The sequence below is a fragment of the Haematospirillum sp. H1815 genome (genome assembly GCF_012102705.1).
Taxonomy (GTDB): Bacteria; Pseudomonadota; Alphaproteobacteria; order Rhodospirillales; family Rhodospirillaceae; genus Haematospirillum.
In genome coordinates, this window is sequence record NZ_JAAVTA010000009.1 from 1 (window position 1) to 57,671 (window position 57,671).

At 57.1% G+C, this 57,671-nt stretch carries 47 protein-coding genes, 1 tRNA gene and 1 riboswitch (1 of these 49 running past the window's edge); of the genes, 33 read left to right on the forward strand and 15 right to left on the reverse strand.

All coding sequences use genetic code 11. From position 1 onward, the window contains the following. The first annotated feature begins 39 nt into the window (after window positions 1–39). Window positions 40–116, forward strand: a tRNA-Met gene (locus HEQ60_RS08120). Window positions 117–414: 298 nt separating this feature from the next. Here HEQ60_RS08120 and HEQ60_RS10985 read toward each other — a convergent pair. Next, a complete protein-coding gene (locus HEQ60_RS10985; RefSeq protein WP_168071229.1) occupies window positions 415–699 on the reverse strand; it encodes a hypothetical protein in 285 nt (94 codons plus the stop codon). 34 nt (window positions 700–733) lie between these two features. Beyond that, window positions 734–940 carry a hypothetical protein gene (locus tag HEQ60_RS08130; RefSeq protein ID WP_168071230.1) on the reverse strand — a complete coding sequence of 69 codons (207 nt, stop codon included), beginning with the start codon at window positions 938–940 and terminating at the stop codon, window positions 734–736. A gap of 62 nt (window positions 941–1,002) precedes the next feature. Between HEQ60_RS08130 and HEQ60_RS08135 the strand changes: the two genes are divergently transcribed. After that, window positions 1,003–1,152 (forward strand): hypothetical protein, encoded by a 150-nt coding sequence (locus tag HEQ60_RS08135; protein WP_168071231.1) that lies wholly within the window; start codon window positions 1,003–1,005, stop codon window positions 1,150–1,152. 1,234 nt (window positions 1,153–2,386) lie between these two features. Here the strand turns inward: HEQ60_RS08135 and HEQ60_RS08140 are convergent. After that, window positions 2,387–5,263 carry a M10 family metallopeptidase C-terminal domain-containing protein gene (locus tag HEQ60_RS08140; RefSeq protein ID WP_168071232.1) on the reverse strand — a complete coding sequence of 959 codons (2,877 nt, stop codon included), beginning with the start codon at window positions 5,261–5,263 and terminating at the stop codon, window positions 2,387–2,389. A gap of 562 nt (window positions 5,264–5,825) precedes the next feature. Here HEQ60_RS08140 and HEQ60_RS08145 point away from each other — a divergent pair. From HEQ60_RS08145 to gltB, 3 genes are all read left to right on the forward strand, one after another. Beyond that, window positions 5,826–6,989: an AGE family epimerase/isomerase gene (locus HEQ60_RS08145; RefSeq protein WP_168071233.1), complete on the forward strand. Its 1,164-nt coding sequence runs from the start codon at window positions 5,826–5,828 to the stop codon at window positions 6,987–6,989. Window positions 6,990–7,244: 255 nt separating this feature from the next. Then, on the forward strand, window positions 7,245–8,705 hold the full coding sequence (locus HEQ60_RS08150) for an NAD(P)-dependent oxidoreductase (RefSeq protein ID WP_168071234.1): 1,461 nt from the start codon (window positions 7,245–7,247) through the stop codon (window positions 8,703–8,705). Next, a complete protein-coding gene (gene gltB, locus HEQ60_RS08155) occupies window positions 8,705–13,258 on the forward strand; it encodes a glutamate synthase large subunit (RefSeq protein WP_168071235.1) in 4,554 nt (1,517 codons plus the stop codon). Before HEQ60_RS08150 ends, gltB begins: the two co-directional genes overlap by 1 nt. 2 nt (window positions 13,259–13,260) lie before the next feature. Here the strand turns inward: gltB and HEQ60_RS08160 are convergent, their stop codons facing one another. Both HEQ60_RS08160 and trxA read right to left on the reverse strand, forming a co-directional pair. Continuing rightward, a complete protein-coding gene (locus HEQ60_RS08160; protein WP_168071236.1) occupies window positions 13,261–14,151 on the reverse strand; it encodes a DUF1848 domain-containing protein in 891 nt (296 codons plus the stop codon). A gap of 86 nt (window positions 14,152–14,237) precedes the next feature. Further along, window positions 14,238–14,561, reverse strand: a complete 324-nt coding sequence (gene trxA, locus HEQ60_RS08165) for a thioredoxin (protein ID WP_066133722.1) — start codon at window positions 14,559–14,561, stop codon at window positions 14,238–14,240. 171 nt (window positions 14,562–14,732) lie between these two features. On the opposite strand from trxA, the gene HEQ60_RS08170 reads away from it, so the two are divergent. The 4 genes from HEQ60_RS08170 (at window position 14,733) to HEQ60_RS08185 (ending at window position 24,353) form a co-directional block, all read left to right on the forward strand. Next, window positions 14,733–15,077, forward strand: coding sequence for a hypothetical protein (locus HEQ60_RS08170; protein WP_168071237.1), 345 nt, complete (start codon window positions 14,733–14,735; stop codon window positions 15,075–15,077). Between the two features lie 27 nt (window positions 15,078–15,104). Beyond that, window positions 15,105–15,875: a competence/damage-inducible protein A gene (locus HEQ60_RS08175; protein ID WP_168071238.1), complete on the forward strand. Its 771-nt coding sequence runs from the start codon at window positions 15,105–15,107 to the stop codon at window positions 15,873–15,875. A 12-nt stretch (window positions 15,876–15,887) separates the two neighbouring features. Further along, entirely contained in the window at window positions 15,888–16,136 is a 249-nt protein-coding gene (locus HEQ60_RS08180; protein ID WP_167805519.1) for a hypothetical protein, read from the forward strand. A gap of 345 nt (window positions 16,137–16,481) precedes the next feature. Continuing rightward, window positions 16,482–24,353, forward strand: coding sequence for a hypothetical protein (locus HEQ60_RS08185; RefSeq protein WP_168071239.1), 7,872 nt, complete (start codon window positions 16,482–16,484; stop codon window positions 24,351–24,353). A 12-nt stretch (window positions 24,354–24,365) separates the two neighbouring features. On the opposite strand, the gene HEQ60_RS08190 is transcribed toward HEQ60_RS08185, so the two are convergent. The 4 genes from HEQ60_RS08190 to HEQ60_RS08205 form a co-directional block, all read right to left on the reverse strand. Continuing rightward, window positions 24,366–25,157, reverse strand: coding sequence for a lysophospholipid acyltransferase family protein (locus HEQ60_RS08190; RefSeq protein WP_168071240.1), 792 nt, complete (start codon window positions 25,155–25,157; stop codon window positions 24,366–24,368). Continuing rightward, window positions 25,158–25,973 (reverse strand): GNAT family N-acetyltransferase, encoded by an 816-nt coding sequence (locus HEQ60_RS08195; RefSeq protein ID WP_168071241.1) that lies wholly within the window; start codon window positions 25,971–25,973, stop codon window positions 25,158–25,160. A 144-nt stretch (window positions 25,974–26,117) separates the two neighbouring features. Then, window positions 26,118–26,498 (reverse strand): transcriptional repressor, encoded by a 381-nt coding sequence (locus HEQ60_RS08200; RefSeq protein WP_168071288.1) that lies wholly within the window; start codon window positions 26,496–26,498, stop codon window positions 26,118–26,120. Window positions 26,499–26,760: 262 nt separating this feature from the next. Next, on the reverse strand, window positions 26,761–27,177 hold the full coding sequence (locus HEQ60_RS08205; protein ID WP_168071242.1) for a MucR family transcriptional regulator: 417 nt from the start codon (window positions 27,175–27,177) through the stop codon (window positions 26,761–26,763). Between the two features lie 97 nt (window positions 27,178–27,274). Between HEQ60_RS08205 and HEQ60_RS08210 the strand changes: the two genes are divergently transcribed. After that, on the forward strand, window positions 27,275–27,526 hold the full coding sequence (locus HEQ60_RS08210) for a sulfurtransferase TusA family protein (RefSeq protein ID WP_168071243.1): 252 nt from the start codon (window positions 27,275–27,277) through the stop codon (window positions 27,524–27,526). Between the two features lie 14 nt (window positions 27,527–27,540). On the opposite strand, the gene HEQ60_RS08215 is transcribed toward HEQ60_RS08210, so the two are convergent. From HEQ60_RS08215 to HEQ60_RS08225, 3 genes are read right to left on the reverse strand one after another with little or no spacing between them, the layout of a single operon-like run. Next, window positions 27,541–28,602, reverse strand: coding sequence for a DUF2125 domain-containing protein (locus tag HEQ60_RS08215; RefSeq protein ID WP_168071244.1), 1,062 nt, complete (start codon window positions 28,600–28,602; stop codon window positions 27,541–27,543). A 43-nt stretch (window positions 28,603–28,645) separates the two neighbouring features. Further along, window positions 28,646–29,971 (reverse strand): anthranilate synthase component I family protein, encoded by a 1,326-nt coding sequence (locus tag HEQ60_RS08220; protein WP_168071245.1) that lies wholly within the window; start codon window positions 29,969–29,971, stop codon window positions 28,646–28,648. 53 nt (window positions 29,972–30,024) lie between these two features. Beyond that, window positions 30,025–31,005, reverse strand: a complete 981-nt coding sequence (locus HEQ60_RS08225; protein ID WP_168071246.1) for a 2-hydroxyacid dehydrogenase — start codon at window positions 31,003–31,005, stop codon at window positions 30,025–30,027. A gap of 238 nt (window positions 31,006–31,243) precedes the next feature. On the opposite strand from HEQ60_RS08225, the gene HEQ60_RS08230 reads away from it, so the two are divergent. The 13 genes from HEQ60_RS08230 to HEQ60_RS08290 all read left to right on the forward strand — a co-directional run bounded on the left by HEQ60_RS08230 (window position 31,244) and on the right by HEQ60_RS08290 (window position 46,403). After that, window positions 31,244–31,774, forward strand: coding sequence for an SH3 domain-containing protein (locus tag HEQ60_RS08230; protein ID WP_322099318.1), 531 nt, complete (start codon window positions 31,244–31,246; stop codon window positions 31,772–31,774). Between the two features lie 216 nt (window positions 31,775–31,990). Then, complete coding sequence (rimP, locus tag HEQ60_RS08235; protein WP_168071289.1) at window positions 31,991–32,488, forward strand: ribosome maturation factor RimP; 498 nt, start codon at window positions 31,991–31,993, stop codon at window positions 32,486–32,488. 91 nt (window positions 32,489–32,579) lie between these two features. After that, the gene (gene nusA / locus HEQ60_RS08240; protein WP_168071247.1) at window positions 32,580–34,121 is read left to right on the forward strand and encodes a transcription termination factor NusA; all 1,542 of its coding nucleotides are present in this window, start codon (window positions 32,580–32,582) and stop codon (window positions 34,119–34,121) included. Window positions 34,122–34,135: 14 nt separating this feature from the next. Then, the gene (locus tag HEQ60_RS08245; RefSeq protein ID WP_168071248.1) at window positions 34,136–34,936 is read left to right on the forward strand and encodes an RNA-binding protein; all 801 of its coding nucleotides are present in this window, start codon (window positions 34,136–34,138) and stop codon (window positions 34,934–34,936) included. Between the two features lie 21 nt (window positions 34,937–34,957). After that, window positions 34,958–37,771 (forward strand): translation initiation factor IF-2, encoded by a 2,814-nt coding sequence (gene infB / locus HEQ60_RS08250; protein WP_168071249.1) that lies wholly within the window; start codon window positions 34,958–34,960, stop codon window positions 37,769–37,771. 117 nt (window positions 37,772–37,888) lie between these two features. Continuing rightward, a complete protein-coding gene (rbfA, locus tag HEQ60_RS08255) occupies window positions 37,889–38,317 on the forward strand; it encodes a 30S ribosome-binding factor RbfA (protein WP_168071250.1) in 429 nt (142 codons plus the stop codon). Continuing rightward, on the forward strand, window positions 38,318–39,253 hold the full coding sequence (truB, locus tag HEQ60_RS08260; protein ID WP_168071251.1) for a tRNA pseudouridine(55) synthase TruB: 936 nt from the start codon (window positions 38,318–38,320) through the stop codon (window positions 39,251–39,253). It abuts the gene before it with no gap. Between the two features lie 17 nt (window positions 39,254–39,270). After that, window positions 39,271–39,540, forward strand: coding sequence for a 30S ribosomal protein S15 (gene rpsO / locus HEQ60_RS08265; protein ID WP_066133776.1), 270 nt, complete (start codon window positions 39,271–39,273; stop codon window positions 39,538–39,540). 248 nt (window positions 39,541–39,788) lie between these two features. Then, a complete protein-coding gene (pnp, locus tag HEQ60_RS08270; RefSeq protein ID WP_168071252.1) occupies window positions 39,789–41,921 on the forward strand; it encodes a polyribonucleotide nucleotidyltransferase in 2,133 nt (710 codons plus the stop codon). A 91-nt stretch (window positions 41,922–42,012) separates the two neighbouring features. Further along, window positions 42,013–42,780, forward strand: a complete 768-nt coding sequence (locus HEQ60_RS08275; RefSeq protein WP_168071253.1) for a glycerophosphoryl diester phosphodiesterase — start codon at window positions 42,013–42,015, stop codon at window positions 42,778–42,780. Window positions 42,781–42,974: 194 nt separating this feature from the next. Then, complete coding sequence (locus tag HEQ60_RS08280) at window positions 42,975–44,375, forward strand: NAD(P)H-dependent flavin oxidoreductase (RefSeq protein WP_168071254.1); 1,401 nt, start codon at window positions 42,975–42,977, stop codon at window positions 44,373–44,375. 71 nt (window positions 44,376–44,446) lie between these two features. Continuing rightward, window positions 44,447–44,872, forward strand: coding sequence for an iron response transcriptional regulator IrrA (irrA, locus tag HEQ60_RS08285; RefSeq protein ID WP_168071290.1), 426 nt, complete (start codon window positions 44,447–44,449; stop codon window positions 44,870–44,872). A 154-nt stretch (window positions 44,873–45,026) separates the two neighbouring features. Further along, window positions 45,027–46,403 carry an MATE family efflux transporter gene (locus tag HEQ60_RS08290; RefSeq protein WP_168071255.1) on the forward strand — a complete coding sequence of 459 codons (1,377 nt, stop codon included), beginning with the start codon at window positions 45,027–45,029 and terminating at the stop codon, window positions 46,401–46,403. Window positions 46,404–46,443: 40 nt separating this feature from the next. Here the strand turns inward: HEQ60_RS08290 and thiC are convergent, their stop codons facing one another. Both thiC and HEQ60_RS08300 read right to left on the reverse strand, forming a co-directional pair. Beyond that, the gene (gene thiC / locus HEQ60_RS08295; RefSeq protein WP_168071256.1) at window positions 46,444–48,273 is read right to left on the reverse strand and encodes a phosphomethylpyrimidine synthase ThiC; all 1,830 of its coding nucleotides are present in this window, start codon (window positions 48,271–48,273) and stop codon (window positions 46,444–46,446) included. A gap of 73 nt (window positions 48,274–48,346) precedes the next feature. Continuing rightward, window positions 48,347–48,476, reverse strand: a riboswitch (TPP riboswitch). Window positions 48,477–48,522: 46 nt separating this feature from the next. Continuing rightward, the gene (locus HEQ60_RS08300) at window positions 48,523–48,999 is read right to left on the reverse strand and encodes a DUF983 domain-containing protein (protein WP_168071257.1); all 477 of its coding nucleotides are present in this window, start codon (window positions 48,997–48,999) and stop codon (window positions 48,523–48,525) included. Window positions 49,000–49,182: 183 nt separating this feature from the next. Between HEQ60_RS08300 and coaBC the strand changes: the two genes are divergently transcribed. The 5 genes from coaBC (at window position 49,183) to HEQ60_RS08325 (ending at window position 53,272) form a co-directional block, all read left to right on the forward strand. Beyond that, window positions 49,183–50,454 carry a bifunctional phosphopantothenoylcysteine decarboxylase/phosphopantothenate--cysteine ligase CoaBC gene (coaBC, locus tag HEQ60_RS08305; RefSeq protein WP_168071258.1) on the forward strand — a complete coding sequence of 424 codons (1,272 nt, stop codon included), beginning with the start codon at window positions 49,183–49,185 and terminating at the stop codon, window positions 50,452–50,454. Window positions 50,455–50,456: 2 nt separating this feature from the next. Further along, window positions 50,457–50,951 (forward strand): dUTP diphosphatase, encoded by a 495-nt coding sequence (gene dut / locus HEQ60_RS08310; protein WP_168071259.1) that lies wholly within the window; start codon window positions 50,457–50,459, stop codon window positions 50,949–50,951. Next, the gene (locus HEQ60_RS08315) at window positions 50,945–51,397 is read left to right on the forward strand and encodes an RrF2 family transcriptional regulator (protein WP_168071260.1); all 453 of its coding nucleotides are present in this window, start codon (window positions 50,945–50,947) and stop codon (window positions 51,395–51,397) included. Before dut ends, HEQ60_RS08315 begins: the two co-directional genes overlap by 7 nt. A 48-nt stretch (window positions 51,398–51,445) precedes the next feature. Continuing rightward, complete coding sequence (gene cysK, locus HEQ60_RS08320) at window positions 51,446–52,405, forward strand: cysteine synthase A (RefSeq protein WP_168071261.1); 960 nt, start codon at window positions 51,446–51,448, stop codon at window positions 52,403–52,405. Window positions 52,406–52,489: 84 nt separating this feature from the next. Further along, window positions 52,490–53,272, forward strand: coding sequence for a HesA/MoeB/ThiF family protein (locus HEQ60_RS08325; RefSeq protein ID WP_168071262.1), 783 nt, complete (start codon window positions 52,490–52,492; stop codon window positions 53,270–53,272). Between the two features lie 11 nt (window positions 53,273–53,283). Here HEQ60_RS08325 and HEQ60_RS08330 read toward each other — a convergent pair whose 3' ends face one another. After that, window positions 53,284–54,633 carry a penicillin-binding protein activator gene (locus HEQ60_RS08330; protein ID WP_168071263.1) on the reverse strand — a complete coding sequence of 450 codons (1,350 nt, stop codon included), beginning with the start codon at window positions 54,631–54,633 and terminating at the stop codon, window positions 53,284–53,286. Between the two features lie 95 nt (window positions 54,634–54,728). On the opposite strand from HEQ60_RS08330, the gene rsmI reads away from it, so the two are divergent. From rsmI to gshB, 5 genes are all read left to right on the forward strand, one after another. Next, complete coding sequence (rsmI, locus tag HEQ60_RS08335; protein WP_168071264.1) at window positions 54,729–55,568, forward strand: 16S rRNA (cytidine(1402)-2'-O)-methyltransferase; 840 nt, start codon at window positions 54,729–54,731, stop codon at window positions 55,566–55,568. Continuing rightward, window positions 55,561–55,938: a YraN family protein gene (locus tag HEQ60_RS08340; protein ID WP_322099319.1), complete on the forward strand. Its 378-nt coding sequence runs from the start codon at window positions 55,561–55,563 to the stop codon at window positions 55,936–55,938. Before rsmI ends, HEQ60_RS08340 begins: the two co-directional genes overlap by 8 nt. Window positions 55,939–55,970: 32 nt before the next feature. Further along, window positions 55,971–56,651 carry a BON domain-containing protein gene (locus tag HEQ60_RS08345; RefSeq protein ID WP_168071265.1) on the forward strand — a complete coding sequence of 227 codons (681 nt, stop codon included), beginning with the start codon at window positions 55,971–55,973 and terminating at the stop codon, window positions 56,649–56,651. Further along, complete coding sequence (locus HEQ60_RS08350) at window positions 56,651–57,490, forward strand: SirB1 family protein (RefSeq protein WP_168071266.1); 840 nt, start codon at window positions 56,651–56,653, stop codon at window positions 57,488–57,490. The genes HEQ60_RS08345 and HEQ60_RS08350 overlap by 1 nt, the downstream gene beginning before the upstream one ends. A gap of 66 nt (window positions 57,491–57,556) precedes the next feature. Continuing rightward, window positions 57,557–57,671: the start of a glutathione synthase gene (gene gshB / locus HEQ60_RS08355; protein WP_168071267.1), read on the forward strand. The gene runs 836 nt beyond the window's last position; only the first 115 of its 951 coding nucleotides appear in the window; the start codon lies at window positions 57,557–57,559; its stop codon lies beyond the right edge, outside the window.

Here is a 57,671-nt window from a genome sequence, read left to right on the forward strand (position 1 = left end):
AAAAATAAACGCTTGCTTCTATAAAGTACATAAAACAGACGCGGGGTGGAGCAGCCCGGTAGCTCGTCAGGCTCATAACCTGAAGGTCGCAGGTTCAAATCCTGCCCCCGCAACCAAAAATAAAAAAGCTCTTGGCATAAAAAACCACGAGCTTTTTTTGCTGAAAAATCTGAAAACGGGATAAAGTAATTGATCGCAATCTCCACGCATGCTGACCGTATAAGCATTCTAAGGGAAATGGAATAGCCAGATCACGGGAAGGTGCACCCAGAAAATTTATTGGTGTCTCGCTGTAGTATCAGAATTTACTGGATCTGGGACTTCAATACTGAAGTCCGTATTATGCTATTATTACACAGTTCAGTAGTATATTATGTGTATAGCCCCATATCATGCGAAAATGGAGTATTGGTTTTAGCGCATTTTATCGTGAGCTCTATTTTCTGTCTTGGATGAATAATTAGCGTCGTGTGAAATTGTGCTGCCGTAGTTGACTCCTTTGATTTGTATCCCCGTCTCTGATATCACTCGTGTATTCTCGAGAGCCAAACGTAACCTTTCGATATCGCGGTTGCGGTGGTGGAACCAGTCGGTGCTCCAGATCCGGTGAAAACGCCAGCCGAGATTTTCGAGAATATCTTGGCGCAGGCGGTCACGTACCCAAAATGTGGAATGATAGGTGGTTCCATTGCATTCCACGGCCAGAAGATATTACTCCTGGTCTCCTCGGGTGTCAGACACCACTACCTATTCTGAAGCCCGCCGTCCCGATCTGGATGTTGGCCAGATATCCAAAAGACCGAATAGCTTTTGCCACATCCTCCTCAAACGGACTGTCAGCATAAAGCCCAGTAATAACCGAGCCTTCCATCAGGCTGGTCTTCGCAAAATCAAGTAGCCGCTTCAGGACTCTTGATCCTTCACAAGATGAACGCGACAAGTCAATATCACCGGGGTTAAATGAAGAAAAGACAAGGCCTTCCAGGGGAAGGGAGGGGGGTGATGCCCCTGTCCCATAAAACCAATAATGTCAGAAATGGTATGGAACGGGGTCTCTGTGCTGCCGGGTATTGGTGTGTGCAGCAGGTTGGCAATCCGGTTCAGTTCGTCTCGCGTCTTCCTCAGGGGCTCCAGGCTTCCGACCTTTTGTAGTGTTGTGCTGCTGGCCATCAGCGTGGTGCCAAGTTCCTGCACCAGCGCTTTTTTGTTCGCCGCCCGGGGATGGAGTTCCAAGAAGATATCACGCGGTCCGCAGTGTACAAGTCGGTCATGTACGACTGACAAGGCGACTATTTTCTCGGTAAAAAAAGGACAAACTTTCCATCATAGACGGATGCTGCGATGATATTGGTGATGGTTTGTGATTTTCCTGTATCGGGTGGCCCCCAGACAACAAGGCTCTTGCCTTCCTCCATGACTTTTGTCTGCGAGGCATCAGCATTAACACCCTGAATAAGTCTTGCTGGTACAAGCGGTTCATCCCCCCCCCCCCGGGGGATAAAAAAACGGGGGATCCTCAAAAGCCGTCTGTAAGAAGCCCTCTCAGAAACGGGTTTACCCTCTGGCCAAGCCTCATGGCTCAGGTCGTGGTACATCAAAAGCTGGACAAAGGAGAAAAAGCCAAGCTCATACCATCTGTATCTATTAACCAGCTCTTCTGCCCGGATATGGCATCAGCTACCTGGGAAAAATAGGCAGATGGCAACCACCCTTCGCCTTCATTGACATCGTGTAGGTGGCAGTCACTCCTGCAGAGGCAGGTTTGTTGTGATGTCATCATCAAGGCATTTCAGCTTGAATTCTGATGTTCTTTAGTCAGGTACAAGCCTCACCGGGACCAAGAAGAAGGGGTGTCTAAATAAATATTGTCGGTCATCCGGCTCGACCCATCTGTAATGTTGTTGCCGGGTAGAGCAAAGATTATCTCATCGTCTTTTCCCTTCTTGTCTTTGTCCATTGCCCTGAAACGCATGCCTTTTACCTTCAAGCGCAGAAGGCTATAAATCGGGTCTGACTTCTTGTTTATGATGTTCAGGCAGTTAGCCCTGAGGTACGTGAATCAATTGGTTGCGCGTTCCGGTATCGAGGAGTTTCTGGCGTGCCTTGCCGACAAGACGCGCAATGAAGGGTTTATTCTTTTCAAGCATGTCTCTAGCCTCTGTTTACAAATTTCTTTTCGGGGAAGAGGTGATTTGTGTAAAGGAAATCTGACTGTTTTAAAATGGCTATAAACCTGTCAATGGCTGGGTGACGGGCAAAAGGAAAGTAACGTGTTTTCTTGCTATATTACTGTGATGCGGATGCTGTTGTATGGCTCGGAATCTTATCAATTGGATCCCTGTTCCACATGTTTCAAGGAACAGGGTGTACTGTTTAATTCTCATGTTTATAATAATGTTGTGCCGTCATCACTGAAGCCAAGACCTGTCAGGGTGATGCTGAAGCCTTTTGTTTGAGCGTTTCCATCTGTATCGAAGTACAGGACTATGCCGTTGTCTGCTTTCTCTATTCGGATAGACGGAGACTGCATGGAATTCGGTTTCTGGTTCGTATGCATCTCAGGGAGGGAGGGCACGACGGCACCAGGCTGTATGGCCTTATCTTGTTTGGTGCTGAAATCCAGAACCATATCGTGGCCGTGTGTGTCAGTGGTGCGAGGCGGATCATGATCTTCTTGGTCTTTGATACCCTCTTGTTCTTGACTGGCCCTGAGATGCACCACCCTCGGACTTTCGGCGTGGTCAGATGTCATGGCGGGAGTATTTTTTGGTTTATGCGGCATGTCAGACAGTATGGCATCAGGCGCGTTCCTTAACACAAGGTCTTTGGCCGTCAGCAGGGGGTTATCCTTGAGTCTGAGCTCGACCTCGGCTGTACTGAGCTCAAGGTCCGTATCACCCCTCAGGACAAGATCCCTTCCTTCCAAGAAGGTCCACAGGGTCCCCGGTGCAGGACGGTCTCCGAGCAGGGTAAAGATGTATCCTGTTTGAGAGAGATCAATCCTGTCTTCCCCGGGTTGGAAATCCAGAATCCTGTCACCATGGGTTTCTGCCGTCGTGGTGTAGAGAAAGATATCAGCCCCTGGGCCTCCGTGGAGTGTGTCGGCACCTGGTCCTCCATGCAGAGTATCTACACCATTTCCCCCCCTGATCCAGTCTCGCCCCTCTCCGCCATTCAGGCGGTCATTGCCATTGTTTCCGCGCAGCGTATCGCTTCCTGCACCGCCATTCAGGGTGTCATCACCAGAGCCACCCCTGAGCATGTCGTCTCCTGTGCTGCCGTTCAGAATATCGTTACCCTTTCCACCCGAAATCTTGTTAAGTCCTTTGAATTCCGAAAGCCCAAGGATGACGTCTTCCGTTGTTTCCGCAGCATTCAGGTGGTTCCCGTTTATGGTCAGGGTGTTGTTAACTCCGTCGATATCGTTTGCTGTCAGGAGTGGGCTGTTCATAATTCTGAGCTCGACTTCAGCCGTGTCAACATCGTGGTCTGTATCACCCCGCAGGACCAGATCTTCTCCTTCGGTGGTTGTCCATAGGGATCCCGGTGCAGGTTGGTCTCCGAGCAGGGAAAAGATATGTCCTGTTTCAGAAAGATCGATCCGGTCTTCCCCGGGTTGAAAATCCAGGATCCGGTCACCGTGGGTTTCTGCTGTTGTAGCGTAGCGGAAGGTATCGGCTCCGGGCCCTCCGTGGAGGGTATCAGCCCCCGCTCCTCCGGTCAGGATATCGTTTCCCCCGTCACCTTTCAGCCAGTCTTCTCCTTCTCCGCCATTCAGGTGATCATTACCGGCATTGCCACAGATCTCGTCGTTTCCACCTTCGCCATCCAGTATATTATCTGCCTCGTCCCCGGTCAGCTGGTCTCCCGCGTGGCCTCCTTTGATGTTCTCGATATTCCGTATGTGATCTTCCTCTGTATTGTCCACGTATACAGTGGCGTCCTGTGATCCATGCAGTGTTACCCGGACAGGTGCTGTCTTTCCATCGTACCAGGCCCAGTCTGTGCCGGATCCTCCATCCAGGCTGTCTTTGCCTCTTCCCCCCCGGAAGGTATTGTCTTTTTCATCCCCTGTCAGCGTGTCGTCACCCGATCCTCCGTAGATTCTTTCGATATTCTTGACCGTATCTTCAGCCCAGCGATGGATGTAGACGTTTGCCTCCTCTGACCCCAGCAGCGCGACCCGGACGGGTTCGCTCTGCCCGCTGTAGGATGCAAGGTCGTTTCCCTCACCGCCATCCAGGCTGTCTTTGCCCGGACCTCCCCTGAGAATGTCATCGCCTGCGCCGCCATACAGGAAATCATTTCCGTTTCCCCCTTCCAGGTGGTCATCTCCGGCGCCGCCGTGCAGGGTGTCAGTACCTGGACCGCCGTTCAGAATGTCGTGTCCATCCCTTCCGTCCAGAAAGTCATTGCCTTTCTCGCCCAGAAGAGTGTTGTCGCCTTCGTCTCCGGTGATTTGGTCATTCCCCCAGCCACCACGTATGTTCTCGATATTCCGGACTGTGTCTTCGGCGATGCCCCCCACATATACGGCGGCATCCTGTGCGCCATGCAGTGTTACACGAACAGGAGCTGTTTTGTCGGTGTAGTCGGCGAAGTCATCACCATCACCACCGTCCAGCGCGTCATGACCGTGTTCGCCCTTCAGGGTGTCGTTTCCGGCGACACCATCGAGAACATCATTTCCGCTGCCGCCATCCAGGGTATCGTCCCCGGCCCCACCATAGAGGACGTCATTGCCGGTATTGCCCTTAAGCCAGTCATTCCCATCTCCCCCGTCCAGAAAGTCTTCTCCGCCCCCTCCCCGGAATTCGTTGCTGCCTTCATCTCCTGTCAGTTCGTCATTTGCCCAGCCGCCGCGTATATTCTCGATGTTACGGATAGTGTCCTCGGCAACAGTGTCTACGTACACGGTTGCGCTTTGAGATCCTTGCAGGGCTACCCGGACAGATGCTGTTTTCTCGTCGTACCAGGCCCAGTCTGTTCCGGCACCGCCATCCAGCGTGTCGCTGCCCGGACCCCCTTTGAGGACGTTGCTTCCATCGTCACCTGTCAGATGATCATTACCCTGACTGCCGTAGACACTTTCGATACTGTTTACAGTATCTTCCGGTACACCATTGACATACACAGTGGCTTTTTCTTTCCCGCGCAGGATGACCCTGATCGGCTCGTGGCGGTCTTCGTAGGACACCGAATCATTCCAGCCGGGGCCGCTGAAGACCTCTTTCATATTTGGTGTATCTTTGTATTCCTTCATGGTCCCCTCCTGCGTGGCTGGGAGCCTGTGTTGCCTTGCTGATGGATGGTGAAGAGATGCGAGCAAGGTGAACCTGGGCCAGACCACGACGGCCTTGTGCCATCAGGGTGTAAGCAACAGGTGGTGGATTCTCACCCCTGTTGGTATGGATTTATCCGGTCTTTTTTGGACACAGCCCAGCTACAGGAAACAGTCTTCACCGTCAGGAGATGGAAGAACCATCTTCATGACCTGCTGTTCCATGGGCATGCGGCCTTGTTTTAACTATTTTGTAGCAGAAATAATAAATTTGACTAACCTATTGCTAAATTTTTCATTTTTATTATGCGTACATCCTGTTGATCAGGGCAGATTCAGCATTGATATGAATGAGTAGATAACTTGTCCTGTTGTTGACATATTTTGTTTTCTTATCTTTTGGGTGTCTCTTGGTCACGGTTGTATCGTGATCCGGTGATACAAGGTTTGTCCTGCGACAGTGCGGTGTCATGGTATAAAGTCGTTGCGCCCGGACTTATCCCCGGACTTTATTTGCCTCTCTGACAGATACCGGACTTTTCTGATGACACTTTCTGTACGTTCTCTCGACAGGGCTTTTATGGCAGGTCATCTTGATATCTGGGCGGGACCTGGATGGGACAAGGAAACAGAATCGACCGTCGAGATCCTGGAGGAAGATGGCACACCACGCTGTCAGACGCCCCGTCGTGTGATGGCCTTGTGCCGCCAGCTCTATGTACGCTGTGCCCTGTATGCGATTGATCCCGTCTTGTGTCGTGATCAGGGGGGGCGTCTTCTGGAAAGGCTGGACACCCTTTATGCCGATCCTCTGAACGGGGGATGGTGGTTCAGTGTCATGCCGGATGGCGAGGCTGCAGACCGGCGCAAGGATTTGTATGCCCATGCCTTTGTTGTTCTGGCAACAGCGGTTGCGGCCTCGGTTCTTGGTCACGATCGGGCACTGTTCCTGGCGCGGCGGACAATGGATGACATTCGGACGCTGTTTACCCTTCCTGACCGTTCGTGGTTTGCAGCCGGGGCAGACCCGGATGGATCAGGGCCGGACAGACGCCTGTTGCAAAACCCGCACATGCATTTGTTTGAGGCGGCTATGGCTTTTGCCCTGGTTTCAGGTCGTAGTCAGGATGCCGACATGGCTCACCATCTGGCTGCTTTGTTTCCGTCGCTTCTGCATCCCCAAGCCGGAATGGTTGCGGAATACTTTGGGGAAGACGGGTCCCCCGAGCTTGCGGCCCGGGCCCAGATTGAACCGGGCCATCAGTTTGAGTGGGCGTGGTTGTTGCATGAATATGCGGTGCGCTTCCACGAGCCTGGTCCTGTGCAGCAACGCTGGCTGGACCAGGCTCATGACCTTCTGGAACGTGGCATGACGTGCGGGATTGATCGTGCGTTCGGTGGTGTTTTCAACAGTGTGGATGCGCATGGCCGCGTGACAGATGAGGGAAAGCGTATCTGGCCTTTGACTGAATTGCTCAAGGCATTGGCTGTTCTACGACCGGGGCAGGAGAAGGAATTCCTGGATTTTCTTGGTCGCACGTATCTGCGCCCGGGTGGCTTCTGGATTGAGGCGTGCAGCCGTTCTCTTGAGCCATTTGATCAAACACTGCGTGCCAGTACGGGCTATCACCTGGCAACGGCCTGGCAGGAGCTGGGGCGTATGGCGGGCGGTCGCGGCGTTTATGATCTGGGGCGCGCGTCCCCTTGATGCTTTTGTAAGGATATGGGCCTAGTTCTGTCAGCATGGCGTTTATAGAGCCTGGGTTGCGGCCCGTTATGGTTTTAAGGAGCGCATAAATGGTCAGCTATACTGACTATTTATGCGGCTTTCTTGTTGCGTGAGAGCACGGTAACCCGTATACCCGAATAGTTGGGTTACTGCTCGTATTCCTCCTGTGGGTTGAGAGCGATTCTCTTCTGCGGTGCTATTGTGCCGGGACCGCTTGATTGGGGAGGTTTTTGCATGCCGTCAAAGATGATGCAGTTTGTCCGTCTGGATCAGCAGACACCTGACAAGCGTTCCGCGCAGGAGCGGTGCGGTGACTTTGACGAAATTTACAGCGTGTTTAACCCGGACAAGGCCAGTGAGCAGGCTTCGCGTTGCATGCAGTGTGGCATTCCGTTCTGCCAAATTCATTGTCCGCTCGGGAATAATATTCCCGATTGGTTGGCCATGGCCGCAGCAGGTCGCCTGCGTGAGGCATACGAGTTAGCCTCCGCAACCAATGCCATGCCGGAAATTTGCGGGCGTATCTGTCCGCAGGATCGTCTTTGCGAGGGATCCTGTGTCCTGGAGCAATCGGGCCACCACACAGTGACCATCGGTGCAGTTGAACGTTTTGTCACCGATACAGCATGGGCGCAGGGGTGGGTGAAGCCTTTGCAGCCTGGTCCGGCACGGGGTCAAAGTGTTGGTATTATCGGTGCCGGTCCGGCGGGGTTGGTTGCGGCAGAAGAACTTCGTCTTCGTGGCTTTGATGTTGATGTCTACGATCGCTACGATCGTGCTGGCGGGTTGCTGGTTTATGGTATTCCCGGCTTCAAGCTGGAAAAGGATGTGGTGCGCCGTCGTGTCCAGCGACTGCAGGACGGTGGCATTGTGTTTCATCTTGGCGTGGATGTTGGGGGCAATCTTTCCTTCTCCACTCTCAGGGAGCGCCACGACGCCATTCTGCTTGCCACGGGCGTGTACCGGGCACGCAATCTTTCAACACCGGGGTCCGGCCTACGTGGAGTGGTTCCAGCCCTGGACTATTTGATTGCATCCAGTCGTGCCGGCTTTGGGGATGCTGCTGTGGACCTCGGGTTGGATGCGCGGGACAGGCATGTTGTCGTCATCGGGGGTGGTGATACTGCGATGGACTGTGTGCGTACAGCCGTTCGTCAAGGGGCACGCAGCGTCAAGTGCCTTTACCGGCGTGATCGTGACAATATGCCCGGTTCCCTGCGTGAAGTTTCCAATGCCGAGGAAGAAGGCGTGGAGTTTGTCTGGCTGTCAGCACCCGAGGCTTTCCTGGATGAAGGAACGCCCGGTCACGTATCAGGGGTGCGGGCTGTGCCGATGTATCTGGGCATTCCGGATGCCAGTGGCCGCCAGACACCCCGCCCGGTTGGGGATTCCCACTTTGTTCTGCCTGCTGGCCTTGTGATCGAGGCCCTGGGTTTTGATCCCGAGGATGTGCCGACCCTCTTCGGGGAGTCTGCATTGCGTGTAACGGAGTATGGAACGCTGGTGGTTGATCCGCAGACCGCAATGACCTCGGTGGAGGGTGTGTTTGCTGCCGGCGACATTGTACGCGGTGCATCTCTGGTGGTTTGGGCTATCCGTGACGGGCGGGAGGTTGCGGCCTCAATAGCGGATTACCTTGAAAAACGGTCGGATGCAGGGGCTGTTGCCGGTCTTGGTGAAGGAGTGCGGGTATAATGGGAAACCAGTCTGGTGCCGAGACAGGCAAGCCGTTTCCAGCCGATTGGCATAACAATGTCCGGACCCTGGAAGAAGCACACCTTTACTCTCCGCTTCAAGAGCATGACGCTTGTGGTGTTGGCCTGGTCGCAGCCCTTGATGGAAAGCCCCGGCGCCAGGTGGTCGAGGCTGGTATCAGCGCCCTGAAGGTTCTGTTTCATCGTGGGGCTGTTGATGCGGATGGAAAAACGGGCGATGGTGCCGGCATTCACGTTGCCATCCCGCAAGCCTTCTTCAAGGCTCATGTTGAACGCATTGGCCACAAGCCGCTGGACGGGGTGATGGCGGTGGGCATGATTTTTCTGCCCAAAAACGACATGCTGGCACAAGAGCGGTGCCGGATGATTGTTGAAGCCGAGATTCTGCGCTGTGGGTACGGGATCTATGGCTGGCGCCAGGTGCCGGTTGATATCGATGTGATCGGGGAAAAAGCCAACGCGACGCGTCCCGAGATCGAACAGATCATGATCGCCAATACCCGCAATGTTCCTGAACAGCAGTTTGAAACAGACCTGTACGTTCTGCGTCGCCGGATGGAGGCCAAGGCATCTGCCGAGAATATTTCCGAGTTCTATGTGTGCTCGCTGTCCTGCCGCTCCGTGATTTACAAGGGCATGTTCCTGGCCGAGCAGCTGGATACTTTCTATCCGGACCTAGCCGATGAACGGTTTGAATCCCCGTTTGCCATCTATCACCAGCGGTATTCCACCAATACATTCCCGACGTGGCGTCTGGCCCAGCCGTTCCGGATGTTGGCCCACAATGGAGAGATCAACACCCTTTCCGGCAACATCAACTGGATGCGGGCGCATGAGACCCGCCTTGAGAGCTCTGTTTTTGGCGCCCGTGTTCGTGACCTGAAGCCGGTTATTCAGCCTGGCGGGTCTGACTCTGCTGCCCTGGACAACGTGTTCGAGCTTCTGGTGCGGGCCGGGCGTCCGGCACCTGCGGTTAAGGCCATGATGATTCCGGAGAGTCTTTCTTCCGGATCGGTCATGCCGGATGCGCACCGGCATTTCTTCCGTTACAGCAACTGCGTGATGGAACCGTGGGATGGCCCGGCCGCTGTCTGTGCCTATGACGGGCGCTGGGTTATTGCCGGTCTGGACCGAAATGGTCTTCGTCCCTTGCGCTACACCATAACCGGTGACGACCTGCTGATTGTGGGATCGGAAACGGGCATGGTGCGCATTGATGAAGCCAGTGTTCGGGCCAAGGGGCGTGTTGGTCCCGGGCAGTGTATCGGCATAGACCTGCTGGAAGAGCGATTCTACGGTGATGATGCGCTGAAAACCGCCATGGCTTCCCGTGCTCCCTTTGGGGCATGGACATCCCGGATGACGCATTTGGACAGCCTGATAAAGGGATCGGGGATGTCCAGTCCAACGCTTGATGCCGGTACGCTGTGTCGTCGGCAGCTTGCTCATGGTATGACTCTGGAAGACATGGAGCTGATACTGGCCCCGATGATCGAGGAAGCCAAGGAAGCCATTGGCTCGATGGGTGATGATACACCCTTGGCCGTGCTTTCGGACCATTATCGTGGATTGCATGTCTTCTTTCGGCAGAATTTCAGCCAGGTGACCAATCCACCCATTGATCCACTACGGGAAACGCGGGTCATGAGCCTGGGAACCCGTCTGGGCAATTTGGGCAATATCCTGGATGAAGATCCGTCCCAGTGTGATATTTTGCAGATCGAAAGCCCGGTCTTGACCAATGCCGAATTTCGGGCCATGTGCGCCTATATGGGTGATGCAGCCGCTTTTGTGGATTGTACCTTCGACGTTCATGGTGGTGAGCATGCCCTGCGTGAGTCCGTGCGTCGTATCCAGAACGAAACCGAAGATGCTGTTCGTGGTGGTTGTACCCACGTTATCCTGACGGATGAGTCTGCGTCTGCAGACCGTGCTCCCATGCCGATGATCCTGGCTGCAGGGGCTGTGCACACCTGGTTGATTCGCCAGAAGCTGCGTACATTTACCAGCTTGAATGTCCGGTCCGGTGAATGTCTGGATACACACTCTATTGCTGTTCTGATCGGTGTCGGTGCTACCACGGTCAATGCCTGGCTGGCTGAGGAAGCTATCCATGACCGTGTCCGCCGGGGTCTTCTGGGCGGAATTTCGCTGGAGCAGGCACTGAAAAACTTCCGCAAGGCCCAGGATGATGGTTTGCGGAAGATCATGTCAAAGATGGGTATCTCCGTTGTGTCCTCGTACCGTGGGGGGCTGAACTTCGAGGCTGTTGGCCTGTCCCGTGCCTTGGTGGCGGAATTTTTTCCCGGTATGCCGTCCCGGATTTCCGGTATCGGCATGGCAGGGATCCAGAAAATGGTCCTGGAGCAGCATGCCCGGGCCTGGAAGGCTCCTTCGGTCGTTCTTCCTGTCGGTGGTCTGTATCGCTATCGGCGTGGTTCCGGCGAGACGCACGGTTTTGAGGGGACCCTGATCCATATGTTGCAGATGGCTGTGACGCGAGAGGATTATGCCCTGTATCAGCGTTATACCCGTGGGGTTCGTGCGTTACCGCCGATTTCATTACGTGATTTGCTGGATTTCCGCCGGGCGGAGCGTCCGTTGCCTTCGGATGAGGTAGAATCCGTGACCCAGCTGCGCCGCCGTTTCGTAACGCCGGCCATGTCACTGGGGGCTTTGTCGGAAGAAGCCCATGGCACCCTGAACATTGCCATGAACCGGATTGGTGCCAAGTCAGACAGTGGAGAGGGAGGCGAGGTGCCGGAACGGTATCGTCCCCGCCCGAATGGCGACAATGCCAATTCAGCAATCAAACAGGTGGCATCCGGGCGTTTTGGCGTGACGGCGGAGTATCTGAACCAGTGCCGTGAAATTGAGATCAAGGTTGCACAAGGTGCCAAACCTGGCGAGGGAGGGCAGTTGCCTGGCTTTAAGGTAACAGCGCAGATTGCAGCCCTGCGCCATTCAACACCGGGGGTGACACTGATCTCTCCTCCCCCCCATCACGATATTTATTCCATCGAGGATCTGGCCCAGCTTATCTATGACCTGAAGCAGATCAATCCAAAGGCCCGCGTTGTGGTCAAGCTGGTTTCCCGGTCCGGCATCGGGACCATTGCGGCTGGTGTAGCCAAGGCCAGGGCTGATGTCATCCATATCTCCGGGCATGCTGGCGGAACTGGCGCCAGTCCGATGACATCGATCCGCTATGCCGGGCTGCCGTGGGAGCTTGGCCTTTCGGAGGTTCACCAGGTCCTGACTCTCAACCGTTTGCGTCATCGGGTTCTTTTGCGCACGGATGGCGGCATCAAGACAGGCCGCGATGTGGTTGTGGCCGCCATTCTTGGGGCCGAGGAGTTCGGGGTTGGCACGGCAAGCCTGATTGCCATGGGCTGCATTATGGTGCGCCAGTGTCATTCCAATACATGCCCGGTCGGGGTTTGTACGCAGGATGAGGCCCTGCGGGCCAAGTTCGGCGGCACACCGGAAAAGGTTGTCAACCTGTTCTCCTTTATGGCTGAAGAGGTGCGGGAAATCTTGGCCGAGCTGGGTTTCCGGACCTTGAACGAAATTATCGGCCGGACCGACCTGCTGTACCAGGTTTCAAGGGGGGCGTGGCATCTCGATGACCTGGACCTGAATTCCCTTCTGGTCAAGGCGGATGCAGGGGGGCTGCCGACTGTTTGTGCCGTGCAGGGACGTAACGAGGTTGATGAAACCCTTGATGCTCGCATGATTGAGGATGCCCGTTCTGCCCTGGAGGACGGGGAGAAGATGCAGCTCACCTATCATGTGCAGAATACGCACCGTGCGGTTGGAACCGGGTTGAGCCACAGGATTGTGACCCGCTATGGGATGAAGGGGCTTCAGCCGGGCCATATTACGGTTCGCCTGCGTGGGTCTGCGGGGCAGTCCCTTGGGGCCTTTGCCGTGCAGGGCCTGAAGCTGGAGGTTTTCGGAGATGCCAACGACTATGTTGGCAAGGGGTTGTCTGGTGGTGCCATTGTTGTGCGCCCCCCGGTGTCCAGTCCGCTTTTGTCCCAGGATAATACCATTATCGGAAACACGATCCTGTATGGAGCAACGGCGGGAACTCTTTTTGCGGCAGGGCAGGCTGGTGAGCGTTTTGCTGTGCGCAACTCAGGGGCTGTTGCCGTGATCGAGGGGTGTGGATCAAATGGCTGCGAGTACATGACGGGCGGGGAAGTTGTGATCTTGGGGTCTGTTGGTCCGAATTTTGCCGCCGGTATGACCGGTGGTATGGCCTATGTTTTGTGTGATGACAGTCTTGATCATCTGGTCAACCTAGATTCCGTGATCTGTCAGCGTATCGAAATGGATTACTATGCACATCGCCTGAAGGAGCTGGTGCGCCAGCATGCCTGTGAAACAGGGTCTCGCTTTGCCGAGAAAATACTGGCTGAGTGGCACTGTCAAATCGGGAATTTCTGGCAGATTGTGCCCCGGGAGATGGTGGCGCGTCTTGAAATGCCTGTTTCCCGACGCCTTCCGGGGGCTTGCGTTTCTGCCTGATGCTACAGGGCTTCTTGGCCTGCTTTGTGAGACTGCGCAGCCTCGCGTGCTTTTACGTGTGTTGTTGTAGCATAGCAGTAAATACAGCCTTGCGGGCAGGTATTATAGGCCCCGATATCCTTGCTGGCTGCACAGGCACAAGCCGCACGGTGGCTGCGGGATCCGGTGATGATAGTCTGTCCTGCCAGGCGTGACAGGCGTTCTGTATCTATGCAGGCAGCATCGTGCAGGCCGGGAACCAGAAGATGGCGCTGGGCGCACAGGGACAGGGTCATACCGTTATCCTGGGCGATGGCGAGTAGGTCCCCCAGCAAGGCTTTCTTGGTGTCATCATCCGGATCATGCCAGGTCAGGTTACTGTGCTGTGCTGCCCTCTCAAGGGATCGCCGTGTCTTGCTGTAAAACTGGGCAAAGCTGACAACAACTTCGTTGACGGCACCTCTCAGATCTCGGGCCAGGCGGGAAAATGTCTCACGGTGCCAGTGGGGTGGTGTCAGGGATGTGAAAAGAATGGGATCATAACGCCAGACAACGGCATCAGGTCCGCGGGCTCTGGCCAAGGCGCGTATCATCTCAACGGCCTGATGTGCATCCGGGACAAAACGGTCCAGGTTGCGGGGATAGCCGGTAACCGTGAACTGGATAACAGTGGGCAGTCCCAAGGCATCGACGGCTGGCAAGTGATGCAGGAATGGCTCGATATTCCGGGTCCACAGAACAAGACCGGACAGGGCATGCGGACGAAGGTCGACCGTAAAGGGCCTGTTGTTCCAGACATTGTGTACCGTGACGTGCCCGGCCTGCAGCCGGTTGATGAACCAGTCTCCATAAAAGGCCGGTATGTCGGTCTTGTAACTGGCGGACAGGACGGGCCTTGTTTCCTTGCACGTCACGCCATGTGTCCCCTTTGATCGAAGAGAAAGCCGCCAGCGGCGGCTTTCTGTGTCAGCAATATGCAGACCAAGTCGGGATTCATGCCTTACTTTGGCATCGATGTCTTGATCCAGTCCTGCAGCACGCTTTTCATCGGGGGTGCGCCAACCTTTGTTGCTGTGAGCTGTCCATTGTGGAACAACATCAGGGTCGGAATGCCACGGACCCCGTACTTGCCGGGCGTCAGCGGGTTTTCATCAATGTTGATCTTGGTAATTTCCAGCGTTTCGCCCATTTCGGCTGACAGTTCGTCCAGCAGAGGGGCTAGGGTCCGGCAGGGGCCGCACCATTCTGCCCAGAAATCAACCAGAACCGGCTTTTCTGCTTTCAGGACATCTTTTTCAAAGCTGTCATCCGTCACCTGCTTCATGTGTATGCTTCCTTAGTCATCATGGTCGGCTTGTATCCTGGACTCTAGGGAGCGGCGGTGATGTCGTCAAGGCCAGGTCAAGGCGCTTTGGGGTGGGTATCGTGTGCAGTCTCTTTTCATTCCAGGTGTTCCCGGATAGGCTGTCAGCCATTTTTATCGAGGAACCTGTTGATGCCACCGAAGAACAACCCCCTGAAACTCAACCCCCTGCAGTTGAAGACCCTGACCTTGCTTCAAGTCCTGGCCGGGATGCCCGATGCCAGCCAGCCGGATCCGGAAACTGGAGACCCCATGGTTACCGCGTTTCCTGATCCCCACGGGAACCATTTTCACCTTGGATCTTGGGTCGTTTCTTCTTCCGATGCCACAGGCCTGCGTAATGAGGCTGTTTGGAAGGCCTTGACCCGCAAGGGGTTGGCCACGTCGCGCTGGCCTTATGGCATTTCGGTCACAGCTCCGGGGATGGCCTATGAAACCGGGCTGAAAAGCAAGATCCTGCATGGCTCTGACCATTGATAGACTTGTTTTGCGGAGTGTCGCATCATGCCCGATCGCACAGCCTGTGTTCTTGTTATCGGTAACGAGGTCCTGTCCGGGCGAACGCGTGATGCGAACATTCCCATGATTGCAACAGGTCTGGCCGGGATTGGTATTGCCGTGAAAGAGGCCCGTATTATACCTGATGTGCACGAGGCAATTGTTTCAGCCTTGCACGATGTCCGTGATCGTTTCGATCTTGTTTTCACAACCGGCGGCATCGGTCCAACACACGATGATATTACGGCTGAGGCTGTTTCAGCGGCTTTTGGGGTTGAGCTGGAGCAAAACCCCGATGCTGTAAAGCGGTTGCGTGATTATTACGGTCCCGAACACTTAACCCCGGCACGGCTGCGTATGGCCCGTATCCCTGCCGGGGCGGCTCTTTTGGACAATCCGGTCAGCGCGGCTCCGGGGTTTTGTATCGGGAATGTGTATGTTCTGGCCGGTGTTCCCCGCATTGCGACGGCCTGCTTTGACCTGTTGAAGCCGGGTCTGGCCGGTGGGGCTGCGATTGTCTCCAGGGCTGTTTCCGCTGCGGTACGTGAAAGTGACCTTGCTGTGTCCTTGGGGGGCATACAGGCTTCGTTTCCTGACGTTGACATCGGCAGCTACCCTTTCATGACTCCGAAAGGCTATGGCGTCAGTATTGTTGCCCGTGGCACGGATCCGGAACGATTGGACCAGGTTGCTGCGGTTGTTGCTGATGCCATGCGGGCGCTTGGTGTTGAGCCGTTCTTTGCCGACCACGCGGCGGCGGCTGATGAATCATCCTGAGGGGGATGCGGTATGCCGGTGAGCCCACAGGAAAAGAAGGCCCTGAAATTCTTGTTCCAGCATCTGTTGGCAGGGTGTGCCGGTGCTCTGCTATGCGGCATTATGATACTGTGGCTTGATATTGGAAATATTCGTACGCTTGCTTTCCGGTCTGATCACCCGGTTCTTTATACGGGGCTGCTTTTTTTCGGTCTTTTTGTTACCTTTGGCAGTGTCAGCATGGGTATAGGCATCATGAGTCTGGGTGAAGACCGTAACTAGAGTGCTTGTTGGCCCTTGTTTTTGTTCTTAATGAACAAATATATTTCTATGCAGACAATAAATGTACCGATTGGGCTGAAAGCACGGCTGTGCTGATGCTACAATGTGGTGCGGCTGTGTATGCGGGATTCGTGCACGGACAGGATGCCTTGTCCCTGTCATTGCTTCTGAATCCAGACCAGCTGCATGGGGCGGCCTTGTTTGTATCGGCATGCCGCAGTGCTTGCCCCCGAGTGTTGTTTCCGGGGGGTGCGTATCCAGTGTAGCGGGCTTTCCAGCCTGTAATGCTGCCCGGATACGGGATTGGGCTATCCCCGCTGAAGGGGTCAGTGCAAGGAATATGCGATGGCCGATGAAGCTCCCCGCCTGGTTGAGCCTGAGGAAATAGAAATCCTGAGCTCCGAAACACCTGTCACCGATGGGCAGCCAACGGGTGAGCGTGCAACGGTGTCTGCTGCTGTCGGGGATGATGAAGTTAATGGCGAGATGGATGCGCTCGCCCGGGCTATCGAGGAGCCAGAGCAGGATTCACCCCAGAACGTGGGTAACTTGGGTGTCTTGCACACCGGCAGCCGGTCGGAGGCCGACGTACAGGTTCTTGGCGGTGAGCTTGATACGGTGCCAACACCCGCTCCTGGTGTTTCAGCGACCGAAGATGGAAACCAGGGTATTCCGGATGGCATCATTGGTTCCGGGGTGGTGAACCCGCCGGCTGCCAGTTCCGAGGACACGCCTTCTTCTGTGGCCCCTCTTGCACCATCGGCAGGTTCCGGGGCTGGACCTTTGCCCCCGGACCTGCCAAGTTCGCCGGTTGCTGCGGTACAGGGTGCTCCTGTTATCGTTGCTCCGGAGCAGGCCAATGCCCCGCCGGTGCCCGAGGATACGCAGGATGCCACTGTGGCCACGGCCCCTGTTATTCCTGAAGACCAGCAACAAACGGTCCAGATCCCGGCGGTGGCTCCGGTTGTGTCCCTTGTCCCGGCTGCAGGTGCTGAAGACAATGGCATCGCCTTGTCAATCACTCTGTCCAGCCCCGGGGTGGGGATCCTGGATATTGTCATCAGTAATCTGCCGGCAGGGACTGTACTGAGTGCAGGAACTCCCATTGATGCGACCAGCTGGCGGGTTTCCGCTGCTGATCTCGATGGCCTTCAGTTGACACCGCCGTCGAATTTCAGCGGTGAGCTTGCGGTAACTGTGACGGCAACGACCACCGGAACAGCCGGAGATACGGCCAGCTCTGTCACTATCTTGCCGGTCACCGTGACACCGATAGCCGATGCCCCTATTCTGGATGTTCCTGCCTTGACTGTGGGGGCAGAGGATACGGACGTTCCCTTTGATATTCAGGTGTCGTTGACAGATACCGATGGATCGGAAAGTCTGACGATTACAGTTTCCGGTCTTCCTGCCGGGGCGACCCTGAGCAAGGGCACGCAGCAGGCCGACGGGTCATGGACCCTGTCCTCCGGCGACTTGCCGGGCCTGACCCTGAGGCCACCAGCTGATTTCAGCGGTACCATCAACGCCACGGTAACCGCAACCTCGACCGAAGGGCAACCGGCGGCCTTGCCGGAGCAGCAGTCTGCCTCTGTTGATACAGCTGTATCCCTGACCATCACTGGTGTTGCCGATACGCCGACACTGGTGGTCGCGCCTCCTGCTGCCGGGGTTGAAGATACGGCCCTTCCCTTGACGATCAATGCCAATCTTCAGGACATTTCAGAAACGCTGTCCGTTGTGATTTCTGGGCTTCCGGCTGGTGCAACCCTCAATCAGGGTACGCAGGGGGCCGATGGCAGTTGGACCCTTTTGCCGGCAGAGCTGGCCGGTCTGCAGCTGAATCCGCCGCCCAATTACAGCGGTTCGTTCAATCTTGTGGTGACCGCCGTATCAACGGAGCAGGATGGCGATACGGCCAGCACCTTGCAGACCGTTCCGGTCACAATTGCCCCGGTTGTGGATGCGCCGACGCTGACGGCCTCGCTTCCGGCTTCCAGTCAGGAAGACACGGCTGTTTCCTTTGATGTCCAGGCTGCCCTTGTCGATACCGATGGTTCGGAGAGCCTGACCGTCACGGTGACGGGCCTTCCTGCAGGAGCGACCTTGAGCAACGGAATACAGAACGCTGATGGATCCTGGACCTTGGCCCCGGATGACCTGCCCGGGCTTTTGCTGACACCGCCACCGAATTTCAGCGGTACCATCAATGCCACGGTGACGGCGACCTCGACCGAAGGACAGCCGGTTGCCCTGGGTCCACAGTCGGCCAGTGTCGGGGCCTTGGTCTCTGTCTCGGTTGCCGGCGTTGCCGATGGGGCTGTGGTGTCAGCCAGCGCCCCGGCGGCAGGGAACGAAGATACCCGTATTGGTCTGAACCTGTCTGCCGCGCTGTCGGACAACGATGGTTCCGAGAGTGTGGTGCTGACCCTGTCGGGTATGCCGGCAGGAAGCACATTCTATCTCGGGACGGACGGTGCCGCTGCCGAGGTGACTGCAAACGTCAATGCGGACGGATCCGTTACCCTTGCCCCTCTGTCTGTAGGCGAAGTGGCATCCCTGTCCGTTCTGGCCAAGGGCAGTACGTCCGGGCACTACGCCGGGGCCTATACCCTGACGGTCAGCGCCGTATCTGTCGAGCAGGACGGTAACGTGTCGGCCCCGTCAGTGATGACGGTTCCTGTCGTGGTCGCGCCGGTATCCGACGGCGTCAGCACGTCCGGCCAGAGCGTATCCGGCCTTGAGGATACAACGATCGCCTGGCGTCCGGTCTTTACGCTTGTCGATCGTGACAATGCTGCTTCCGGTGATACCAGCGGTGCACCGGGGCAGGAAAAGGTCACGACGGTTTCCCTATACTCCAATGATCCTGATATGGCGGGCAGTGTGTGGAAGGTTGCGCTTCCCGGTCAACCCGAGCAGGTGTTGACCATCCAGACCGGATCTTTTTCCACCGGCAGCGGATCCACGGTCTACCAGTACAAGATCAATATCCCGACGGATGCCATTCAGGTGGCTGATGGGGCTGCTGCCGACCGCTTTGCGGTTGAAGGCTTGACGGTCACGCCGTCTCCGGATAGCGACCGTGACATCAGTGTGGTCTTTGGTGTCGGGACGGAAGATACTGCCAACGGCATGACCGCCAGCCGTGTGACCAATGTCAGCGGAACAGTCAGGGTTACGGCTGTTGCTGATGATATTGTCCTGACGGCTGCCGATGTCACCGGCAAGGAAGACCAGGGGATTGGCGGGGCGAATGTGTTTCCCCTCAACCTGTCTGCCACCCTGCAGGATGTGGATGGGTCGGAGCGTGTTGCCTCTGTCGAGATCACGGGTGTTCCCGACGGCTGGAAGCTGGTCGGCGCCACGGGTATTACCGACGCCGGGGGTGGTGTGTGGCGGTATTCTCCGACAGACAGCGGAGGCATAAACAGAAGCCCTGACCTGTCGGGTCTTCGTCTTGAACTCCCGCAGCATGAAGCCACCAATGGCCCGATATCCCTGACCATGCGTGTGTCCTGGTATGATCCGGGTACAGAAGGGGGGGCAGGCGTCAGCGCCGCACGGGCGCAGAGCACGGATTTTACGGTAACGGTTGATCCGGTCGCCGACGCCCCGGTTGCCATTATCAAAACCGTTGTTGGCAATGAAGACACGCCGCTGGCTGTGTACATCAACCCGCAGACACCGGACAGTGATGGTTCGGAAGTGCTCTCTGTCCTTCTGTCCGGCCTGCCCGATGGCGTGAAGTTTGGTCACATGGTCGGCGGTGCGTTCCAGGAATTGACCGGTGTGACATCCAGTGTTGGCGGGCAGACGGTCTGGACCCTTTCCGAAGCCCAGTTGTCGGGTTTGCACATGATGCCCCCGGCCAACTCCAACAAGGACTTTACCTTTACCGCAACAATCCGCACGACCGAAACCGGCGGACCGGCGGATGCGGATAATGTTGCCGAGATGGTACAGACGGTATTCGTTGACTTGCGCGGAGTGGCTGACGGTAGTGCCTTGGCGGATGGTACGGTCATTACCCGGACCGGATCCGAGGACACGGTCATTGACCTGAATATCAGCGGCATTCCGATGGTGGACACCGATGGATCGGAAAACGCCAGCTATGTTCTGGATCTGTCGGCGCTGCCATCCGGCTTCACGCTGACCGGTGTTCCGGAGCAGGCTCTGGTGCCTCTGGGTGGTGACCGCTGGTCGGTGGCGGCGTCCGAGGCCGGGAATCTGAAGCTTGTGCCACCCAAGGATTTCTCCAATGCTTTCCCCGGTGGTACCGATGTGCGTATCGGGCTGGAGATCCGCAGTACGGAAAATGACGGCAGTGTGAGGGTCGAGAACCATCCCCTGGACATTCGCGTCAATGCGGTTGTTGATGCCCCGCATGTGGCCAGCCCGGATGCAGGGCGCGAAGACAGCGAGCTGACCATTCCCCTGACGGTCAGTACCGGCGACAGCGATGGCTCGGAGACAGTCAGCAGCCTGTATCTGACAACGCACCTGTCTGGCTTCAAGGTGACCAATGGATCCGGGGCAGAGCTGACGTGGAATGCCTCCCTGGGGCGTTATGATGCCAATCTGTCCGGGCAGACGGTTCTGAAGTTGCAGCCCCTGGACGGGCGTCAGGATCTTGGTGGTGATGGTGCCGATGTTCCCTACACCCTTCAGGTAACGGTTCGGGATGCCGGTGGTGTGCAGGCAACCTTCAATGTCGGGCGGACCATTGTGGTCAATCCGGTTGCCGATACGCCGGAGCTGTCAGCCTCGGTTCAGGGAACAGCGCGGGTTGGGTCACCCCTGGATATCCACCTGTCAATTGCCAGTGGCGAGGTTGGCCATCTGGTGGGTGGAACCTATGTGCCCGACGGATCGGAGAAAGTTGGCCTGCAGGTTAGTGGCATGGTCAACGGGGTTGTTCTGGTGCAGGAAATGCCCGACGGCAGTCTGAACCAGATCGGCCGCAACAATGGTGATGGTACCTGGACCCTGGATAACCAAACCCTGGACGGGCTGCGCGGGCCGGATGGCGCCATACCGGACGGCATCATCAAAGTCTGGGCCCCATGGGGTGAAATGAGCGGGGGCGGGACTTACACTCCTGTTTCATCCCTGACCCTGGGTCTGAAAGCCATTGCGGTGGAACCGGATGGAACCGGTGCCGACCGTGTAGCCAGCGATGAAACAACCTTGAACCTGAACTGGAATCAAGGCGGTGGCGGGGGTCACCATGGTGGTGGCAATGGCAATGGCAATGATGGCTCAGTCCATTGGGGTGGGGATGGCGTTATACACGGCGTGGAAGATGTGCCGGTGACCTCGCTTAATCTGGGCAACATGCCCACTGATGTGGCCGAGGTAGTCATCAGTGGTGTTCCGGCCGGGGCTTCGTTCTCCGCAGGGACGGATATGGGCAACGGGGTGTGGAAAATTGCCGCGGCAGACATTCCATCCCTTGTCTTCACCCCACCAGAGGATCTGGGCGGAAGTGGTACCGCCGTCGAAGGGCTGAACCCGGTGACACCTTCGGGCTTTTCACCTCCCGGTCTGGCGCTTGGTCTGGGGAAGGAGATGTATGGCGGGACCATCATCCTGACTGTGGAAGGGCATGACAGCAGCGGCAACCCGGTTTCCGGTGGTGCCTTTATCCGTGCTGTGTCTTTGGTGCCGGAAGCGGATGCTCCCACACTGTCCGGCACCCCTCTGTCCGGCAGCGAGGATGCCCCCCTGTCCCTGTCCGGTATTACGGTTACGACCAATGATGTGGATGGTTCGGAGACTGCCAGTGCCTTGATCAAGGTACCACAGGGCTTTGTGCTGTCGGTTGATGCCCCCCCGCTGCGCTACGATACCGTTGGCGGTGGTGACGGGCAGCCGGCCTTTGCCCTTAATGCCGGTGGCGCCGCTGTGTATGCCGTTTATTCTGTCGCCGCGGCTGACATACCCAGTCTGACCTTGGTGCGGGATCCGTCTGTTCTGGCTGCTGAGAACTATTCAGGGCCCCTGAAGATCTATGTGACCGGTGTTGCAACAGAGCTGGAGGGAGGGCAGGCCAGCGTGGAGCAGGCCTTCACGCTGGATGTGGCAGCGGTTGCTGATGGCGCGGCGTTGTCCTCTGCCCCGGCAACCGGTACCGAAGATGGCGGAGCCATTGCCCTGAACCTGTCGGCCAGCCTGATCGACAGCAGCGAAACCCTGACATCGCTGGCGGTTCTGGGTGCCGATGCATCAAAGGTGACATTTGTTGATGGTGCAGGCCAGCCGGTACCCGACCTGTCTTCCCTGACCCTGGCCCAGGTGCAGGATCTGCATGTTCTGCCAGCAGCCAATGTGGGTGGTGATGTCAGCTTTGTCCTGAAAGCGGTGACGGCCGATGGTGCGGACACCAAGGAAACCCAGCATGTGGTAACGGTGCATATCACGCCGGTAGCGGATATGCCGTCTGTTGTTGTGACCCCGGCCCAGTCTGGTCCCTTTGCCTTCTCCGGGAACGAGGATACGGCGATTGCCCTGGATATTGCCGCATCCCTGACCGATACCGACGGATCGGAATCCCTGTCCTTGGTTCTGGATATTCCCTTGGGGGCCACGCTGGTGCATGTGGCCGGTGATGGATCGATGACCGTTGCCGGGGCCAATACAGGCAACGGAAAGTGGGTGCTGGGTACGTCAGATCTTCCGGGTCTGCATATTGTACCGCCGCAGGATTATAATGGCTCCATGACGGTCAATGTGACGGCTACCGCGTGGGAGAACGGACTGCGCAGCGGTGCGGTATCGCAAAGTCAGTCCTTTGCTGTTGAGGTTGTCGCGCAGGCAGATACACCGGATATCGAGCCTCCACGCACTGTTGCCGGTCAGGAGGATGTTGGTGTTCCAATAGATCTGGGGCTTGCCCCGGCGCCGCAACCGGCTGGCCCCCATGCCACGCCGGAAACCCTGACCCTGGAAATTGTCGATGTGCCTGCTGGTGCATCTTTCACTCTGTCCGACAATGCGGTTGGCACACAGGGGGCGGGTGGTGTCTGGACGTTCTCCGCCGCCGAGGTTACCCAGATCATGGCAGCCGGGTCCGGGGCCTTCAAGGTTGTTCCTCCGTCCAACAGTGACGAAAGCTTTACCCTCGGGGTGCGGGCCATCAGTACCGATGGCGATACGACGGCATCTTCGGCCGGGTTGGGTGACAGCCCCTATCGTCCGGTGACGGTGACGCTGGAGGCGGTAGCCGATGCTCCCTCTCTGTCAGTGTCAGATGTGTCCGGTTCGGAAGACCAGCCGATTGCCCTTGATATTGCGGCTGCTCTTGTCGATACCGATGGCTCCGAGACACTGTCTGTCACTCTGTCCGGCTTGCCGTCTGGTGCCATCCTGTCTGCCGGTACCAACACCGGAAACGGCAGCTGGACCCTGACCCCTGCGCAGTTGCCGGGTCTGACCTTTACCGCTCCGGCGCACGAAAGCGGTACCTGGACGCTCTCTGTTTCGGCAACGTCGACAGAGAATGCCAACGGTGATACCGCAACCACTTCGGCCTCGTTGACGGTGACCGTGGATCCGGTAGCCGATGCTCCGGATGTTTCTGCGCAGTCCGTTGTGGCAGACAGCGGGGCCCCGGTTGCCTTGTCCCTTGTTGCCGGTCTGGTTGACAGCTCCGAGACGCTGTCACTGACCCTGACCGGAGCTCCGGAAGGCAGCTTGTCGGCCGGAACATGGGATCCATCGACTTCCAGTTATCACCTGCAACCATCAGAGCTGTCGGGCCTTGTCTTTACCCCGCCGTCCGGTGATGCGGCTGAGTTTCCCATGGCACTGACCGCTGTTTCAACAGAGTCCAATGGCAGTACCGCCCAGTCCAGCGCCGATTTTACGGTCACCGTTCCGGATGTGCCGCCGGATACGCCACCGGTATCGGCCATGTTCTTCCTGTCCGATGCGGGTGGAGACGCTTGGAATACCTTCCTGTCTGATGACAGTGTGCCCGTTGCCGGAAATGATGGCGGTGTGGCTGCTGCAGACCAGCTGGTAACCCTTGGCAGTGATACGTTTGATACTGGCGCCGGCGATGTGTCCGGTGGAATGGTTGATGCTGTCGTTGCCGGGGGTGGCCTTGACTTGGCTGGCCTTGGTGACAGTGGTGGAGCAGGGGATCTCATCATCCCGCACGAGGGTGACCATGGAGCGGGTTCGGTAGCTTCCATGGCTGGCGGGATTTGACCCTTCAGGCCCTTATTCCTGTTCGGGCCTGTTTCCGGACAGGGCTGCGTTCAGTCCGTTGCGGACGATGACCTCGCAGTGTCGTGACAAGGTCTTTCTGTTGCCTGTTTCCGCAATGGTGACGGTCGGGAAGAAGTCAACCTCGACCGTCAGGCTGCCGAGCCTCAGGAAGTCCATCAGATGTGGGAAAAGCTCCATGTCCCCGTACCACGCGAAAAACGGGCGCATACTGCGTCCCATCGGTAATCCCTTGTAGCGTGTATAGGCAATGCTGACCGGCTGTACGTGGACCGCTTCTCCGTTCACCGCTTTCTCTGCGGTATTGAACAGGCTGCTTTTGAACGGCAGAACCCGGTTTCCATCCGATGATGTTCCCTCGGGGAAAAGAATGATGGGTTCCCCTTCCTGCAGGCGTTCTGCAATGACATCGCGATGCTGTGCCGTGGCACTGACCCGCCGTTCGACAAAGATTGTGCGGGCAATGGAGGCCAGAAACCCGATCCCGGGCCACTGTCGTACCTCGGCTTTTGAAACAAAGGCCCCGGGAATCAGGGCGCACAGGATCATGATATCAATGTAGCTGACATGATTGGCAACGCACAGCAAGGGTCGGTGCTGTGACAGTGTTCCCCGGACAACAACCTTCACGCCGAATATCAGCGACAGCGCAACCTTCCAGTAGAGCATCGATATGTTCCTGTAGCGGTAGCGCAAAAGAAGAGCCGGTATGTAGGCTATCAGACACAGCCCCGTCCAAAGGACGTAAAGCGCAAGTTTTGTTGCTGTGCCAATTGTGGTGAGCATTCAGCCCGGATTCCTTTTCAGGTTGCCTGCCGGTCTGGATTTCCGGTCATAATGTTTGAAGTACTTGTCTGAGATCAGGTCCGTTTTGACCATCACACAGACATCAACCGTGTTGAAATCATGGTCAATGACAGCTCCGTCGCCAACAAAGCCCCCCAAGCGGAGGTACCCTTTGACCAGCGGTGGAACGGACGCAAGCCCCCGTGCCGGATGAATGCGATCAGGGGGCAAAATGTCCATAGCAGTGTAGCGATCCTTCAAGGCAACCGGGCGCATGGATTCCGGAGCCAGATGGTGCTGGTAAAGATAGGAAAGCGGAAGTGCCAGCTTTGATGGATCCGTACCCTGCAGGCTGGCACAGCCAAACATCATGGTAATATCATAGTGGAACACATAGGCGGCAATGCCTCGCCACAGCAGCTGCATTGTTGCTTTTGTGCGATAGGCGGCATCAACACAGGACCGGCCCAGCTCCATGATCTCACCGGAGAGGGCTTCAAGTGGTGCAATATCGTACTCATCGGCTGTATAGAAACGTCCGGCCTTGTGCGCCTGGGAGCGTCGGAGCAAACGATAGGTTCCGACAACAGCCTGGGGACCATCCCCTTTGGTATGGTCAATGACAACAAGATGGTCGCAGAATGGATCAAACCGATCAAAATCCCGGCCGGCAGCGGCAACCTCCGGCGTGGGTCGTGCGCCCATCTCCTGGAAAAAAACCCGGTAGCGAAGCGCTTGCGCTGCTTCTATCTCCGCATCGTTGGCGGCCAGCCGTATTTCCTGATCCCCTGTCGTAAGGGTTTCCAGCATTACCATAAACGTATCCTGTTGTTCGGGCTGTTCCCGCTGCCCTGTTCTGTATCCTGCTTTTCCGGTGTGCACGGCGACACAATGCACGGCTGTCACACAAAGAGCAAGCTGTGCCCGGCGTGTGACAGGGCATCTTTTTTTGGCTTTGGATTACGCCTCCGGGTCGTCCAGGGGGACGCCGTACAGCTCAAGCCTGTGCCCTACCAGGCGATAGCCAAGTTTTTCAGCAATACGCCTTTGCAGTTCCTCGATGTCTTCATTGTGGAATTCGAAAACCCGACCTGATTTCATGTCGATCAGATGATCGTGATGTTCGTCCTGTATTTCCTCGTAACGGGCCCGTCCGTCACCAAAGTCATGGCGTGCCAGAATCTGTGCTTCTTCAAGCAAGCGTACGGTACGATACACAGTTGCAATGGAAATCTTTGGGTCGATTACTGTGGCGCGGCGGTACACCTCCTCGACATCCGGATGATCTGTGGCATCAGAAAGAACCTTGGCGATGACCCGGCGCTGGTCGGTCATCTTCATTCCTTTGTCGATACACATTTGTTCAATGCGGGAAATCGGCTGGAAGCCTCTGTCCATGGTCTTGTCCCTTACGTGTTGGGTGGATAGGGCGGACGGTCCATCGTATTTGTTGTATCAGAGCCAGGTTGCTGACTTCAGGCAGCGTCGGTTGCCGAGTGTATCGTGTTCCGTCATGTGTGCACAGCTTTGTGCCGGCTTGCCCCAGCACAAAGCGCCACGACCGTTGGCACGTGGCGCTTTGTATCAGCAGTCCCGCCTGTTATCAGCGCTTTGTACGCCGCCGCGACTTTGTGCCAAGACCGATTTTCTTGGCAAGTGTCGAGCGGTGGCTTGCATAATTGGGTGCAACCATCGGGTAGTCAGCGGTAAGCCCCCAACGATCACGATACTCTTCTGGGGTCATGTTATAAGCTGTCTTCAGATGACGCTTGAGCATCTTCAGCTTCTTGCCATCTTCCAGGCAGATGATGTACTCCGGTGTCACCGACTTCTTGACAGGGACAGCAGGTTGTGGGCGCTCGGGCTCGACAAGTGGTGCCCCCAAGGACGTCAGGGCACGGTGCACTTCGGAAATCAGGAGCGGCAGTTCATTGGTCTGAACGCTGTTGTTCCCCACGTGAGCTGCAACAATTTCGACCGTCAGTGCCAGCACTTCCTTGTCGGTGATTTGTTCGTCCATAAAAACACATCCTCGTGTTTGCGCTATTTTTCCCGCTGTATATTCTGGTGCCGGAAGTTTAGCAACACACAAAAACTAAATAAAGTGAGTGTATGGTATGAATGTGGATAAAAAAGATCACTTTATCGATATAGCAGGAGAGGTTTGTCCATTTACGTTTGTGAAGACCAAGATTCTTCTAGATAAGGTGGAGAGAGGTTCTACAGTCCGTGTTCGTCTTTCAGGGGCCGAGTCCATAAAGAATGTCCCGGCTTCTGTACGATCAGAAGGTCATCTTATTATTTCATGTCATCCTGAAAATACAGGGGATCCTTATGGCCCTCATATTCTGACCATCGAAAAGCAATAATATTGAATGCCTTGTTAATATGGCGTTGCTTCTTTTGCTTCCGGATTTCTTGCAGATAACCAGGGTATATCTGGAATGCGGGAAATCTTGAAAGAGCCGACACGCAGGGTGTTGTCCTGCAGGGTCAGGGGAATAACCGGGTTCTGCGCACTGCCGGTCGTGTTGTGTCTCAGGGCGGCCAGAACCATATGCAAGATGGCGGCCTCTGATGGTTTCAGGATGCCTTGCCCCAAGAGAATACCTGGTAATTCCTGTGTACCATGAATTTCGGCTGTGACAGCGGCTTCGGGCTGTAGTCTTTTATCCAGGGCCAAGGTGCCGCGGATGTTGGCACTGGCATGTTTGTATTGCAGGCCGATACGCCTGATTTCCACTGTTCCGCCGTTTTGTCTCCAGCCATCCAGGCGGTCTTTCCAGGTCCCGGATTTTGGAAGAATACCGAACAGCTCAAGGTCAATGACTGCGTCTTCCGGTATTGCGGCATGGCTGCGGCCATTCTGGTCCTGGATATCAAGTCGTTCCAGGATAAGGGATATTTGCCCCAAGGCAGGGTTCTGGACGCCTTTTTCCTCTGGTTCGATATGGGCTGACAGTTTCATAAGATCAGCCTTGATCAAGGGTGCTGTTTTGCCCCCGTCCAGAACAACATGGTGAAGCTCGTGGTGCAGGCCCGTCAGCGCCCCTGAGGCTGTGACATTTACAGCCAGAACGGAGTCTGTTGCCTGAAGGTGGTAGTTTTCTCCGGATGGTGCTGTAACTCTGACGGGGCCTGATGTCCGGATTTCAGGGGATAAGAGGGCCCATGGCCGCACGCGGATCTGCATTTGATCCAAGGCAACATGGAAGCCGGAGGTATGACCGATCTCGATCTCACCGGTATCAAATGTCATGATACCGGGAAAGCCGGACAGGGTTACGGGTATCGATGAAACGGTCCAGCCTGCGTCAGGAAGCTGGCCTTGCGTTTCATTCCATGCCCGGGTGATCATGGAAGATGCCAGAAACCAGCAGGCAGTATACACCCCGGTAACGCATGTGAGCACAATGGTTGTTATCGTAAGGAAGCGCTTTGTCATTCCGGGTCTTTTCCGTTTGTTTTGATGTCCGGGGTATGATTGTTCAGGGCGCTGTTCCGGCGGCAGCCTGTAACAACGGCGCGACTTTTGTCCGTGCTTCCTCGACTTCATCAGCGGGGCTGGAATCCGCGACAATACCTCCACCGGCTTGTGCTACCAGCCGTCCGGTGCGTCCGGCGACCAAGGTTCGTATTACAATTGAGCTGTCCATGGATCCGTCAGCCCCGATCCAGAAGATGCTGCCACAGTATGGGCCGCGCCGCCCCGGTTCCAGGGTATTGATAATTTCCATGGCCCGTATTTTTGGGGCGCCGGTAATTGAGCCACCCGGGAAGGTGGCTTTCAGCAGGGAAATGGCATTCTCCCCTTTCCTCAGGTGTCCGCGCACGACAGAGACCAGATGGTGGACGCTGGCGAACGTTTCTGGCCCGTTCAGGACTGGAACTTTCACGCTGCCAACCCGGCAAACGCGAGACAGATCGTTGCGCATAAGGTCAACAATCATCAGATTTTCAGCTTGATCCTTCTTGCTGTTGATCAGTTCATCCAGCAATGCCTTGTCTTCTGCGGGTGTTTGTCCACGTTTGCGGGTCCCCTTGATGGGGCGTGTTTCAACCGTGCCATTCGCCCCAACTTTCAGGAAGCGTTCCGGTGATGCAGACAATACAGTTGCTCCGCCGAAGTGTGCAAAGGCAGCAAACGGGGCTGGCGATGTCTGCCTCAGGCGGCGGTAGAGGTCAAAAATGGGGAAGCGATCTGGAAGTTGACCCAGGAAGCGACGGGTCCAGTTGGCCTGGAAAATATCGCCAGCCTGTATGAAGTCTATAACTTTTGCAATGGCTTGGGCTGCTTCTTCGTCATCTTGCTCAGGATAAAGCGGTATGCCGTCAGTTCGTGGTGGGGGCAGGGGTGTGGTTCCCGCTGCATCAAGAAGCCTTTTGGCCGTATCTTTGCCGTCCGGTGTGTGGGTGAGGAAAGCCCGGCGACAGCTGGTATCGAAAACAAGGGCAGCCTTGTACACGCCAAAGGCCATTTCTGGCACGTTGATGTCATCGGCTTTCGGGGCAGGCAATGTTTCCAGATGCCGCCCGGCTTCATAGCTGATCCAGCCAATAAGTCCGCCATGGAAGGGTGGGGTATCGGGATGCCTGGGAAGGAAAGGCTCCCGCATCGCTTGTATGGCCTGTTCCAGCGCATCGAACGGATTGGACGGATCTATAACCAGCTTTTGTGGGTAGGCCGCCAGAATTGTCCAGCGTCCGCGTCCGCCGGCTTCTGCTGCAGAATCAAGAAGAACGGCGCCCTCCTGCCCCGACAGTGGGGCAAAAGCGGTCAGCGGGTCTCGCCATGGAATTTCGTGTGCTGTCATGGTGAGAGGGTATAGTCTCTTCCACTATGGAAGGCGAGCCCTGCGTTATGGAATCAGGATGGCAGAACCCGGTCCGGCGGGCAATGCCCGTCGCTGAAGGCGCGGATGTTGCACAGAACCTTTTCTCCCATCGCAATGCGTCCCTCCACGGTTGATGATCCCATGTGGGGCAGAAGGATGACATTTTCCAGGTTTCGCAGTTTCGGGTTTATGTGTGGTTCACTCTCGAAAACGTCCAGTCCTGCCCCTGCCAGCTCCTGTCGTTGCAGCATGGTGACAAGGGCTTCTTCATCAACAATATTACCCCGGGCGGTGTTGATGACGCAGACGTGGTCCCGCAATAACCTCAGTCGTCGTGCGCACAGAAGGTGATAGGTGGCAGGGGTCTGTGGGCAATGAACGCTGAGAATATCAATACGGGCCAGCATCTGGTCCAGGCTTTGCCACCATGTTGCTTCCAGCTCGGCTTCGATATCGGGGTGCAGGCGATTACGGTTGTGATAGTGGATGGTCATGTCAAAGCTTCGCGCCCGCCGGGCGACGGCTTGCCCTATGCGTCCCATGCCAATAATACCCAGTCGCTTGCCGGATATACGACTGCCCAGCATGTGGGTAGGGCTCCACCCTGTCCAGTGTCCGGAACGGGCCAAGCGTTCGCCCTCTGCCAAGCGCCGTGGAACAGCCAGGATCAATGCCATGGTCATGTCAGCCGTATCGTCGGTCAGAACGTCCGGCGTGTTGGTGACAACAATTCCCCGTTCATGTGCCGTGCCAAGATCAATGTGATCGGTTCCGTTGCCAAAGCTGGCAATCAAGCGGAGTCGGCTGCTTGATTGTTCCAGGATTGTCTTGTCCAGGCGGTCCGTTACCGTTGGTACCAGGACATCTGCCTCCTTTACAGCTGTGATCAGCTGATCGTGCCCAAGGGGGGTGTCGTTTATATTCAGGCGACAGTCAAAAAGTTCCATCATGCGGGTTTCGATGACATCCGGCAGGCGGCGTGTTACGATCACCAGCGGTTTTTTTGCTGCCATCAAGGGAACTCCGACTATACATCTTAAGATGATAATCCGGTACCACTGCTACCTTGGTTTGTCCATGCCTTCCGGGTTGTCCTGTCGAGTGTGTCTTGAAAAACGCGCAGGAGCCTGTATTGAAGGGGAATTAAGTCAGGCTTGTATCGGTGTTCCTGTGGCCAGAAAATGTGGGTCCATGTGCGCTGTTCGGGGCTTTCTGGTGCTGTGACCATAGGTATGAGGTGTGCGACTCTCCGTGCGACGACTGTTTCTTCTCCGTTTTATTCTGTTATCTCTTGCTGCCCTCTGCATTCTCTGGGGCGGCGTATCGCTTTATGCGGGAGTGGCTTTTGCAGCATCATCCAGCGGGGTCCTTCCCTTGCCCCGCTTTGTCTCCCTGCGTGCGGACCAAGTCAACATGCGGGCTGGTCCTGGCGCCCGCTATCCGGTTGACTGGGTTTATATGCGGCGGGATTTACCCGTGGAAGTCATTGCCGAGTATGAAACCTGGCGCAAGATCCGCGATCCGGATGGTACGGAAGGGTGGGTGCACCAGAGCATGCTGGCCGGGCGACGGATGGCTGTGGTTCGCGGCCGTAAAGCTATGTTGCGTCGCACAGCAGATGATAGCTCTTCTGCTGCGGCCTGGCTGGACCCCGGTGTTGTTCTGCGCCTGCACCAGTGCCCGCCGGGTAGCGAGTATTGTCGGGTTGAGGTTGAAGGGTATCAGGGATGGTTGCGACGTGGTGAGATCTGGGGAATTTACAAAGGCGAGATTGTTGACTGAGGTGAAGGGCCTTCACAGGCTGTAAGGTAGCTCTTGCCTTCGCCTGTGAAGCGGTGTACAACCCACCGATGACATTCTCTGGTTTGTCCTGTCCGGGACTTTCGAGGGTGGGCCAGTGGCCCACTTTTTTGTTATGTGGATCAAGGATTCCCGGGCAGCCAGACTATTTTGAGCGTGTTCGGTCTTGATATTTTCTTGGGGTATTTGGGTACCGGTATGGATCTTGCCGAGCGATTGGTTGGTATTGTAGAGCCAACCCTTGACGATATGGGATATGAGCTGGTGCGGGTTCTTATACAGGGAACGCGGCGCCAGACAGTGCAGGTTATGGCAGAGCGCCGGGATTCGGTTCCCATGACGGTGGAAGACTGTGCGGATATCAGCCGCGCCTTGTCCGCCGTCCTGGACGTGGAAGATCCTGTTGCCGGGGCCTATAACCTTGAGGTCAGCTCACCGGGCATTGACCGTCCCTTGACGCGTGCCAGAGATTATGAAGTCTGGGCCGGCTTTGACATCAAGCTGGAGACGCGCCAGCTGCTGGACGGGCGCAAGCGCTTTTCCGGTCGCCTTCTTGGCCTGGATCCTGATGGGAATATTCGGATACAAGGCGATGAGGGCGCTTGGTTGGTGCCGCTGGATGCGGTCTGGAAGGCCAAGCTTGTCCTCACTGATGAGTTGATAGAATTTGTGACCCGCCAGGAGGCGGAGCACTGAGTAAGGAACAGTGTGTGGCGTGTCGGTTCGCCGGATTTGGTCTGCACCTGATGTAATACCGCGAAGACAGTAACTCGAGGGCTTGGAAAAGATGGAACGTACTGTTGGCATGGCGCGACCGGAACTGATCATGGTCGCCGACAGCGTCGCCCGCGACAAGAGCATTGATCGCGAAGAGGTGTTCATTGCTATGGAGCAGGCCATCCAGAAGGCCGGACGCTCCAAGTATGGTCACGAGCATGATATTCGCGCCCGTATTGACCGTCGCAATGGTGAGATCAAGCTGGCCCGCTATCTTGAGGTTGTCGAGGACGTCGAAGACGAAAACACGCAGCTTACGGTTTCCCAGGCGCAGCGCCGCAAGCCGGGGGCTGTTGTCGGTGACTTTATCGTTGATCCTCTGCCGCCGATTGACTTCGGGCGTATCGCTGCCCAGACCGCCAAGCAGGTTATTGTCCAGAAGGTGCGCGATGCCGAGCGTGACCGTCAGTACGGCGAGTACAAGGACCGCGTTGGCGATGTGGTCAACGGTCTTGTGAAGCGTGTCGAGTTTGGCAATGTTGTCGTGGACTTGGGTCGTGCCGAGGCACTGCTGCGCCGTGACGAATTAATCCCGCGCGAGCATTTCAAGAACGGTGATCGTGTGCGCGCCTTTGTTAAGGACGTGCGCCGCGAGCAGAGGGGGCCGCAGATTTTCCTGTCCCGTACCGATGCCGGCTTTATGGCCCAGCTTTTTTCGCAGGAAGTTCCCGAAATTTATGACGGCGTCATAGAAATCAAGGCTGTTGCCCGTGATCCCGGGTCCCGAGCCAAGATTGCCGTGGTCTCCAGGGACTCGGGTATTGATCCGGTTGGCGCGTGCGTTGGTATGCGTGGATCCCGTGTTCAGGCTGTTGTGGCGGAGCTTCAGGGTGAAAAGATCGATATCATTCCGTGGTCTGTGGATCCCGCCACCTTTGTTGTCAACGCCCTTGCCCCGGCCGAGGTTGCCAAGGTCGTGATCGATGAGGATGGCGGACGCATGGAGGTTGTGGTGCCTGACGAGCAGCTGTCGCTTGCTATCGGGCGTCGTGGTCAGAATGTCCGGCTTGCTTCCCAGTTGTCGGGTTGGGACATTGATATTCTGACGGAGGAAGCGGAATCCGAGCGTCGCCAGGAAGAGTTCCGTCGTGTGTCCGGTGCCTTCATGGAAGCTTTGGATGTCGATGACGTTTTGGCTCATTTGCTGGTGACTGAAGGCTTCGGCTCTGTGGAAGAAGTCGCTTGGGTTGATCTGGAAGAAATTGCCTCGATCGAAGGCCTTGATACCGATGTTGCGGCCGAGTTGCAGCAGCGTGCCCGTGAGTTCCTGGAAGAGCGTGACCGGGCTGCGGAAGACGAGCGTCGTGCCTTGGGCGTTTCCGATGAACTGGCGGCGTTTTCGGGGATGACGCCCGCGCTGTTGGTTTGCTTGGGTCGCAATGATGTGAAGACCATCGATGATCTTGCAGATTTGGCGTCGGACGAGTTGGTTGAGTTTTCTGCTGGTTCCGTTTCCGAGGGTGATGCCAACCGTATGATCATGGAAGCCCGTGTCCAGGCTGGTTGGTTTGGTGATGAAGATCCCTTTGGCGCTGCCGGGGATGAGGCATAAGGGAGAGCACCCGGGTGGTTTTTCGTTCCGGCATATCGGTTGCGTCGTCCTCTTCAGGGCGGCGACCCCACCGGAAAGGGGCATCACCGGGTTCTGCCGGTGACCGTGCCGGCCCTGTGATGTCTTCCGGTCCGCAGCGTCGTTGCTTGGTGACAGGTGCCAGTTGTTCGCGGGATGATTTGTTGCGTTTTGTCATTAGTCCCGATGGTATTCTGGTCCCCGATATTGAGGCGGGTTTGCCCGGACGGGGATTCTGGTTGAGTGCACGGCGGGATGTGTTAGAAACGGCAGTGCAGAAAAAAGTTTTTTTGCGTGCTGCACGCCGCCAGATTGATATTCCCCGCGATCTTCCTGACAGGATTGCCGGGCTTGTCAGAAAGCGTTGCCTGGCACTTCTGGGCTTTGCCCGTCGTGCTGGTCTGGTTGTTGCCGGGTTTGACAAGGTACAGGCCCTTGTCCGTTCCGGTCAGGTTGCCCTGTTGCTGGAGGCGACAGAAGGAGCAGCCGACGGGCGCCGCAAGCTGGAGGCGCTGATGCACCACACCAGCGATGTTGCGCGTGTGGTTGATATTTTGACGGGGCCTGAGATGGCCTCTGTTCTGGGGCGGGAGCACGTGGTGCATGTTGCTGTCGCCTGCGGAAAGCCGGAGCAGCGTATGCTGGTTGACCGGCTTGTCAGGGAACTTGACCGGCTCGCGGCCTGTTGCGGGAAGGTCACACGGCCGCTGGAAGCAGTGGATGAACATTTGCGGTCGCCGACAGCGGCGACTGTGCCCGAGCCGGAGCCAGGAGTGGCGCCGGGGAATACGGAATAGACGCCAGGACAACCGGTACGCATGTCGAACGAAAATGAAAAAAAGCCCCTTAGCGTTTCATCGCGTGGGAAGCTGGAACTGAAAAAGAGCGCTGAATCCGGACAGGTTCGCCAGAGTTTCTCCCATGGTCGATCCAAATCTGTGGCGGTGGAACACAAGAAGAAGCGCAGTTTTGGTCCCGCAGCCGGTACACGCCCGGATGCCCGCAGATCTGGGTCCGGTGATGGGCGGGGCTCTCTGGGTGGTGCCCATCTGACAGAGGATGAACGTCAGCATCGCCTTCAGGCCCTGATACGGGCTGAAGAGCAGCGCAAGGTGGATGAGGAAAATCGTCGCCTGGCGGATATCGCCCGGGCCAAGGCTGTCGAAGAAGAAGCCCGCCTGCATGCGGAAAGTGCAAACCATGTTGCGGTAGAGCCCGAACCTGTTCCCGAGCCAGCGGTTTTGACTGTTGCTGCAAAGGTGGAACCCGCACCTTTGTCACCGTCTCCGGTGCGGGATGTTGTGGCACCTGCGCCAACAGCCCGTGCAGGTGGCCAGTCCGGCAGCTGGACCGGTCCGCGCCCCTCTCCGAACCAGGGACCAGGCTGGACGCCGCGTTCTGTCCAGAATCGTGATGCCCAGAGGTCGGCTCCTGCTCGTGGGCCCGGTGGGCGTGGTGCTCCGTCGGGGCCGGGATCTGCCCGTCCGGCACAGGGTGCTTCCCAGGGGCTGCGTCCTGCATCTGCTCAACCCGCTCTTGGTGTGGTGCGTCCTGCCGCTGCTCCCGATGATCTGGTCGGTCGGCCGCCGTCACGCGATGACCGCTCTGTTGTCCGTCATGCGCCCCGTGAGCGTGATGACGAGGGGGATGACAGTGGTCGTAACCGTGGGGCTGCCGGAAAGGTTGCTTCAAAGCGGGCTGCTGTTGCTCCTGGTGCCCCTGGAATGGACAAGAGGCGCGGCAAGCTGAGTGTTGTTGCTGTTCTGTCCGGTGATGAGGAAGGTTCTTCCCGCGGGCGTTCTGTTGCGGCTATGCGGCGTGCGGCCCAGAAAGAAAAGCGCAAGGCCCAGGCACAGCAGAAGGCTCCTGAAAAGATCGTGCGCGAGGTTATCATCCCGGACGTTATTACAGTCCAGGAGCTTTCCAACCGTATGGCAGAGCGTTCCGGTGCCCTGATCAAGGTTCTGATGAAGCTGGGGGTCATGGCGACCATCAACCAGACTATCGACGCCGATACGGCACAGCTGGTTACTGAGGAATTTGGTCACACGGTCAAGCGTGTTTCCGAAGCTGATATTGAAATTGGACTGGAAGCCGGTCCTGATTCCGATGAAGCCATGGCACCCCGGGCTCCGGTTGTTACCGTGATGGGTCACGTTGATCACGGCAAGACATCCCTGCTGGATGCCCTTCGTGAAACCAACGTTGTTTCTGGTGAAGCTGGTGGTATTACGCAGCACATTGGCGCCTATCAGGTCAGCATGTCCAACGGACGCAAGATTACCTTTATCGATACACCGGGCCATGAAGCCTTTACAGCCATGCGTGCCCGTGGCGCCAAGGTGACGGATATAGTTGTTCTGGTGGTTGCGGCGGATGATGGCATTATGCCCCAGACAATTGAGGCTATTCGCCATGCCCGTGCGGCAGAGGTGCCGATCGTTGTTGCCATCAACAAGATGGACAAGCCGGATGCCAACCCGGGTCGCGTACGGACCGAGCTTCTTCAGCACGAGGTTGTGGTGGAGGAAATGGGTGGGGACATCCAGACTGTCGAGGTGTCGGCCAAGCAGCGCCTGAACCTGGAGAAGCTTGAAGAAGCTATTCTCTTGCAGGCTGAAATGCTGGATCTGAGAGCCAACCCTGATCGCATGGCGGAAGGAACCATCGTTGAAGCCAAGATGGAGCGTGGGCGTGGCTCTGTTGCTACGGTCTTGATCCGTCGCGGTACCCTGCGGGTTGGCGATGTGTTTGTGGCTGGCAAAGAGTCCGGGCGTGTCCGCGCCATGATCGACGACAAGGGGAACCGCATTGAAGAAGCGGGGCCTGCTGTTCCGGTCGAAATTCTGGGGCTGGATGGTATTCCTTCTGCCGGTGACGATTTTGTTGTGACGGGAGATGAGACAAAGGCGCGTGATATAGCGGCCTATCGTCAGCGCAAGGAACGTGAGGCACAGGCCGTAAAATCCGCCCGTGGAACCATGGAGCAGATGTTTGCCCGTATCCAGGCGGGTGAGGCAAAGGAGCTTCCGGTTGTTATCAAAGGTGACGTTCAGGGTTCTGTCGAGGCTTTGATCGGGACTCTGGAGAAGCTGGGAACCGAGGCGGTCAAGGTCAAGGTTCTGCATGCTGCAGTTGGCGCCATCAACGAGTCTGACATTACCTTGGCGCGTGCGTCCGGTGCGCTTGTCGTTGGCTTCAACGTGCGTGCAAATCCGCAGGCCCGTGAGCTGGCTCGGCGGGATGCTGTTGATATCCGCTACTACTCCATCATCTACGATGTGGCAGAGGATGTGAGACAGGCTCTGACCGGTATGCTGTCACCGACCTATCGCGAGAAGTTCATTGGCTACGCCGAGATCCGTGAGGTGTTCAACATCACCAAGGTTGGCAAGGTTGCCGGCTGTATGGTGACCGAAGGTGTTATCAAGCGTGGTTGCAAGGTTCGCCTGTTGCGGGACAACGTGGTTATCCACGAAGGAAATCTGTCCCAGCTCAAGCGGTTCAAGGATGACGCCCGCGAGGTCAAGTCTGGCTTTGATTGCGGTATGTCCTTGGCAAACTATGACAACATCCAGGTTGGCGATGTCATAGAGTGCTTTGAAATGGAAGAGGTTGCGGCCCAGCTCTGAGAGCGGTTCACGCCCTGTTCCTGATTTCTTCTGCAGGCGCCAACAGTATATTCCCGGCAAGGGAGAACGTACTGTTGGCGCGCAGGGAAGTGTTTTTATTTATGCTTCGAGGTTCTCATGAGCAAAGTGCGCGGCCAGGCCCCAACGCAAAGGCAGCGTCGCATCAACGAGGAAATTCGTCATGCTCTTGCCCATGTTTTTGAGCGTGGGGAGCTGCGTGATCCCTTGCTGGCATCGACCGCGATCACGATTACTGAGGTCCGGTGCAGCCCTGATTTGCGCAATGCAACAGCGTTTTTCACGCCGCTTGGCGGTATAGGGGATGCGCAAGCACTGCGGGCGGCCTTGATTCGGGTTCAACCTTTCTTGCGTCATGAGATCGCCCGTCGTGTGGAGATGAGGTACGTTCCGCGCCTGTCGTTCGAGATCGACACCAGTTTTGATGAATATGCCTATATTGCCAATCTGTTGAGGCGACCAGATGTTGTCCGTGACACAGAATCCATGCGTCATGCCGATGATGAGGACCAGGGTGAGGAATCCTGAATGGGGCGGACGCGGCGTGGTATTCCGGTTCATGGCTGGGTAGCTGTTGACAAGCCGGAGGGGATAACCTCGACGGCGGTTGTTGCGCGTGTGCGCCGTGCTTTCGGGGCGCAGAAAGCTGGTCATGGCGGGACGCTGGATCCATTGGCGTCCGGTATTTTGCCTGTTGCTCTGGGGGAAGCCACCAAGACGGTTCCCTACGTTATGGATGGCCGCAAGGTCTATCGTTTTACCGTTCATTTCGGAGAAGAGCGTTCTACGGATGACCGGGAGGGAGAGGTGACAGCAACGTCTGGCTATCGCCCCTCCCGTGCGGAGCTGGAAGCAGCTTTGCCTGCCTTTGTCGGTACTATCGAGCAGGTTCCCCCTCGTTTCTCTGCGATCCGGCTTGACGGGCGCCGGGCTTATGACCTTGCCCGGGATGGTGTGGATATAGAGCTGAAGGCGCGATCCGTTCGTGTGGATTCATTTGTGCTGGAGAGTTGGGATGGGGCCGATTTGGCAACATTCCGTGTTGAAACCGGGAAAGGCGTCTATGTTCGTTCCCTGGCCCGGGATCTGGCCCGGTCCGTTGGGTCTGTCGGTCATGTGTCCATGCTCAGGCGCTGTCAGTGCGGCCCTTTCTCCGAGAGCAACGCGATTTCTCTGGATAAGTTGGATGAGCTCGGGCATAGTCCCGGCCCTGTGGGTTTCCTGCTTTCTGTTACGACCGCGCTGGACGACATCCCGGTCCTGGCCTTGACAGAAGAAGAAGCCCGCCGCCTGTCGTCCGGGCTTCCGGTGGATCTGTTGCCGGTGTTGGCCCGTACGGGGGATGGTTCAGATGGTATTCAAGCCTCTGCAAGTGTGGCCTACGCCATGCAGAAAGACCGCCCGGTGGCAATCGTACGGATTGAGGATGGAGTGATTCGCCCGGTCCGTGTCATGAATCTCTGAGAGAATGGAGTCATTTGATGTCGATCACTGCTGTGCGTAAACAGGAATTGATCAAGGATTTTGCCACCAAAGAAGGCGATACCGGTTCCCCCGAGGTTCAGGTTGCCATTCTTACCGAGCGGATCCGTAATCTGACCGAGCATTTCAAGACCCACAAGAAGGACAATCACTCCCGCCGTGGGCTCCTGATGTTGGTCAGCAGCCGCCGCAGCTTGCTGGACTATCTCAAGAAGAAAGACCAGAAGCGTTATGAAGGTCTGATTCAGCGCCTTGATATCCGCAAGTAAGCGACCTTTTAAAGGGGGGTGCATACAGCATCCCCTTTTTTATGGCCTGAACGGGGCAGTATTTTTGCCCTTACCCCTGTTTTTCGCATGATTGCCGGGGCAATTGGCCTTATATTCATCCGATGATTTGAAGAGAACAAGGCCGGAACCGGGCGGTTGCGGGGGTCTCCTTTTGTGCAGAGTAGGTCTGCCGGGGACTTCCGTGCCGAAATTGGGGCACCGGTTTCAGACGTAAGGAAAGCAAACGCATGTCAATGTTCAAGGTGTATCGCAAGGAGATCCAGTTCGGTGGACGGCCCTTGGTTCTGGAAACCGGTCGTATCGCCCGTCAGGCCGATGGGGCTGTTCTGGTGACCTATGGCGAAACCTCTGTTTTGTGTACCGCTGTTGGGGCCAAGGCACCCAAGCCGGGCCAGGACTTTTTCCCGCTGACCGTGAACTATCAGGAAAAGAGCTTTGCCGCCGGCAAGATCCCGGGTGGTTTCTTCAAGCGTGAAGGGCGCCCGTCCGAGCGGGAAACACTGACCTCGCGTTTGATTGACCGTCCGATTCGTCCCCTGTTCCATGACGATTACAAGTGTGAGACACAGGTTGTTGCGACGGTTCTGTCCCATGATTTGGAAAACGAGCCGGATATCGTGTCCATGATCGGTGCTTCGGCGGCGCTGACCCTGTCGGGCCTGCCGTTCCTTGGGCCAATCGGTGCGGCGCGTGTGGGCTACATAAACGGCCAGTACGTTCTGAATCCGACGGTGTCAGCCCAGAAGGACAGCGTTCTGGATCTGGTGGTGGCCGGTACCTCTGAAGGGGTGCTTATGGTTGAGTCCGAGGCTCAGGAACTGTCTGAAGACATTATGCTGGGTGCTGTTGCCTTCGGTCATAAAGCCTGCCAAGCTGTTATCGATGCCATAATTGACTTGGCTGAGCAGTGCGCCCGCGAGCCTCGTGATCTGCCGCCATCCTCGCCGGAAAAGGCATCGGTAAGCGCCCTGTTTGAAACGTTCCGCAAGGATCTGGAGACGGCCTATCGCATTCCTGCCAAGGCTGCGCGCCAAGATGCGGTTTCTGCTGTGAAGGAGAAAGCTTTCGCTGCCTTGGATTCCTCCAACGAGGCAGCGCTTCAGGTAGCCCCTGAAGTGTTCAAGGTGCTGGAAGCTGATGTTGTCCGCTCCAATATCCTGAATACCGGTGTGCGTATCGACGGGCGTGATACCCGTACTGTCCGTGCGATTGAGTCAATGGTTGGTATCCTGCCGCGCACGCATGGATCGGCTCTGTTTACCCGCGGTGAAACCCAGGCTCTGGTTGTTGCCACGTTGGGCACCGGGCAGGACGAGCAGGTCATTGATGCCTTGGGTGGTGAATACCGTGAAAACTTTATGCTTCACTACAACTTCCCCCCTTACTCTGTCGGGGAAGCGGGTCGCATGGGGTCGCCCGGTCGTCGTGAAATCGGCCATGGGAAACTGGCGTGGCGTGCGGTTCATCCCATGCTGCCGGACCGTGATGCCTTCCCTTATACCATTCGCGTTGTGTCGGAGGTGACAGAGTCCAACGGTTCGTCATCGATGGCCACGGTATGCGGTTCGTCTCTGGCCCTTATGGATGCCGGTGTTCCGCTGAAGCGTCCGGTTGCCGGTATTGCTATGGGGTTGATCAAAGAAGGCGAGCGTTTTGCTGTGCTGTCCGACATTCTTGGTGATGAAGATCACCTGGGTGACATGGACTTCAAGGTTGCCGGGACTGATCAGGGTGTGACATCCCTGCAGATGGACATCAAGATTACGTCCATTACCCGCGATATTATGGAAATTGCCCTGCGTCAGGCCCGCGAAGGGCGTCTGCATATTCTGGGCGAGATGTCGAGGGCGCTTGGCACGGCACGGAGCGAGGTTTCCTCGACCGCTCCGCGTATCACCACCCTTAAAATTGATGCCGGCAAGATTCGTGATGTCATTGGGTCTGGTGGCAAGGTTATCCGCGAGATTACCGAGCAGACAGGCACCAAGATCGACATTGATGATGACGGAACCATCAAGATTGCAGCGGTTGACAATGAGGCAGCCCAGAAGGCCGTCAACTGGATCCGTGGTATTGTTGCAGAGCCCGAGCTTGGCGAGATTTACCAGGGCAAGGTGGTCAAGCTGATGGACTTTGGTGCGTTTGTTAACTTCCTTGGCAAGCGTGACGGGTTGGTTCATATCTCCGAGATGTCAGACCAACGCGGCAGCAAGCCATCTGACCATGTCAATCAGGGTGATTCGGTCTGGGTGAAGTGCATCGGCTTTGATGACCGTGGCAAGATCAAGCTGTCGATGAAGCAGGTTGATCAAGCAACAGGCACGGCCAAGGTGTGTGCGACGGAAGAAACGTCGGGCTGATTTGGTTTTCGTGTAACGGGGTGGGAAGGCTTCTGCGTTCCCACCCTTCTGCTTGTGGTCTAATCCGGGGGAGGGAGCTTTTGTCACAGCCATGATCCCTGTATCTTCTCCGGCATATGTTTTTCCCCGTGTTATCGGGCATCGGGGGGCCTGTGCCCTTGCCCCGGAAAACACCCTCGCCTCCATACGCCGTGCGGCGATTGACGGGGCTGGTATGGTCGAGCTTGATGTCAGGCTGACGGCCGATGGGCGCTGTGTGCTTTTGCATGACGATACCCTGGACCGGACAACAGACGGTTGCGGGCCGGTTTCTTTGGCATGCCTTGATCATCTTTCTGCTTTGGATGCGGGTCTTTGGTTCTCCTCCGATTTTCGGGGTGAGTCTGTTCCGACCCTGGAAGAGACTATTGATCTTCTTCTGGAGCTGGGAGTGGGCCTTAACCTGGAACTGAAGCCTTCTCCGGGTTATGAGGCTGACATGGTCCGGGCTGTTGTTTCTGTTCTGGAATCCATGTGGCCTTCCGATCGTTTATTGCCTCTTCTTTCTTCTTTTGACTGTACGATCCTGGAATATGCGTCTGATCTTGCGCCAAGCTGGCCTTTGGGATTGATTGCGGACCGTTTGCCGGATGACTGGCTGGCGCTGGCTCGTGACCTTGGGTTGAAGTCTGTCAATCTTGGGCATGAGGGGTTAGATATGGCGACGGTGCAAGCCGTTCGCAAGGCTGGGTATGAGGTCGCCATCTGGACGGTAAATGATCCGGTTCGTGCACAGGAGTTGCTTTGCAGCGGTGTCTCCGCCATCATCAGCGATGATCCGGGTACGCTTTTGCGTGCCGGGGTTGGGGTAAAGGGGTAGGGTCCCCTTGATTCCCCGTTATTCTCCCGGGTCAGTTCGGCTCAAGCGCCGTATGCGCTGTGGCCGGGTTGTTCCGACTTTATCATAACAAGGGACCACGAAGGCCCCTGGGTGTAGCGGTGTTGAATAACCGGACCGTCAAGGCATGCGATCTGTTTTCAGCCTGAAGCATCCGAAGCATGGGAGTAAGAACTGTGAAACCTGTAAACCCCGTTGTTATTTCGGGGCGTGAGGTTCATCCCGTTGTTGAGGGTGGCAAGGGCATTGCCGTTTCAACCGGAACCTCCGCCGGGGCTTTTGCCGCAGCCGGGGCGGTTGGCACCTTCTCTGGTGTCAACGCCGATTTCTACGACGAGAATGGGAAGCTTGTGCCTGCTGTCTACAGCGGGAAGACTCGTGCTGAACGTCACGAAGAACTGGTTGCAATGGGAATACGTGGTGCCGTTGCCCAGGCGCGTATAGCTCACGACATATCAGGTGGCCAAGGACGGCTGCACATGAATGTCCTGTGGGAAATGGGCGGGGCAGAGCGTATCCTGGAAGGGGCGCTGACTGGTGCGTCCGGCTTGATACACGGCGTAACGTGTGGTGCGGGTATGCCCTATCGGGTTGCTGAAATTGCCGCAGCCCACAAGGTCTGGTACTACCCGATTGTCTCGTCGGCCCGTGCGTTCCGGGCGCTGTGGAAGCGCAGCTATCACAAGATCCCTGAATGGCTTGGTGGTGTTGTTTACGAGGATCCGTGGCTTGCGGGTGGTCACAACGGTCTTTCCAATGTTGAAGATCCGCTGCAACCCCAGGATCCGTACCCCCGTGTACGGGAGCTGCGGGATATGATGCGTTCTCTTGGGGCTCCTGAAGTTCCGGTCTTCATGGCGGGTGGTGTCTGGTTCCTGCGGGAATGGGCGGACTGGCTTGACAATCCAGAGATCGGGCCGGTTGCATTCCAGTTCGGGACCCGGCCTCTATTGACACGTGAAAGCCCGATATCCGATGCTTGGAAGCGTCGCTTGCTGACCCTCAAGCAGGGCGATATCCTTTTGCATCGCTTCAGTCCAACGGGCTTTTATTCATCGGCTGTTCGCAATCCATTCCTGCAGGATCTGGAAGCGCGTAGTGGGCGGCAGATTTCTTATGCCCGTGAAGCTGCTGATGGACTCAGCGAGGCGGTTCAGGTCGGGGCCCGCGGGCGTGCCATTTATGTTGCGCCCCAGGATCGCGCCAAGGTTCTTGAATGGGTGGAGCAAGGCTTTACGCAGGGAATACGAACCCCTGATGCTACAATGGTTTTTGTGACCGAGTCGGATGCCCGGCAGATTATGACAGACCAGAAAAATTGTATGGGCTGCCTGTCCGCCTGCTCATTTTCCAACTGGTCCCAGCATGGCGACGGGTACTCAACGGGCAGGCCGGCAGACCCACGCAGCTTCTGTATCCAGAAAACCCTGCAGAGCATTGCTCATGGGGCAGACCCGGAACATGAGTTGATGTTTGCGGGGCATAATGCGTATCGTTTCGGGGAGGATCCGTTCTACCAGAATGGGTTCATACCAACAGTTTCCCAGCTTGTGGAACGGATCCTGGCTGGCGACTGATTGCAGACCTTCCGGTGCCGGGGTATATCCCGGTGCCGGAAGGGTTGCAGGATGTGGACGAGAGTAATGGCATGCCGATAAAAGCACAGACAGATCGCCCCTCCTTGTCAGAGCAGCTGCGGGCTGCAGGGCTTCGGCCGACCCGTCAGCGTCTGGCCCTTGCCCGGCTTCTGTTCGGAGATGGTTCCCGCCATCGTCATGTATCCGCCGAGGAGCTGCACACAGAAGCCATGGATCATCAGGTTCGTGTGTCCTTGGCAACGGTTTACAACACGTTGCACCAGTTCACGGATGCGGGGTTATTGCGGGAAATAACGGTTGAATCCGGACGGTCCTGTTTTGATACGAACACAGGCGCGCACCATCACTTCTATTTTGAACAGTCCGGTGAATTGCGCGACGTCCAGTGGGACCAGGTTGTGCTGGCCCAGCTGCCCGAACCGCCAGACGGGTGCCGTATTGTCGGTGTGGATGTTGTCATCCGGGTTACCGGTTGATGGTGCGGAAGTGGGTTCTTCTGTCTTTCCTGGTATGATGGATCGCTGAAGGCGTAGCATCCTGTCCGGGGCAATGAATGGCCCGGGGTGCTGTACATCAACACGGTTTCGTGGCACACGTACAACTCTTCAGATTAGTCCGGAGGGTGTCCGTATGCTGCCCGTATTGTGGCGGTCCGAGCTGGTTGCCACCACAGTTCTTGCCTGGCCCCTGATTCTGGGCGGGCTGGCCCAGGTTGTCATGGGCGCTGTGGATGTCATGATGATCGGACGCTTGGGGCCCGATGCTGTGGCGGCTTCTTCTCTTGCCACCAGCTTTCTCTGCCTGTCTCTTCCTGTCGGTTTTGGTCTTGGCGCTGCGGTCTCAGCCATGGCTGCCATTGCCTTGGGAAGGGGACTCCATCGCGTTCGTGAAACCCGAAGAACAGCGCGCCAAGCCTTCTGGATTATCGTGCTGTCTGTCATACCGGTCTGGTTCGGTATGAGTTACGCTGAAAACTTCTTCCTTGCCATCGGGCAGCAGCCACTATTGGCTGTGATGGCTGCGGACTATGTTCAGGTAAGCCTGTGGGGCATGTTGCCGCTGTGGGGCTTTCTGGTTCTGCGCTCCTTGTGTACGACCTTGGGGTATCCGCTTGTGTCCATGGTGGTGGCAGCGGTGGCTATTCCCCTGAATGCCGCACTCAACTGGATTCTGATCTATGGGAATGCAGGTTGTGAGTCGCTTGGTATCAAGGGGGCTGCCCTGGCGACGGTCACCGTGGATATTCTGATGTGCCTGGCGCTGTTTCTGTATGTTCTTGTTCATCCAAGGCTGCGGCGCTTTGGTTTGTTTGTTGATATCTGGAGGCATGACTGGTCTCGTTTCTTTGAACTACTCCGTTTTGCTGTGCCCGTTGTTGTTGCCTATGGCCTTGAGTTCTGTGCCTTTACAACAGCGACATTCATGATGGGCCTTGTGGGGCCGCTGGAGCTGGCGGCACATGCAATTGTTATAAATGTTACCACAGTTCTGTACATGGTGCCTGTGGGTTTGTCACAGGCGGCAACGGTTCGGGTTGGTCTGGCTCGTGGTGCCCTGAGTACAGCGGCCATAACCCGCGCCGGCTGGGTTCCCCTGTCCATGGGCATGGCTTTCATGGCCCTGTGTGCAGCGTGTGTTGTTCTGTTTCCCGATGTGATTGTGGCCCTGTTCATGGGGAAAAACACGCGCGGGTCGGAACAGGTTCTTGGCCTTGCAACGGCGTATTTGCAGATATGCGCCCTCTTCCAGATCTTTGACGGAATCCAGAGTGTTTCGTCGGGCGTTCTGCGTGGACTCAAGGATGCAATTGTCCCGATGATTTGCATGGGAACAGGGTTCTGGGTGCTTGGTCTTCCCCTTGCTGCCCTGATGGCGTTTCCCCTTGGCCTGGGGGGAGCCGGAATATGGTATGGGTTGGCAATTGGCTTGGGGTGTGTTGCCCTGATGCTGATGGTCCGCTGGATACGCCGGGACCGTTGGGCCATGCTGTGTGTGTCTGCACGCTGACGGGAAGGCTCCTGCTGTCCAGAGCCTTCCCCGCCTGACGTCAGCTGTCTGCCGGTGTGTACAGTTCCGCCCCATGTTCGCGGAATGTCTGGCTCATGGTCTGCATGCCCTGCTCGATCTCCCGTCGGGCTTCGTTGCGGATATCTTGTGTAATCTTCATCGAACAGAATTTCGGACCACACATGGAACAGAAGTGGGCTGTTTTGTGCGCTTCCTTCGGAAGAGTCTGGTCGTGGAACTCCTTTGCCTTTTCCGGGTCCAGAGACAGGTGGAACTGGTCCATCCAGCGAAATTCGAACCGTGCCCGTGACAGGGCGTCATCACGGACCCTGGCCGCCGGGTGGCCCTTGGCAAGGTCAGCCGCGTGTGCGGCTATACGATAGGTTACAACGCCGGAACGTACATCTTCACGGTCGGGTAGGCCAAGATGTTCCTTGGGGGTGACGTAACACAGCATGGATGTCCCGAACCAACCAATCATGGCAGCCCCGATGGCCGAGGTAATGTGGTCGTATCCGGGGGCAATATCGGTCACCAGGGGGCCAAGGGTATAGAACGGGGCATCGCCGCAGAACTGCTTCTGTTTGACCATGTTGTCCTGCACCTTGTGCATGGGCACATGACCGGGACCCTCGATCATGACTTGGACATCGTGGTCCCATGCAATGCGGGTCAGCTCGCCCAGTGTTTCCAGCTCTGCAAACTGGGCCCGGTCATTGGCATCGGCTGTTGATCCTGGACGCAGCCCGTCTCCGAGAGAGAACGACACGTCATAGGCTTTCATGATGGCACAGATGTCATCAAAATGTGTGTACAGGAAGTTCTCGCGGTGATGCGCCAGGCACCACTTTGCCATGATGGAACCACCCCGCGATACAATACCGGTAACGCGGTCAACGGTCATCGGGATGTAAGCCAAGCGTACGCCGGCGTGAATGGTGAAGTAGTCCACGCCCTGTTCGCATTGCTCGATCAGCGTATCGCGGAAAATATCCCAGGTCAGGTCTTCGGCAATGCCCCCTACTTTCTCCAGGGCCTGGTAGATAGGGACGGTTCCGATGGGAACCGGGCTGTTGCGCAGGATCCATTCGCGGATGTTGTGGATGTTGCGGCCGGTTGACAGGTCCATGACCGTATCGGCACCCCAGCGGATGGCCCAGACCAGCTTCTCCACTTCTTCGGCCACGCCCGATGTTACGGCAGAGTTACCGATGTTGGCGTTGATCTTGACCAGAAAGTTCCGCCCAATGGCCATTGGCTCCAGTTCGGTATGGTTGATGTTGGCCGGAATGATGGCCCGCCCTTCCGCAACTTCCTGCCGCACCCAGTCAGGCGTGATGTCATCGGGGATGGCGGAATCCCAGGGCACACCGTCACGGGGTCCAAGCCGGTCGATGGTTTCCCGGGCCTGCTGGCGCAACAGGTTCTCCCGGATGGCGACAAATTCCATTTCCGGGGTGATGATGCCGCGTCGGGCATAGTGCATCTGGGTGACGTTATGTCCGTTGCAGGCCCGACGGGGTGCCCGTTTGTGCGGAAACTCCGGCACACGGTGAATTCCGGCGGCATGCCCGTTGTCTTCGGGAAGGACAGATCTGCCGGGATAGCTTTCGGTATCCTTGCGGGCCTCGATCCAGCGGCTGCGGATATCGGGCAGGCCCTTGTCGATGGCAATCTGGATATCCGGATCGGTGTAGGGGCCCGATGTATCATACAAGCGTACCGGGGGTTCATGGCACGAGGGGTCGAGTGCGACTTCCCGAAATGGGATGCGGCTTCCCGATGGGCCAGGAACGTGGACTTTCCGGGACCCCGGGAGTGGTCCGACGGTAATGGCTGCGCTCTGGAAAGGTTGAAGGACAGAATTCATCAGGTCTCCCCCTGCGGATAGTTTCGGACATAACCGGATACACGCGAAGCAGGGGGGCACGGAAGCTGTGTCAGCTCCTTGCTGTTCCTGTCCCTCCGCCGGTATGACCCGGATCAGGTTCAAAGGGTTTCCGGCCAGTCAGCCAGATCTCAGCGCCTTGGCCCGGATGTGAAAAACGGACGGGGGCACCCCTCGGAACAGCGACAGGATGGCGGTCTGCCCTGCTTCTGTCAATCCCGACAACGGAATTCAGTGTTGATGCTCATCGCCCTGCAGGTTCAGCGACCACATCAAGCCAAGTACGGCGCCCTTGGCCCGGGGCAGGCCTGTGCGGACCATTTCGGCCCCGATCGGCATCCAGATCAGGAAGTGGGCCCAAAGGGGTGGCTCAAACAGTTTTTCCACGGAAATGACGGCGGGCAACAGAACATGTCCCAGAAAAAGAATGGTAACCCATGGGGCCACGTCGTCGGTTCGGATGTGGTCAAAGACTTCGCCACATCCGGTGCAAGCCGGAACAGCACCAAGATAGGATGCAAGCAGGGGATGGTTGCCGCAGCAAGGGCAACGCAGGTTCAGCCCCCGCCAGACAGAGCGCCACAGTGGACGCTGTGCGCGCAGTGTCCGGTTCTGGTGCTGGTGTTTCTCCCATTCCTTTTCCCAAGTGCTGGGTGTCGGCTTGCTGTTCGGGTCGACCGGGCCTTGTTCATGGCGTTCAGTGGGCATGGTGTGTTCTGGTGCTCCCGGTGGCATGAGAGTGGCGGGTTGCTACGGTTCGTTGCTGGTGGTGTTGCCCCCCGCTTTGCAGCATGCGCCCTGTTCCGGTTGGCGTGAAGGCGGAACAGCGGTTGAAACGGTGGTTAAAAGGCCGTATCTACAAGACGCACGTGTCTTTTCGGGGAGAGTGCCGTGGGCACACCAGAACAAACGGCCTGTGGTCGGCGCATTCTGCTTGTCCTGTCGGGCGGAATTGCAGCCTGTAAGGCACCAGAGCTGATACGGAGCCTGCGTGAGCGCGGGTTCTCTGTGCGGTGCGTGATGACCCAGGCAGCGGCCCAGTTTGTTACGCCACTCACCGTCTCTGCCCTTTCGGGTGACACGGTGTACCACGATTTATTTTCCCTGACAGATGAAGCCCAGATGGGTCATATCCGCTTGTCGCGGGAAGCAGACCTGGTTCTGGTCGCTCCCTGTACGGCAAGTTTGATGGCGCGCATGGCGACCGGTTTGGCCGATGATTTGGCGTCTACAGTTCTTCTGGCGACGGACAAGCCGGTCATGATTGCGCCAGCCATGAATACCAGGATGTGGGAACACCCGGCAACGCAGGCGAACCGCAGTACGCTTCTGGAGCGTGGGATCCGGGTTATTGAACCCGGTATCGGTGAACTGGCATGCGGGGAATATGGCGTTGGCCGCATGGCCGAAGTACCCGGAATTGTCGCGGCGGTGGAAGCTCATTTCCGGCTGCATGACACCAGGTCTGTTCTGTCTGGCCTGAGAGCCTTGGTGACCAGTGGGCCAACGATAGAGGCCATTGATCCGGTGCGTTTCATCAGCAACCATTCCTCCGGGCGTCAGGGCCATGCTGTCGCTGCGGCTCTGGCGGCGTTGGGGGCTGATGTGACCTTGGTCCACGGACCGGTCTCTCTTCCGGCCCCGCCCGGGGTATCCGCTGTGTCCGTCCAGTCTGCCCGCGAGATGTTGCAGGCCTGCCTGTCCGTTATCGAGGAGGGCAAGGTTGATGTTGCCGTTTGTGTGGCGGCTGTTGCAGACTGGTACGCACACTACACGCCGTCCAAAATCAAGAAGGGGCAGGCCCCTGCGCCGCTGTCCCTGACTTTGCACCCCAATCCGGATATTCTGGCGACCTTGTCCCGACCGGGTCCACATCGGCCACGTCTGGTAATCGGGTTTGCGGCTGAAACCGGTGATCTGGTTGAGCAGGCCCGCGCCAAGCGGCAGCGCAAGGGATGTGACTGGATATGTGCGAACGATGTCTCCCCGGGGACTGGTACGTTCGGGGGCATGCGCAATACCGTGTACCTTGTTACTGAAACAACCGAAGAATCCTGGCCTGACATGGACAAGACCGAGGTGGCGGCCCGTCTGGCCCGGTCTGTCGCCTCTGCCCTTGGTTATGCCCCATCTGTTTCCTCTGCTGCCGAGAAGGTTTCCTGATTATGACAACATCTGCTCCGACCATTCGTGTTTCTGTGGTTCGTTTGCCGCATGGATCCAACCTCCCATTACCGGCATGTGCGACAGAGCTGTCTGCCGGTATGGATATGTTTGCGGCTCTGGAGAGTGCTGTAACACTTGAACCCGGCAAGCGCGCCCTGGTGCCGACCGGTCTTGCGTTTGCGTTGCCGGCTGGCTTCGAGGCCCAGGTTCGCCCGCGTTCCGGGTTGGCGGCCAAACACGGCGTGACGGTTCTGAATACGCCGGGCACCATCGATGCCGACTATCGCGGCGAGGTAAAGGTTATTCTGGTCAATCTGGGTGATGAGCCTTTTGTTATTGAACACGGCATGCGTATTGCCCAGGTCATCTTTGCCCCTGTGACCCGTGCCGTATGGACCGAGGTTGAAACGCTTCCCGCGACAGGCCGAGGTGAAGGTGGTTTTGGGTCAACCGGTACCCGTGCACAGGAGGACAGGGTCGCTCTGTCGTGTTGAAGCCCTCGCGCAAGGCGTGGTTTGCCCTTGTGGCTGTTCTCGATATTGCTTGTCACGCGGGCGGGCAGCCTGTTCAAAGCCAGGATATCAATCACAGGCAGGGCATTCCCCGCCGTTATCTGGAAAAATCCCTGCAGCACCTGGTGCGTTCCGGTTTGCTGCAGGGGGTTCGTGGACCTCGTGGCGGGTATCGTCTGGCCCTTGAAAGGCGGCGTATTACGGTTGGTGCCATCCTGCGTGCTGTCCAGGAAATGGAAGAAGAAGGTACACACGATACTCTTCCGGATTCAGCCCTTGGGCAGATGGTGGTGCGCCCGCTCTGGGATGATATGCAGGATGCTTTGATGAAGCGCCTTGAGGCTGTTTCTATTGATGATTTGTGTTTGCTTGCGCGTCGGGAAGGTCTTTTCCCCGAGGCGGGACACGGTATCGATTTCACAATCTGACTTTTGTGATGACGATATCAGGGATATTGGACAGCAAGGGGGATGTTCATGACAGCAGTGACAGCTTCATTCCGTGGTCGTATTTACGACAGTATCCTCGATACAATTGGCGCCACGCCGCTGGTTCGTCTGAGGCGTCTGGCGGCTGATGCCGGTGTTCATGCCGATATTCTTGGCAAGTGTGAGTTCTTCAACCCTCTGGCATCTGTCAAGGACCGTATTGGCGTGTCGATGGTGGAAGCCTTGGAGGTTGAGGGTCATATCCGGAAGGGCACTGTTCTGATAGAGGCCACATCGGGCAATACGGGCATCGCCTTGGCTTTTGTTGCTGCGGCCAAGGGATATCCCCTGATTCTGACCATGCCCGACAGCATGTCCGTGGAGCGGCGCAAGATGTTGCGGCATCTGGGGGCTAAGCTGGAGCTGACACCAGCTGCAGAAGGAATGAAGCGGGCCATTGCCCGTGCGGTGGAGCTTCTGAAGGAAATCCCGGGATCTGTTATGCTGCGTCAGTTTGACAACCCAGCCAACCCTGCAGTACACCGGGCAACGACTGCCGAGGAAATCTGGGCTGATACGGCGGGTGAGGTGGATGTTGTTGTTTCCGGCATTGGAACCGGCGGGACCATAACCGGTGTCGGGGAGGTTCTGAAGGCCCGGCGTCCCGGGATCCATATCGTTGCGGTTGAACCGGAAGATAGCCCGGTCCTTTCAGGCGGTATGCCGGGTCCACACAAGATTCAGGGGATTGGTGCCGGCTTTGTGCCGTCTATCCTGAACACATCGGCTTATGATGAAATCCTGCAAATTGGTAACGAGACATCTTTTGCCATGGCGCGCAAGGTTGCCTGTCTGGAGGGGGTCCCCGTTGGTATTTCCGGTGGGGCCGCATTGGCTGCTGCGCTGGAAGTTGCAGCCCGCCCGGCTTTTTCCGGAAAAAAGATTGTCGTCATCCTGCCAAGCTTTGCCGAGCGTTACCTGTCAACAGCCTTGTTCGAGGACAGTTGATCCTCGACAGGGGCAGGACTCTGGGCCATATCTGTACCGGGCGTGTGTGCCCTTCCTTTTTCCTGCCGTTGTATGGTCCTTCTCATGGATTTTACCGAAGAACAGGTCCGTCGTTATGCCAGACACATCCTCCTGCCCCAGGTCGGGGCCAAGGGGCAGGATGCCCTTTTGTCATCCCGTGTCCTGGTGGTGGGAGCCGGGGGGCTTGGGTCTCCTGTTCTGATGTATCTGGCTGCCGCCGGTGTGGGGACGTTGGGGATTGTTGATGATGACCGGGTTGACCTGTCTAATCTTCAGCGTCAGATCGCCCATACAACAGACCGTGTCGGGGAGCACAAGGTTGACAGCGCGTACCGGACGATCCGGGACCTGAACCCGGATGTGAGGGTTGAAGCGGTTGCCGAACGGTTGCAGCCGGACAACGTTCAGGATCTGTTTTCCGGCTATGACCTGATTGCCGATTGTTCCGATAATTTTGAAACCCGTTTCCTGGTTAACGATACGGCTGTGCGTGGCGGCAAAACATTGGTCAGTGCTGCAGTGCTGCAGTTTCAAGGGCAGTTGTGGACAGTTCGCCCCGGTGGTGAAGGGCCGTGTTGCCGTTGTCTGTTCCGTGAGCCGCCCCCTGCCGGAGACGGTCCCTCCTGTGCCGAGGCCGGCATTCTGGGGGCTGTAGCAGGTGTGCTGGGAACGTTGCAGGCGACCGAAATTCTGAAAGAGCTTCTGGGGATTGGCGAAGGGTTGTGTGGCCGGGTCCTCGTCTATGATGCCCTGTCTGCCCGGATGAGAACAATCACGGCACATCGCGATCCGGAATGCCCGCTATGCCCGGAACCAGCTTCTGCCAATTTCGGGCTTGTTCCGTGATAGTGCCTGCCTCAGCTTCCCAGGCTTTTGCGGTTGAAGGTTCCCGGGGCCGGTGAAACAACCTGTGGCCCCGCTGGCTGGATTTCCATGACGGCCAGCCCACGCTCGACAATCCCGTCGGGGCGGAAGCGGAACAGGCCATCCCATCCTTCAAAGCCAGACGGATCTGTCAGTTTCTCGGGACGAAAGGCTTGCCCGGGGTGCGCTGCCATGGCGGATAGGCGTGCGGCCAGTGCGGTCAGATCGTAGCCCAGGCTGGCAATCTGGCTCGACGGCGGCTTGCCAAAGGCTTCCTGGTAGCGATTGATAAAAAGCCCCCGCGCTGCAGGAGGCGAAGCTGGATACCACGCCCCACGCAGGGCTGGGTCTGTCCGGGTGGTGCCTTCGTTCCACAGCATGGGGCCGATCATGCGAACGTTGGAGGATGTGACATCAACGCTGGCCAGAAGGGCAAGATCTTCCATCAGGTCTGTGCCCGAAGATGTCATCAGAAGGGCGTCGAACGGCAGGGCCCCGGCTGTTTCACGGATTTGTAGTGCGGCGGCAAGTTTTACGGATTCCGGATCGGTCTTGTTTTCCAGGCTCTTCAATTTTCGGTTTCGTTCGGCAACCCGGGCTTGGAAGGATGTCAGCGTGCTGATTCTGGATCGTGCATCTTCCCCCGTTGTGCGCAGCAGGGTATTGACCAGTGTGCCGCCCGCTTCCATGACAGCCTGCTCGTAGGCACCGGCCATTGCCCGTCCGAACGGTGTGTCGGTGGACAGGACCGCAAAGCGGGTCAAACCTTGTTCACGGGCGTAGGAAACAACGCGCGTGGCTTGTTCCCGAATCAGGAAGCCAGCAACATATATGCCGTGTTCAGCTGCTGTGGGGTCTGTCGTCAGGGTCAGGGCCGGTACGCCGGCACTTTGAACCTGTGGGGCAATGGCCTTGACTTCAGAGGAGAACAGGGGGCCGATCAGGATTGATGCCCCATCGGTAATCGCGCGTTCGGCAGCCCGTCTGGCACCGTCAGGTGTACCGGCTGTATCATAGGGATGCAGAGATGTTGAATCGCCGCCCATGTCAAACAGAGCCAGCTGGGCCGCATTGACAATGGACTCTCCGGTCTTTCCGGTTTCACCACTCAGGGGAACCAGAATGGCGACCTTTGTTTTTCCCTGGAGGAGATCCTGCCGGGTGACAGATTTTCCGCTCTCTGTCTGTGACGGGGTCTTCTCCCCGTGCGGTGGGGATGCTACGTCTATGCCTTTGCAACCGGCAACAAGGGCAAGGGTCAGGACGCTGGCCAGTGCTACAAGCCGCTTGAGACAGGCAGGATAACGTGAAACCCGACTCCCCGGGAAAGAAGAAAGGTGCACGGTTAACCTCCGGTGCCACTGGAAAAAGAGAAGGCCATGCTAGCGGTCATGATGCCGTTAGTAAACCTGTGCCGGAACGGACGCTGTCTGCCGGCTTGTATATTGTTGCCACACCGATCGGCAACATGGGCGATATTACGGAACGGGCCTGTCGTGTTCTGGCGTGCGCGGATGTTGTCGCGTGCGAGGATACCCGGGTAACCGGGGCCATGCTCAAGCGGCTGGGCATGTCTGTGCCTCTTCTTGCCTACCACGAACATAATGCGGATCGTGTGCGTCCGCAGCTTCTGGCTCGCGTAGCCGGTGGAGAGGCTGTTGTTCTTGTATCCGATGCCGGAACACCGCTGATTTCCGACCCCGGATACAAGTTGGTTCGCAGCGCTGCCGATGAGGGTCTGTCTGTCATTCCGGTTCCCGGTGCTTCGGCGTTGCTGACAGCGCTTATGGTTGCCGGCCTGCCGACGGACCGTTTTCTTTTTGCCGGTTTTCCGCCGTCCCGTTCAAAGGCAAGACGGGACCTGTTCGCTTCCCTGTCAGCGGTTCCGGCAACACTTGTTTTTTACGAGTCCGTTCATCGCTTGCCCGAAAGTCTGACTGACATGGCGGCTGTTCTGGGTGATCGCCCGGCCGCAGTCTGTCGTGAGCTGACAAAGCTGTATGAAGATGTACGGCGAGGGTCCCTGCCGGAGCTGTCTGCCCTGTATGAGCAGGAGGGGGCACCGCGTGGCGAGGTTGTGGTGGTTATAGGGCCTCCGTCCGACACCGGCGATCCTGTCTCCACAGACGATATCGATGCCCTTTTGCGGCAGTCGTTGCAAACACTGTCGATACGGGATGCGGTGGCTCTGGTTGCGGGGCAGACCGGTGTAAAGAAGCGTGATGTCTATGCGCGGGCCTTGGAATTGACAACGCCGGGACACATGCGTGGTGACTGAGGGCTGTTCCGGGTCGTCAGTTCGTGGTCGTCAGGCCGAGCAGGTTGCGGCTGTGTTAATGGAGCTGATGGGCTGGCGCGTTCTGGGTCGGAATATCCGTGGTGAGCGTGGCAGCGGGGTCGGTGAGCTTGATTTGATTGTCTGCCGGAAGAACCTTGTTGCCTTTGTCGAGGTGAAAGCGAGGGATCACGTGCCGGATGCCCTGGAGGCGCTGTCATCCCGTCAGCGATGTCGTCTTGAACGTGCAGCAGAAATGTGGATGGCCTGTCGTGAAGATGTATCCTGTCATGGGATTCGCTTTGACGTTGTTGTTGTTCCGCGGTCCGGCTGCCCGCAGCATGTGCCCGATGCCTGGCGCCCTTGGGGGTAGTTTTTCATTCTCATTCGCTGCACAATGCCTGTATGAGGCAAAAAGCACGCGGGTATAACGGCTTGGTCCCGGTCTTTTTTCTCCTGCTTGCCCTGTTTTTGACACCGGGGTGTACGAAGCAGGGGGTTCTTGTTGGCGCGGCCTCGTCCCTTGTTTCTGCGGCGCGTGAAGAGCGCGGGATTGAAGGCGTTGCCACGGATGCCTGGATCTATACAGAGATCCAGCGTCTGTTTCTGGAGGAGGACCACGCGCTGATCACCGACATTGATGTAACAGTCTTCGAGCGCCGTGTGCTTCTGACCGGTATGACGGAAGATCCCAAAAAGGCCCGTGTTGCTGTGCGTCTGGCGGCATCACCCCGCCCGGTCATCGAGGTTATTGATCGTATCCGCCGCTTGTCTCCGGATGAGGATACCGAATACCTGCGCCCTGTCGTGACCTTGAGAGATACGCTGATTGCGGCCGAGATCCGTTCTGCACTCATGTTTGATGCCCAGATCCGCGCTATCAATTTTTCGGTCGATGTTGTGGATCGCGTTGTCTACCTGATGGGTATTGCCCAGAATCAGGAAGAATTGTCCCGGGTCCTGGACTGGTGCCGTTCAGCAGGGTATGTGCGGGATGTGGTTAATCTTGCGGTGCTGCGTACGGACGGGCGTCGTCTTGCATCCGGAACCCGTCTGGCGACGGATTTCCCTGAGGGAGGACTTTGATGGCAAATCCGGTCACGGACCATATTCTCGACACCTTGTCTGCGGTCGATGATCGTGCACTGGACCTTGCCATGGCGGCTCTTGCCCTGGCAGACACGGCCCGGCCCGGCCGTTGCTTTGAGTCTTATGTCACCCATCTTGGTATACTGGTTGCTGAAGCCCTGCGTGAAGCTGGCCGGGTATCAATGCCCGAGGGTGCCCGTCGGCGGGGCGAGGTTCTGCGGTCTGTTCTGGTTGACCGCTGGCATTACCACGGTGATGTCGAAACGTACGAAGATCTGGATAATGCCGACCTGATGCAGGTGATAGACCGACGCAAAGGATTGCCGGTTACCTTGGGTATCCTGTATTTGCATGTGGCCCGCAAACTGGGTTGGGATGCCGATGGCTTGGCGTTCCCGGGGCACTTTCTGATCCGTGTGTGCGGTAATGCCGGGGACCGTATCATCATGGATCCATTCCACGATGGCGTCGAGATTTCGCCGGCTGATTTGCGAGCCTTGTACAAAAGCGTCAAGGGACAGGGGGCCGAGCTGGCCCCCGAGGCCTATGCCCCGGTGACCAACCGCGAGATCCTGTTGCGCTTGCAGGGGAACATCCGTTTGCGTGCCCTACAGGAAGGGGATTATCCAACAGCCTTGGCTGCGGTCCAGAGAATGCTGCTGATTGCTCCGTCCGATTTTCGTCTGTGGAGAGAAGGTGGCTTGATGCATATGCGTCTGGGTGATCTGGACAGTGCCCTGACGGCTCTGGAGCGTTATCTTGGCATTGCCCCTCCGGGACCGGATCGGGACAGTATTGCCCGTGTTATGGAAGAGTTGCGTCAGGGGCGGTCTTGAGCCGAGTATGGGGGCTCTTTTTACCGTGGACCCTTTTGCGGCCTTTTCAAAATGGATGTTGCCTACATGAGTCTTGCTGTTGCCGTTCAGATGGATCCGATGGAGTCTGTTTCCATCGATGGGGACACCACGTTTGCCCTGGCGGAATGCGCCCAGTCACGGGCGCATCGGCTGTGGCACT

What these genes read in the sequence shown, in the direction of transcription:
- HEQ60_RS08135 (WP_168071231.1), top strand. Translation starts at nt 1,003, where the DNA reads ATGCCCCTGTCCCATAAAACCAATAATGTCAGAAATGGTATGGAACGG.
- HEQ60_RS08140 (WP_168071232.1), bottom strand. Translation starts at nt 5,263, where the DNA reads ATGAAGGAATACAAAGATACACCAAATATGAAAGAGGTCTTCAGCGGC.
- HEQ60_RS08145 (WP_168071233.1), top strand. Translation starts at nt 5,826, where the DNA reads ATGACACTTTCTGTACGTTCTCTCGACAGGGCTTTTATGGCAGGTCAT.
- HEQ60_RS08150 (WP_168071234.1), top strand. Translation starts at nt 7,245, where the DNA reads ATGCCGTCAAAGATGATGCAGTTTGTCCGTCTGGATCAGCAGACACCT.
- gltB (WP_168071235.1), top strand. Translation starts at nt 8,705, where the DNA reads ATGGGAAACCAGTCTGGTGCCGAGACAGGCAAGCCGTTTCCAGCCGAT.
- trxA (WP_066133722.1), bottom strand. Translation starts at nt 14,561, where the DNA reads ATGAAGCAGGTGACGGATGACAGCTTTGAAAAAGATGTCCTGAAAGCA.
- HEQ60_RS08170 (WP_168071237.1), top strand. Translation starts at nt 14,733, where the DNA reads ATGCCACCGAAGAACAACCCCCTGAAACTCAACCCCCTGCAGTTGAAG.
- HEQ60_RS08175 (WP_168071238.1), top strand. Translation starts at nt 15,105, where the DNA reads ATGCCCGATCGCACAGCCTGTGTTCTTGTTATCGGTAACGAGGTCCTG.
- HEQ60_RS08180 (WP_167805519.1), top strand. Translation starts at nt 15,888, where the DNA reads ATGCCGGTGAGCCCACAGGAAAAGAAGGCCCTGAAATTCTTGTTCCAG.
- HEQ60_RS08185 (WP_168071239.1), top strand. Translation starts at nt 16,482, where the DNA reads ATGGCCGATGAAGCTCCCCGCCTGGTTGAGCCTGAGGAAATAGAAATC.
- HEQ60_RS08190 (WP_168071240.1), bottom strand. Translation starts at nt 25,157, where the DNA reads ATGCTCACCACAATTGGCACAGCAACAAAACTTGCGCTTTACGTCCTT.
- HEQ60_RS08195 (WP_168071241.1), bottom strand. Translation starts at nt 25,973, where the DNA reads ATGGTAATGCTGGAAACCCTTACGACAGGGGATCAGGAAATACGGCTG.
- HEQ60_RS08200 (WP_168071288.1), bottom strand. Translation starts at nt 26,498, where the DNA reads ATGAAGATGACCGACCAGCGCCGGGTCATCGCCAAGGTTCTTTCTGAT.
- HEQ60_RS08205 (WP_168071242.1), bottom strand. Translation starts at nt 27,177, where the DNA reads ATGGACGAACAAATCACCGACAAGGAAGTGCTGGCACTGACGGTCGAA.
- HEQ60_RS08210 (WP_168071243.1), top strand. Translation starts at nt 27,275, where the DNA reads ATGAATGTGGATAAAAAAGATCACTTTATCGATATAGCAGGAGAGGTT.
- HEQ60_RS08215 (WP_168071244.1), bottom strand. Translation starts at nt 28,602, where the DNA reads ATGACAAAGCGCTTCCTTACGATAACAACCATTGTGCTCACATGCGTT.
- HEQ60_RS08220 (WP_168071245.1), bottom strand. Translation starts at nt 29,971, where the DNA reads ATGACAGCACACGAAATTCCATGGCGAGACCCGCTGACCGCTTTTGCC.
- HEQ60_RS08225 (WP_168071246.1), bottom strand. Translation starts at nt 31,005, where the DNA reads ATGGCAGCAAAAAAACCGCTGGTGATCGTAACACGCCGCCTGCCGGAT.
- rimP (WP_168071289.1), top strand. Translation starts at nt 31,991, where the DNA reads ATGGATCTTGCCGAGCGATTGGTTGGTATTGTAGAGCCAACCCTTGAC.
- nusA (WP_168071247.1), top strand. Translation starts at nt 32,580, where the DNA reads ATGGAACGTACTGTTGGCATGGCGCGACCGGAACTGATCATGGTCGCC.
- infB (WP_168071249.1), top strand. Translation starts at nt 34,958, where the DNA reads ATGTCGAACGAAAATGAAAAAAAGCCCCTTAGCGTTTCATCGCGTGGG.
- rbfA (WP_168071250.1), top strand. Translation starts at nt 37,889, where the DNA reads ATGAGCAAAGTGCGCGGCCAGGCCCCAACGCAAAGGCAGCGTCGCATC.
- truB (WP_168071251.1), top strand. Translation starts at nt 38,318, where the DNA reads ATGGGGCGGACGCGGCGTGGTATTCCGGTTCATGGCTGGGTAGCTGTT.
- rpsO (WP_066133776.1), top strand. Translation starts at nt 39,271, where the DNA reads ATGTCGATCACTGCTGTGCGTAAACAGGAATTGATCAAGGATTTTGCC.
- pnp (WP_168071252.1), top strand. Translation starts at nt 39,789, where the DNA reads ATGTCAATGTTCAAGGTGTATCGCAAGGAGATCCAGTTCGGTGGACGG.
- HEQ60_RS08275 (WP_168071253.1), top strand. Translation starts at nt 42,013, where the DNA reads ATGATCCCTGTATCTTCTCCGGCATATGTTTTTCCCCGTGTTATCGGG.
- irrA (WP_168071290.1), top strand. Translation starts at nt 44,447, where the DNA reads ATGCCGATAAAAGCACAGACAGATCGCCCCTCCTTGTCAGAGCAGCTG.
- HEQ60_RS08290 (WP_168071255.1), top strand. Translation starts at nt 45,027, where the DNA reads ATGCTGCCCGTATTGTGGCGGTCCGAGCTGGTTGCCACCACAGTTCTT.
- thiC (WP_168071256.1), bottom strand. Translation starts at nt 48,273, where the DNA reads ATGAATTCTGTCCTTCAACCTTTCCAGAGCGCAGCCATTACCGTCGGA.
- HEQ60_RS08300 (WP_168071257.1), bottom strand. Translation starts at nt 48,999, where the DNA reads ATGCCCACTGAACGCCATGAACAAGGCCCGGTCGACCCGAACAGCAAG.
- dut (WP_168071259.1), top strand. Translation starts at nt 50,457, where the DNA reads ATGACAACATCTGCTCCGACCATTCGTGTTTCTGTGGTTCGTTTGCCG.
- cysK (WP_168071261.1), top strand. Translation starts at nt 51,446, where the DNA reads ATGACAGCAGTGACAGCTTCATTCCGTGGTCGTATTTACGACAGTATC.
- HEQ60_RS08325 (WP_168071262.1), top strand. Translation starts at nt 52,490, where the DNA reads ATGGATTTTACCGAAGAACAGGTCCGTCGTTATGCCAGACACATCCTC.
- HEQ60_RS08345 (WP_168071265.1), top strand. Translation starts at nt 55,971, where the DNA reads ATGAGGCAAAAAGCACGCGGGTATAACGGCTTGGTCCCGGTCTTTTTT.
- HEQ60_RS08350 (WP_168071266.1), top strand. Translation starts at nt 56,651, where the DNA reads ATGGCAAATCCGGTCACGGACCATATTCTCGACACCTTGTCTGCGGTC.